Source organism: Streptomyces sp. NPDC002537 (assembly GCF_053594975.1).
Map to the genome: position 1 here is coordinate 1 of NZ_JBSFWT010000051.1, position 54,214 is coordinate 54,214.

The 54,214-nt window shown below is 72.0% G+C and carries 53 protein-coding genes, 1 tRNA gene and 1 pseudogene; 27 read left to right on the plus strand and 28 right to left on the minus strand.

The annotated features are described in order from the left end of the window. Window positions 1–221 (minus strand): annotated as a pseudogene (locus tag ACWD4A_RS22205) (hypothetical protein); the annotation flags it as partial. Further along, the gene (locus tag ACWD4A_RS22210) at window positions 218–865 is read right to left on the minus strand and encodes a DUF4956 domain-containing protein (RefSeq protein WP_451196408.1); all 648 of its coding nucleotides are present in this window, start codon (window positions 863–865) and stop codon (window positions 218–220) included. The pseudogene ACWD4A_RS22205 and the gene ACWD4A_RS22210, both read right to left, overlap by 4 nt. 265 nt (window positions 866–1,130) lie before the next feature. Between ACWD4A_RS22210 and trxA the strand changes: the two genes are divergently transcribed. From trxA to ACWD4A_RS22225, 3 genes are read left to right on the plus strand one after another with little or no spacing between them, the layout of a single operon-like run. Beyond that, entirely contained in the window at window positions 1,131–1,517 is a 387-nt protein-coding gene (gene trxA / locus ACWD4A_RS22215; RefSeq protein WP_451196411.1) for a thioredoxin, read from the plus strand. Next, window positions 1,510–2,118, plus strand: coding sequence for a histidine phosphatase family protein (locus ACWD4A_RS22220; RefSeq protein ID WP_451196413.1), 609 nt, complete (start codon window positions 1,510–1,512; stop codon window positions 2,116–2,118). The genes trxA and ACWD4A_RS22220 overlap by 8 nt, the downstream gene beginning before the upstream one ends. 12 nt (window positions 2,119–2,130) lie before the next feature. Next, window positions 2,131–2,556: an OsmC family protein gene (locus ACWD4A_RS22225; RefSeq protein WP_451196416.1), complete on the plus strand. Its 426-nt coding sequence runs from the start codon at window positions 2,131–2,133 to the stop codon at window positions 2,554–2,556. 36 nt (window positions 2,557–2,592) lie between these two features. On the opposite strand, the gene ACWD4A_RS22230 is transcribed toward ACWD4A_RS22225, so the two are convergent. Next, the gene (locus ACWD4A_RS22230) at window positions 2,593–3,153 is read right to left on the minus strand and encodes a sortase domain-containing protein (RefSeq protein WP_451196419.1); all 561 of its coding nucleotides are present in this window, start codon (window positions 3,151–3,153) and stop codon (window positions 2,593–2,595) included. 64 nt (window positions 3,154–3,217) lie between these two features. Further along, window positions 3,218–3,811 (minus strand): hypothetical protein, encoded by a 594-nt coding sequence (locus tag ACWD4A_RS22235; RefSeq protein WP_451196420.1) that lies wholly within the window; start codon window positions 3,809–3,811, stop codon window positions 3,218–3,220. 109 nt (window positions 3,812–3,920) lie between these two features. On the opposite strand from ACWD4A_RS22235, the gene ACWD4A_RS22240 reads away from it, so the two are divergent. Beyond that, window positions 3,921–4,643, plus strand: a complete 723-nt coding sequence (locus ACWD4A_RS22240) for an ABC transporter ATP-binding protein (protein WP_451196422.1) — start codon at window positions 3,921–3,923, stop codon at window positions 4,641–4,643. Then, complete coding sequence (locus ACWD4A_RS22245) at window positions 4,640–6,295, plus strand: hypothetical protein (protein ID WP_451196424.1); 1,656 nt, start codon at window positions 4,640–4,642, stop codon at window positions 6,293–6,295. Before ACWD4A_RS22240 ends, ACWD4A_RS22245 begins: the two co-directional genes overlap by 4 nt. 261 nt (window positions 6,296–6,556) lie before the next feature. On the opposite strand, the gene ACWD4A_RS22250 is transcribed toward ACWD4A_RS22245, so the two are convergent. Continuing rightward, the gene (locus ACWD4A_RS22250) at window positions 6,557–8,362 is read right to left on the minus strand and encodes a BTAD domain-containing putative transcriptional regulator (protein WP_451196426.1); all 1,806 of its coding nucleotides are present in this window, start codon (window positions 8,360–8,362) and stop codon (window positions 6,557–6,559) included. 285 nt (window positions 8,363–8,647) lie between these two features. Between ACWD4A_RS22250 and ACWD4A_RS22255 the strand changes: the two genes are divergently transcribed. After that, complete coding sequence (locus ACWD4A_RS22255) at window positions 8,648–9,169, plus strand: isochorismatase family protein (RefSeq protein WP_451196428.1); 522 nt, start codon at window positions 8,648–8,650, stop codon at window positions 9,167–9,169. A 7-nt stretch (window positions 9,170–9,176) separates the two neighbouring features. Here the strand turns inward: ACWD4A_RS22255 and ACWD4A_RS22260 are convergent, their stop codons facing one another. Continuing rightward, window positions 9,177–9,608, minus strand: a complete 432-nt coding sequence (locus tag ACWD4A_RS22260; RefSeq protein ID WP_451196430.1) for a MarR family winged helix-turn-helix transcriptional regulator — start codon at window positions 9,606–9,608, stop codon at window positions 9,177–9,179. Window positions 9,609–9,695: 87 nt separating this feature from the next. Between ACWD4A_RS22260 and ACWD4A_RS22265 the strand changes: the two genes are divergently transcribed. Next, on the plus strand, window positions 9,696–10,715 hold the full coding sequence (locus ACWD4A_RS22265) for an NADP-dependent oxidoreductase (protein WP_451196432.1): 1,020 nt from the start codon (window positions 9,696–9,698) through the stop codon (window positions 10,713–10,715). A gap of 231 nt (window positions 10,716–10,946) precedes the next feature. On the opposite strand, the gene ACWD4A_RS22270 is transcribed toward ACWD4A_RS22265, so the two are convergent. Next, window positions 10,947–11,138, minus strand: coding sequence for a hypothetical protein (locus ACWD4A_RS22270; protein ID WP_451196434.1), 192 nt, complete (start codon window positions 11,136–11,138; stop codon window positions 10,947–10,949). A gap of 11 nt (window positions 11,139–11,149) precedes the next feature. Continuing rightward, window positions 11,150–12,001 (minus strand): Scr1 family TA system antitoxin-like transcriptional regulator, encoded by an 852-nt coding sequence (locus ACWD4A_RS22275; RefSeq protein ID WP_451196436.1) that lies wholly within the window; start codon window positions 11,999–12,001, stop codon window positions 11,150–11,152. 221 nt (window positions 12,002–12,222) lie between these two features. Between ACWD4A_RS22275 and ACWD4A_RS22280 the strand changes: the two genes are divergently transcribed. Then, entirely contained in the window at window positions 12,223–12,828 is a 606-nt protein-coding gene (locus ACWD4A_RS22280; RefSeq protein WP_451196437.1) for an ATP-binding protein, read from the plus strand. Between the two features lie 24 nt (window positions 12,829–12,852). Here the strand turns inward: ACWD4A_RS22280 and ACWD4A_RS22285 are convergent, their stop codons facing one another. Both ACWD4A_RS22285 and ACWD4A_RS22290 read right to left on the minus strand, forming a co-directional pair. Beyond that, window positions 12,853–13,581 carry a carbon-nitrogen hydrolase family protein gene (locus tag ACWD4A_RS22285; protein ID WP_451196440.1) on the minus strand — a complete coding sequence of 243 codons (729 nt, stop codon included), beginning with the start codon at window positions 13,579–13,581 and terminating at the stop codon, window positions 12,853–12,855. Window positions 13,582–13,588: 7 nt separating this feature from the next. Beyond that, window positions 13,589–14,839, minus strand: a complete 1,251-nt coding sequence (locus tag ACWD4A_RS22290) for a pyroglutamyl peptidase (protein WP_451196442.1) — start codon at window positions 14,837–14,839, stop codon at window positions 13,589–13,591. Window positions 14,840–14,953: 114 nt separating this feature from the next. Between ACWD4A_RS22290 and ACWD4A_RS22295 the strand changes: the two genes are divergently transcribed. Continuing rightward, on the plus strand, window positions 14,954–15,724 hold the full coding sequence (locus ACWD4A_RS22295) for an MgtC/SapB family protein (protein ID WP_451196444.1): 771 nt from the start codon (window positions 14,954–14,956) through the stop codon (window positions 15,722–15,724). 99 nt (window positions 15,725–15,823) lie between these two features. On the opposite strand, the gene ACWD4A_RS22300 is transcribed toward ACWD4A_RS22295, so the two are convergent. The 3 genes from ACWD4A_RS22300 to ACWD4A_RS22310 form a co-directional block, all read right to left on the minus strand. Beyond that, window positions 15,824–16,876: a terpene synthase family protein gene (locus ACWD4A_RS22300; protein WP_451196446.1), complete on the minus strand. Its 1,053-nt coding sequence runs from the start codon at window positions 16,874–16,876 to the stop codon at window positions 15,824–15,826. Next, window positions 16,873–18,291 carry a cytochrome P450 gene (locus ACWD4A_RS22305; protein ID WP_451196449.1) on the minus strand — a complete coding sequence of 473 codons (1,419 nt, stop codon included), beginning with the start codon at window positions 18,289–18,291 and terminating at the stop codon, window positions 16,873–16,875. The genes ACWD4A_RS22300 and ACWD4A_RS22305 overlap by 4 nt, the downstream gene beginning before the upstream one ends. Before the next feature lie 455 nt (window positions 18,292–18,746). Beyond that, entirely contained in the window at window positions 18,747–19,640 is an 894-nt protein-coding gene (locus ACWD4A_RS22310; protein WP_451196451.1) for an SGNH/GDSL hydrolase family protein, read from the minus strand. A gap of 325 nt (window positions 19,641–19,965) precedes the next feature. On the opposite strand from ACWD4A_RS22310, the gene ACWD4A_RS22315 reads away from it, so the two are divergent. Then, the gene (locus tag ACWD4A_RS22315) at window positions 19,966–20,460 is read left to right on the plus strand and encodes a DUF3145 domain-containing protein (protein ID WP_451196454.1); all 495 of its coding nucleotides are present in this window, start codon (window positions 19,966–19,968) and stop codon (window positions 20,458–20,460) included. 260 nt (window positions 20,461–20,720) lie between these two features. Beyond that, entirely contained in the window at window positions 20,721–21,599 is an 879-nt protein-coding gene (locus tag ACWD4A_RS22320; RefSeq protein WP_451196457.1) for an NAD(P)-dependent oxidoreductase, read from the plus strand. A gap of 73 nt (window positions 21,600–21,672) precedes the next feature. Here ACWD4A_RS22320 and fabF read toward each other — a convergent pair whose 3' ends face one another. The 5 genes from fabF to ACWD4A_RS22345 form a co-directional block, all read right to left on the minus strand. Next, window positions 21,673–22,935 (minus strand): beta-ketoacyl-ACP synthase II, encoded by a 1,263-nt coding sequence (gene fabF, locus ACWD4A_RS22325; RefSeq protein WP_451196460.1) that lies wholly within the window; start codon window positions 22,933–22,935, stop codon window positions 21,673–21,675. 67 nt (window positions 22,936–23,002) lie between these two features. Next, window positions 23,003–23,251 (minus strand): acyl carrier protein, encoded by a 249-nt coding sequence (locus ACWD4A_RS22330; protein WP_451196462.1) that lies wholly within the window; start codon window positions 23,249–23,251, stop codon window positions 23,003–23,005. A gap of 90 nt (window positions 23,252–23,341) precedes the next feature. Then, the gene (locus tag ACWD4A_RS22335; RefSeq protein ID WP_451196464.1) at window positions 23,342–24,388 is read right to left on the minus strand and encodes a beta-ketoacyl-ACP synthase 3; all 1,047 of its coding nucleotides are present in this window, start codon (window positions 24,386–24,388) and stop codon (window positions 23,342–23,344) included. A 14-nt stretch (window positions 24,389–24,402) separates the two neighbouring features. Continuing rightward, entirely contained in the window at window positions 24,403–25,356 is a 954-nt protein-coding gene (locus tag ACWD4A_RS22340; protein WP_451196466.1) for an ACP S-malonyltransferase, read from the minus strand. Between the two features lie 89 nt (window positions 25,357–25,445). Next, window positions 25,446–26,630, minus strand: a complete 1,185-nt coding sequence (locus tag ACWD4A_RS22345) for a PucR family transcriptional regulator (protein WP_451196469.1) — start codon at window positions 26,628–26,630, stop codon at window positions 25,446–25,448. Between the two features lie 57 nt (window positions 26,631–26,687). Between ACWD4A_RS22345 and ACWD4A_RS22350 the strand changes: the two genes are divergently transcribed. Continuing rightward, window positions 26,688–27,377 (plus strand): pirin family protein, encoded by a 690-nt coding sequence (locus ACWD4A_RS22350; protein WP_451196472.1) that lies wholly within the window; start codon window positions 26,688–26,690, stop codon window positions 27,375–27,377. A 243-nt stretch (window positions 27,378–27,620) separates the two neighbouring features. Here the strand turns inward: ACWD4A_RS22350 and ACWD4A_RS22355 are convergent, their stop codons facing one another. Next, window positions 27,621–28,436: a serine hydrolase domain-containing protein gene (locus ACWD4A_RS22355; RefSeq protein ID WP_451196474.1), complete on the minus strand. Its 816-nt coding sequence runs from the start codon at window positions 28,434–28,436 to the stop codon at window positions 27,621–27,623. A gap of 140 nt (window positions 28,437–28,576) precedes the next feature. Here ACWD4A_RS22355 and ACWD4A_RS22360 point away from each other — a divergent pair, with 140 nt between their 5' ends. Together ACWD4A_RS22360 and ACWD4A_RS22365 are read left to right on the plus strand one after the other, a co-directional pair. After that, a complete protein-coding gene (locus ACWD4A_RS22360; protein ID WP_451196476.1) occupies window positions 28,577–29,044 on the plus strand; it encodes a MerR family transcriptional regulator in 468 nt (155 codons plus the stop codon). A 6-nt stretch (window positions 29,045–29,050) separates the two neighbouring features. Further along, complete coding sequence (locus ACWD4A_RS22365) at window positions 29,051–30,073, plus strand: aldo/keto reductase (protein ID WP_451196479.1); 1,023 nt, start codon at window positions 29,051–29,053, stop codon at window positions 30,071–30,073. 16 nt (window positions 30,074–30,089) lie between these two features. On the opposite strand, the gene ACWD4A_RS22370 is transcribed toward ACWD4A_RS22365, so the two are convergent. The 5 genes from ACWD4A_RS22370 to ACWD4A_RS22390 all read right to left on the minus strand — a co-directional run bounded on the left by ACWD4A_RS22370 (window position 30,090) and on the right by ACWD4A_RS22390 (window position 35,269). Further along, window positions 30,090–30,809 (minus strand): response regulator, encoded by a 720-nt coding sequence (locus ACWD4A_RS22370; protein WP_451196481.1) that lies wholly within the window; start codon window positions 30,807–30,809, stop codon window positions 30,090–30,092. 53 nt (window positions 30,810–30,862) lie between these two features. After that, a complete protein-coding gene (locus ACWD4A_RS22375) occupies window positions 30,863–32,107 on the minus strand; it encodes a sensor histidine kinase (RefSeq protein ID WP_451196484.1) in 1,245 nt (414 codons plus the stop codon). A 210-nt stretch (window positions 32,108–32,317) separates the two neighbouring features. Continuing rightward, window positions 32,318–33,175 carry a DUF4429 domain-containing protein gene (locus ACWD4A_RS22380; protein ID WP_451196487.1) on the minus strand — a complete coding sequence of 286 codons (858 nt, stop codon included), beginning with the start codon at window positions 33,173–33,175 and terminating at the stop codon, window positions 32,318–32,320. Between the two features lie 114 nt (window positions 33,176–33,289). After that, window positions 33,290–34,510 carry an alpha/beta hydrolase gene (locus ACWD4A_RS22385; protein WP_451196489.1) on the minus strand — a complete coding sequence of 407 codons (1,221 nt, stop codon included), beginning with the start codon at window positions 34,508–34,510 and terminating at the stop codon, window positions 33,290–33,292. 99 nt (window positions 34,511–34,609) lie between these two features. Next, window positions 34,610–35,269 (minus strand): TetR family transcriptional regulator, encoded by a 660-nt coding sequence (locus ACWD4A_RS22390; RefSeq protein WP_451196491.1) that lies wholly within the window; start codon window positions 35,267–35,269, stop codon window positions 34,610–34,612. Between the two features lie 114 nt (window positions 35,270–35,383). Between ACWD4A_RS22390 and ACWD4A_RS22395 the strand changes: the two genes are divergently transcribed. Next, window positions 35,384–36,976 carry an MFS transporter gene (locus ACWD4A_RS22395; protein ID WP_451196494.1) on the plus strand — a complete coding sequence of 531 codons (1,593 nt, stop codon included), beginning with the start codon at window positions 35,384–35,386 and terminating at the stop codon, window positions 36,974–36,976. Between the two features lie 126 nt (window positions 36,977–37,102). Continuing rightward, complete coding sequence (locus ACWD4A_RS22400; RefSeq protein ID WP_451196496.1) at window positions 37,103–37,483, plus strand: peptidase inhibitor family I36 protein; 381 nt, start codon at window positions 37,103–37,105, stop codon at window positions 37,481–37,483. 76 nt (window positions 37,484–37,559) lie between these two features. On the opposite strand, the gene aceE is transcribed toward ACWD4A_RS22400, so the two are convergent. Further along, window positions 37,560–40,292 (minus strand): pyruvate dehydrogenase (acetyl-transferring), homodimeric type, encoded by a 2,733-nt coding sequence (aceE, locus tag ACWD4A_RS22405; protein WP_451196499.1) that lies wholly within the window; start codon window positions 40,290–40,292, stop codon window positions 37,560–37,562. Window positions 40,293–40,756: 464 nt separating this feature from the next. Here aceE and ACWD4A_RS22410 point away from each other — a divergent pair, with 464 nt between their 5' ends. The 6 genes from ACWD4A_RS22410 to ACWD4A_RS22435 all read left to right on the plus strand — a co-directional run bounded on the left by ACWD4A_RS22410 (window position 40,757) and on the right by ACWD4A_RS22435 (window position 45,267). Further along, complete coding sequence (locus ACWD4A_RS22410; RefSeq protein ID WP_116211480.1) at window positions 40,757–41,179, plus strand: DUF3052 domain-containing protein; 423 nt, start codon at window positions 40,757–40,759, stop codon at window positions 41,177–41,179. A gap of 168 nt (window positions 41,180–41,347) precedes the next feature. After that, the gene (locus tag ACWD4A_RS22415) at window positions 41,348–41,806 is read left to right on the plus strand and encodes a peroxiredoxin (RefSeq protein ID WP_451196501.1); all 459 of its coding nucleotides are present in this window, start codon (window positions 41,348–41,350) and stop codon (window positions 41,804–41,806) included. 156 nt (window positions 41,807–41,962) lie between these two features. Next, window positions 41,963–42,538 carry a TerD family protein gene (locus ACWD4A_RS22420; RefSeq protein ID WP_451196504.1) on the plus strand — a complete coding sequence of 192 codons (576 nt, stop codon included), beginning with the start codon at window positions 41,963–41,965 and terminating at the stop codon, window positions 42,536–42,538. 114 nt (window positions 42,539–42,652) lie between these two features. Next, a complete protein-coding gene (locus ACWD4A_RS22425; RefSeq protein WP_451196506.1) occupies window positions 42,653–43,228 on the plus strand; it encodes a TerD family protein in 576 nt (191 codons plus the stop codon). 70 nt (window positions 43,229–43,298) lie between these two features. Beyond that, entirely contained in the window at window positions 43,299–44,444 is a 1,146-nt protein-coding gene (locus ACWD4A_RS22430) for a DUF475 domain-containing protein (protein ID WP_451196508.1), read from the plus strand. A gap of 100 nt (window positions 44,445–44,544) precedes the next feature. After that, window positions 44,545–45,267: a TerD family protein gene (locus ACWD4A_RS22435; RefSeq protein ID WP_451196510.1), complete on the plus strand. Its 723-nt coding sequence runs from the start codon at window positions 44,545–44,547 to the stop codon at window positions 45,265–45,267. 9 nt (window positions 45,268–45,276) lie between these two features. Here ACWD4A_RS22435 and ACWD4A_RS22440 read toward each other — a convergent pair whose 3' ends face one another. Then, complete coding sequence (locus tag ACWD4A_RS22440) at window positions 45,277–45,978, minus strand: TerD family protein (protein WP_451196512.1); 702 nt, start codon at window positions 45,976–45,978, stop codon at window positions 45,277–45,279. A gap of 184 nt (window positions 45,979–46,162) precedes the next feature. Between ACWD4A_RS22440 and ACWD4A_RS22445 the strand changes: the two genes are divergently transcribed. From ACWD4A_RS22445 to ACWD4A_RS22460, 4 genes are read left to right on the plus strand one after another with little or no spacing between them, the layout of a single operon-like run. Further along, window positions 46,163–47,338, plus strand: coding sequence for an HpcH/HpaI aldolase/citrate lyase family protein (locus tag ACWD4A_RS22445; protein ID WP_451196514.1), 1,176 nt, complete (start codon window positions 46,163–46,165; stop codon window positions 47,336–47,338). After that, window positions 47,335–49,947 (plus strand): phosphoribosyltransferase, encoded by a 2,613-nt coding sequence (locus ACWD4A_RS22450; protein ID WP_451196516.1) that lies wholly within the window; start codon window positions 47,335–47,337, stop codon window positions 49,945–49,947. Before ACWD4A_RS22445 ends, ACWD4A_RS22450 begins: the two co-directional genes overlap by 4 nt. Then, complete coding sequence (locus ACWD4A_RS22455) at window positions 49,944–50,750, plus strand: HAD family hydrolase (RefSeq protein ID WP_451196519.1); 807 nt, start codon at window positions 49,944–49,946, stop codon at window positions 50,748–50,750. Before ACWD4A_RS22450 ends, ACWD4A_RS22455 begins: the two co-directional genes overlap by 4 nt. A gap of 49 nt (window positions 50,751–50,799) precedes the next feature. Then, window positions 50,800–51,462, plus strand: a complete 663-nt coding sequence (locus ACWD4A_RS22460; RefSeq protein WP_451196521.1) for an O-methyltransferase — start codon at window positions 50,800–50,802, stop codon at window positions 51,460–51,462. A gap of 152 nt (window positions 51,463–51,614) precedes the next feature. On the opposite strand, the gene ACWD4A_RS22465 is transcribed toward ACWD4A_RS22460, so the two are convergent. Next, entirely contained in the window at window positions 51,615–52,904 is a 1,290-nt protein-coding gene (locus tag ACWD4A_RS22465) for a hypothetical protein (protein ID WP_451196526.1), read from the minus strand. Window positions 52,905–53,089: 185 nt separating this feature from the next. Then, the gene (locus ACWD4A_RS22470) at window positions 53,090–53,857 is read right to left on the minus strand and encodes a DUF4097 family beta strand repeat-containing protein (RefSeq protein WP_451196524.1); all 768 of its coding nucleotides are present in this window, start codon (window positions 53,855–53,857) and stop codon (window positions 53,090–53,092) included. Between the two features lie 165 nt (window positions 53,858–54,022). Here ACWD4A_RS22470 and ACWD4A_RS22475 point away from each other — a divergent pair. Beyond that, window positions 54,023–54,094: transfer RNA gene (locus tag ACWD4A_RS22475), tRNA-Val, on the plus strand. The last annotated feature ends 120 nt before the right edge of the window (window positions 54,095–54,214 follow it).

Here is a 54,214-nt window from a genome sequence, read left to right on the forward strand (position 1 = left end):
CGGAAGGGGCCGTCGGGGCGGTGGGGGTCGGTGAGCTGTTCGGCCATGCGCAGGAAGACGGGTGCGGGGACGAGGTAGCTGTGGTCGAAGCGGGCCATGAGCGCGGAGCGTTCGTTGACCTCGGCCAGGGTGATGGGCGCGGTGGCGTGGGCCGCCTCGTGGATCGCGTGGACGGCGGCCGGTACGCCGTGGGCCCGCGGGGGCGCGGCCGGGGCACTCATACCGACTCCCAGGCGGGCACCTCGCGACGGGCGGGCCCGGTGGTGGCCGGGCGGGTGCCGGTGTCGGGGCGGGGTTCGCGGTAGCGGACGTCCACGACGGTGAGGTCGCGGACGAAGTCCACTTCCATGACCGTCCAGTTGAGGGGCTCGCCGAGCCGCCGGGCGAGGTCGGCGCGCAGCGCCGCCGGGTCGGTGTGGACGGCGTCGAGGGTGACCATGGTGCGGCGGGAGCGGGCGAGCAGCCGGGGGTGGTCGGCCACGTAGATGACGAGCAGCAGGACGGCGCTCAGCCCGGCGGTGATGCCGAAGGCCAGCTCGGGCAGGCCGCAGAGCAGGCCGAGGACGAGGGTGGTGAAGTAGTACGCGACCTCCTCGTGCTGCACGGAGTCGGACCGCAGCCGGATGATCGACAGCACGCCGAAGAGGCCGAAGCCGAGCGCCGTGCCGCCTTCGCCGCCCACTTCGGCGAGGGCCGCGACGACGGTGAACAGGGCCACGTTCAGGGCGAGATAGGCCGGCACGAGATCGCGCCGACGATGGCGCGGGTAGTAGACCGCGAAGGTCAGCAGGCAGACGGCGACGAGGTCGAGCCCCAGGTGTGCCGCGAGGTGCCGGAAGGTGTCCATCGCTTGGCTGCTCTCCATGAGTGGTCGGGGAAACACCGGATACAGGGAACTCTGGGTGAACAAACGATCGCCTTTGAGTGAACAATGCGAATCCTTGATGGAGAGCGGCCGGGACTGTCCGGAACGGCACCACCCGTGTCGCGTTCGACGTTCTTGTGGGACGGCACCCTCCGCCTCCACCGGGTGGACACGCTGCTCGCGGGGCACGGCGGGAATACCGTCCGGCGTCGTCCGGTTGGTCCTGCCGGGGCGACCGCCCGCGAACCGGAGGCAGGAGTCAGGCATGGCCAGCAGCACGGTGGAGCTCACCAAGGACAACTTCGACGAGATCGTCTCCGGCAACGGATTCGTGCTCATCGACTTCTGGGCGGAGTGGTGCGGCCCCTGCCGGAACTTCGCGCCGGTCTACGAGGGCGCCGCCGGGCGCCACGACGACCTGGTCTTCGCGAAGGTCGACACCGAGGCCCAGCCCGAGCTGGCCGCCGCCTTCGAGATCCGGTCGATCCCCACCCTGATGATCGTGCGGGACAACATCGCCGTCTACGCCCAGCCCGGCGCGCTGCCCGAGGCCGCGCTGGAGGACGTCATCCGGCAGGCACGCGCCCTGGACATGGACGAGGTGCGGGCCGACGTCGCCAAGGCACAGGCGGAGCAGCGGACCGGTGAGTGAGCTCCTGCTGGTCCGGCACGGCGAGACCGAATGGAGCCGCTCCGGGCGGCACACCGGCCTCACGGACGTCCCGCTGACCGAGCGCGGCGAACGGCAGGCCGAGTCCCTGCGCCCGCTGCTGGCCGGGCGGCGGATCGCCACGGTGCTGGCCAGCCCGCTCAAGCGGGCCGTACGGACCGCCGAGCTCGCGGGCCTCGACCCCGAGACCGACCCCGACCTGCACGAGTGGGACTACGGCGGCTACGAGGGCATCACCACCGACGAGATCCACCGCACCCGGCCCGACTGGTACCTGTGGGACGACGGCGTCGTCCCCGGCCCCGCCGGCCACCCCGGCGAGACCGTCGCCCAGGTCGGCGCCCGCGCCGACCGGGTGCTGGCCCGGGTCGGACCGTGGCTGCGCGAGCCGGACGGCGGCGACGTGGTGCTGGTGGCGCACGGGCACTTCCTGCGGGTGCTGACCGCCCGCCGACTGGGGCTGCCGCCCGCCGCCGGTGCGCTCTTCCGGCTCGACACCGCTACTGTCAGCCGCATCGGGACCGAGCACGGGCGCCCCGCGCTCGTCGCCTGGAACCTGCCCTCGACCCCATCGCTTCCGTAGGAGGAACGACACGTGGCCACGACCCGCACCGCGCACACCGTCTGGGAGGGCGAGCTGCTCACCGGCAGCGGCACCGTCACCTTCGACTCGTCCGGCATCGGCAGCCAGCCGGTGTCCTGGCCGTCCCGCGCCGAGCAGGCCAACGGGAAGACCAGCCCCGAGGAGCTCATCGCCGCGGCCCACTCCAGCTGCTTCTCGATGGCCCTCTCGCACGGACTGACCGGCGCCGGTACGCCCCCCACCCGCCTGGAGACCAAGGCGGACGTCACCTTCCAGCCCGGCACGGGCATCACCGGCATCCACCTGTGGGTGCGCGGCGAGGTCCCGGGCCTGGACGAGGAGGGCTTCGCGGCGGCCGCCGAGGACGCCAAGAAGAACTGCCCGGTCAGCCAGGCGCTCACCGGGACGACGATCACCCTGTCGGCGGAGCTCGCCTGAGACCGCGGGGCCGGGGGCATCGCCCCCGGCCCCCGTTCACCCCGTGAGCGCCGCGTAGACGATCAGGTTCTGCACGGGGTGCCCGTCGGGGTCGAGATCGCCCGCGCAGGTCACCAGGCGCAGCACCCGGTCCGGTGTCTCCCCGTAGACCTTCCGCGTCGGGAAGGCGCTCTTGTCGGCCTTCTCCTTGCCCGTCACGGAGAAGTGCAGCACCTTGCCGTCGCCGCGCTCGACGTCGATGACGCTGCCCTTGTTCACCTTGTCCAGGTCGTGGAAGACGGCCTTGCCCTCCCGGGTGGCGTTGTGGCCGATGATGACGGCCGCGCCGGGCGTGCCGGGCTTGGCGCTGCCCGTGTACCAGCCGGCCGTCATGCCCTTCCCGGGCGGCGGCACCTGCACGGTGTCGTCCTTGTTCAGCCCGAGCCGCAACAGGTCGCTGCGCACGCCGAGCTCCGGTATGGACACCTTCGAGGGCTCCTCGCCCGCCGCGGGGGTTCCGGTCACTTCCCCGGAGCGGTCGGCGCTCAGGGAGCAGCCGGTGGCGGCGGCCAGGACGGCGGCCGCGGCCGCCAGGGCGAGGGCTCGGTTGCGGGACATGCGGGCCACGCTAGGCACGGGCCGCCGGGCCCCGCTTCGGTTGAACGGCCAGTTCCGTGTCGGCCTAAAGGACGAGGCGCTGGAAGAGTCCCCAGGTGAACTCCGCGATGTGCTCACCGCCGTCCGCCGTGAAGGCCAGCTGCCAGCGGGTCGGTGCCGTGCCCTCCATCGGCCGGGCGGGGGCGAAGGCCCGCGCCACCTCGTCCACCGTGCACGACCACGGCCGCAGGTCCCCGACCGAGCCCAGCGCGGGCCCGGCCGCCCCCGGCGCGCGCACCAGCCACTCGTTCCAGACCGCGCCCCCGGGCGCGGAGAGCACCTCGAACCGCAGGCCGGGCCAGAGCGGCAGCCGCCATGTCGCCGCCTCGAAGTCCAGATCGCCGATCCGGCGCCCGCCCACGGTCTCCGGCGGACCGAGCACGGAGCGGTAGCGCGCCCCCGCCCCGCGCTGCCGGGGCGAGCGCAGCATCGCCTGCCAGCGGCGGTTGGCCTCCCGCATCCGCGACCGGTCGACGCCCAGCTCGCGCAGGGCGTCCTCGACCAGCCCCGGCTGATGGTCGGCCATCCGCCGCAGCAGCACCAGTTGGAAGTCCGATGGGCCGAACGACGGACCGGACTCTGAGGGCGATCCCCGATCGGGACCGGACACGGAACTCATGGGAGCCATCGTCGCGCACCCGCCACTCCCCGCGCCGCCGTACCGCACACGAAGGCGTACGCCCCGCTTGGCTAGGGTCTGGGGGAGTCCACGATCGTACGGAGGTTTGATGGCCCCGCAGCGCGACGGCACCGCACACGACGACCGGCCCCCACTGCTCCGGCTGCGCGGCGTCGGCCGCGTCTACGGGGAGCGGCAGGCGCTGCACCCGCTCGACCTGGACCTGGCGGCGGGCACCTGCACGGCCCTCTTCGGGCACAACGGCTCCGGCAAGTCCACCCTGCTGCGCATCGCGAGCGGCCGCGACACCCCCACGACCGGCACCGCCCTCTTCGCGGGCCGCACGGTCACCGAGGACGACCCCGAGGTACGGGCCAGGGTCGCGGTCGTCGGCGACACCGTCGCCACCTACCCGGACCTCACGGTGCGCGAGCACCTCGAACTCGTCACCGTCGCCCACGCCGTGGACGACGCGCAGGCGTGGATCGACCACGTGCTCGCCGACCGCAGGCTCACCGACCACGCGCGGGCGCTGCCCGGCTCCCTGTCGTCCGGGCAGCTGCAGTCGCTGCTGCTCGCGGCCGCCCTCGTCCGCCCGCGGGACCTGCTCGTCCTCGACGAACCCGAGCAGCGGCTCGACCCCGAGGCCCGGGTGCGGCTCGCGGAACTGCTCGTCGGCGAGAAGACGGACGGCGTCGCCGTACTGCTGGCCACGCACCAGGCGGAGCTGGCGGAGACGGTCGCCGACCGGATGGTCGCCCTGGAGGACGGCCGGGTGATCGCCGAAGGGCATCCGGCGGAGGTGCTGGAACAGCTGGGGCTGCGGGGATGAGCGTGCAGGAGGACCAGCGGACCGACGACGGGCCCACCTGGTCGGAGGAGGACGACGACCGCACCGCCGAGACCCTGCGCTGGCTCCGGGAGAAACGGCGGGCACACCGCAGGCAGAAGGGCCGCGACCTCGCCGTCGTCGTCTACACCCTCGTCCTCGTCGTCGTCGGCTACGGCAGCGGCTACGCCTACCACTTCCTCCGGCAGGTCCGGCTCGGCGCCGACTACGGCGGCCTCGGCACGGACGTACGGCACGCCCTGCCCGCCCTGTTCACCCTGCTGACCGCCGCCCTCGCCCTCGTCGCCGCCCGGGACGCGCTGTGGCGCGGGCCGGTCGTCGTACCGGGCCCGTCCGTGGCCTGGCTGCTCGCCCAGCCCGTCCGCAGGGCCCGCGTGCTGCGCCCGTGGTTCTGGCTGACCGCGGGCATATCCGTCGTCCCCGGCCTGCTGCTCGCGGCCGCCGGGGCCGTGACGCTGCGCGTGCTGGACCTGGCCCCGGTCGGCTCCGCGCTGCTCGCGCTCCTCCCCGCGGCGGTGTGCCTGCCCCTGCTCGCCACCTCGGTGGGGATGGCCGTGGAACGCAGGGCGGCGCTCGCCCGGACCGTACGCCGCCGCACACCTCTCGCCGTCGTCGTGCTGATGCTGCTCGCCGGACAGGTGGCGCTGGCCGCGTACGGGCACCGGCTCGCGCCGCTGGAGCGGGCCGAGTCGTGGTCGGGGCCGTGGGGGTGGGCGGCCCAGCCCGTGGTCGCCGCGACCGGCGGCTCCGCCCCCGGCTGGCCGTACGCGCTCGTCCCGCTCGTCCTCCTCACCGCCGCCGGGCTGTTCCAGGGGGACCGGGACGCCGCGCGCGTGCCGACCGCGCAGCTGCGCCGCCGGGCGGCGACGGCACAGACCGTGTCCTCCGTGCTGTGGACCTTCGAACTCCGGGCCGCCAAGCTCGCCCTGCTGGACGCCACCGACAGCGGCCGGACCCGCCGCGTCCGGCTGCGGGCGCCCCGCTCGAAGTACCTCGTGGTGGTGTGGCGGGACCTGCTGGCCCTGCTGCGCGCGCCCGGCCGCCTGGCCAAGTCCCTGATGTGGACGGCCTGCGCCACCGCGACGGCCGCCCTGAGCACGGACGTCGACGGCGGCAGGCGGAACGCTCTGCTCGTCGTGGCCCTGCTGTTCGGCTACGTCGCCGTGGGCGCGCTCGCCGAGACCGCCCGGCTGGAGACCGACGACGTACGGCGCGCGGCCTGGGCGCCCTTCCGCTTCCGGGTGCTGATGCTCCATCACACCGTGCTCCCGGCCCTGGCCGGCGCGCTGCTGGGCGTCCTCGCCGCGGTGCCGTTCGCGGTGGCGGGCGCGCCGCGGGCGCTGCTGCTGATGCCGGTGTGCGCCCTGCCGTTCGCGTCGGCCGCCGTCTTCGCGGCGAGCCGCGGCCCGGCCCGCACGGGCATGCTGTTCCTCGGGGTGCCCACCCCGATGGGCGACCCGGGAGTCCTCCTCTTCCTCGGCTGGTACGCGGCGGGCCCGCTGGTCACGGTCGGCGGCCTTGCCGTTGCGCTGAGCGTCGGCTCGGTGGGCGGGGTGGTGACGGTGGCGGTGCTGCTTTCCGCGGCGCTGCTGTATTTCGCCGCGCGGTCGGCGGACCGCTTGATACGGCGGTGAGGGGCCGCGGGCCGGTTCGCCGCCTGCGGCGGGCTTGTTCCCCACCCCGCCCCTTCCCGAACTGGGGCTTCGCCCCAGACCCCGCAACACGGCTTCGCCGCGTTGTCCTCAATCGCCGGACGGGCTGGATTTGCGGACCGTAGCTCTTTGGCCTGCGGCCCGCAGACTGCGGACCACGCCCGCACAATTCAGCCCGTCCGGCGATTGAGGACGCGGCCGCAGGGCGCCCCCGCCGCAGGCGGCGACGGACCCGCACACCGCTCAGCGCAGCGCCCTGGCAAAGGTCCGCATCAACCCATGAAACCGGTACACCCCCATCGCGGGAGCCCCCAGCACCGCCGCGTCCACCAGTGACTCCAGGAGGTCCTCCGCCTCGTACAGGTCCGTCCCGAGGCACGCCGCCGCCGAGTCGGGGGAGATGTCGGTGGCTTCGAGCCCGGCCAGGGCCCGTACGGCGTCCGCCTGGGTGGCGTCCAGCCGGTCGTAGTCCACGGCGAACACGGACTCCAGTGACGCGCCCCCGGAGCGCAGTTCGACGAAGAGCCGGTGCTCGTCCGCCAGCCGGTCGGTGAGGTGGGTGACGGTCCAGACGGGGCGTTCGACCAGTCGGGCGGCGGCGAGGCGCAGGGCCAGCGGCAGCCGTCCGCACAGTTCCGCGAGCCGTGCCCAGGCGTCCGGCGGGGTGCGGTCCTCCGCCCGGCCGGAGGCGGTCACGAGCAGCTTCCGCGCGTCGTCCGGGGAGAGCACGTCGATCGGCGCGTGGTCGGTGATCAGCGGTACGGGCAGCGGCCGCCGGGCGGTGGCGATCACCCCCGCCGTGGGTGCCCCGGGCAGCAGCGCGGACAGCTGGGCCGCCGAGGCCACCCCGTCGAGGGTCACCAGGACCTGCTTGCCGACCAGCAGTGAACGGAACGCGCCCGCCCGCGCCTCCAGCGTGTCCGGGATCTCGCCGGCGGGCACCCCGCAGGAGAGCAGGAACTGCCCGAGCACCGCCGCCGGATCGGTCAGCGGCCCCTCCAGCCGCGCGTACAGCTGGCCGTCCGGGAAGTGCTCCGCCACCCGGTGGGCCACATGCAGCGCCAGCGCGGTCTTGCCCACCCCCGCCATGCCGGACACCAGACACACGGGGACGGTCCGGCGGCCGGCGGCGGTCAGTGCCGCGACCATGGCGGTGACGTGGTCGTCACGGCCGACGAGGTGCCGTACGGCGGGCGGGAGTTGGCCCGGCCGGGCCGTCCGGGCGTGCGGCGCCGTCCCGCCGGCCGGGGAGTACGGCGGGGCGGGGAGCGGCTCGTCGTCGCGGTCGCTGTTGAGGATGCGCTGGTGCAGTTCCCGGAGCTCGGCGCAGGGTTCGATGCCGAGCTCCGCGACGAGCGCGCGGCGGGCGTCGGCGAACGCCCGCAGCGCGTCGGCCTGCCGCCCCGACCGGTGCAGGGACCGCATCAGCAGGGCGTGGAGGCTCTCGCGCAGCGGGAACTGCGCGACGGCCGCCGTGAGTTCGGAGGTCAGGGCGGTGTGGTGCCCGAGCTCCAGCTCCAGCGTCCAGCGCTCCTCCAGGACGCCGATGCGCTGTTCCTCCAGGATCGTCCGGTGTTCCTGCGCCCAGGGGCCGGTGATCCCGCTGAGGGGCTCGCCGCGCCACAGCGCCAGGGCCCGTTCGAAGAGCCCGGAGGCCGCCGGGAGGTCCCCCGCGTCCCGCAGTTCCCGGGCCCGGGTGACCGTGGTGGTGAAGACGTGCACGTCGACGCCGTCCCGGTCGATGTGGAGCTCGTAGCCCCCGCGCCCGGAGAGCAGGACGCGGGCGTGCGAGCGGGGGGTGCGTCCGGGCTCGAAGATCTTGCGGAGCCTGCTGGCGTACGTGGACACCAGGCCCGGAGCGCACTCCGGTGGACATTGGCCATACATCCCGTCGATGAGCCGTCGCGTCGGCACCAGTCCGCCCTGGGCGGCCAGCAGCGCGAGGACGGTCCGTTGCTGGGGTGTGCCCAGGTCGATCTCCGTCCGGCCGCGCCACGCGCGGACCGGGCCGAGAAGGCTGATGCGCAAGTCGTCGTCAGGGGCTTCCATATACGGCCACCTCACTCGTCGATCACTGATCCACAGCGCCGGAGTCACTGACTCCAGTGGCTGAAGTCGCTCGGAAATTCACCATGGCCCGGTGATATCCATGCCTGATCAACAGTTGATGAATGGACAGCTGTCATAGACATACGGTTGTCCACTACATACGGCCGTCTATGAGACGTACAGCCACCGTCCATGGTGCACCCACGACCCCCGCCGCCCCGGCCTGTTGCGCAAGTTTCACCTGCCGTCGGCCTCGTGGCCGGGGTCCGGGACTACGGTCCGGCCATGACGGAAATCGACCCGCGGCGCACGGCACTTGTCCTGATCGACCTGATGGAGCGCGTCGTCGCGCTGCCGCTCGCGCCGCGCGGCGGCGACGAGGTGGCCCGTACGTCCGCCGCGCTGGCGCGGACGTTCCGGGCGGCGGGGGCGCCGGTCGTGGTCGTACGGGTGGAACGGCCCGGGGTGCCCGAACAGCCGCCCGGGAGCGGGCTGTTCGCCGGGGTCGCGGAGCCCGGCGACATCGAGATCGTGAAGCGGACCGTCCGGACCGCCGGCGCCTTCCACGGCACCGGGCTGGACGACCGGCTGCGGGAGCGCGGCGTGCGCACGGTCGTCCTCGCCGGGATCGCCACCAACCTCGGCGTGGAGTCGACGGCCCGCGCCGCCGCCGACCACGGTTACCAACTGGTGTTCGTGGAGGACGCGATGAGCGCCCTCACGACGGAGGAGCACCGGGCGTCGGTGACCCTGGACATGCCCCGCCTGGGCACGGTCGTCACGGCGGCGCGACTGAGGCTGACCTAGCCGGCTTTTATGCCGTCTCCTCGCCCAGCATGCGCTGGAGGAGGTCGCGCAGCACCGTGCGCTCCCGCGTCGACAGGGCCGCCAGCGGCTCGCGGGCGAAGCCGAGCGACTCGCGGAGCCGCTCCGCCGTGGCCGTGCCCTCCGTCGTGGCGACGGCGAGCTTGACGCGCCGGTCGTCGGGGTCCGGGTGACGCTCGGCCAGACCGCGGGCCTCCAGGCGGTCGACGATCCCGGTGACGTTGGACGGCTCGCACTTGAGCTGCTGGGCGATCCGGCGCATCGGCTGCGGATCCCGGGCGAGCAGGGTCAGCACCTTCGCCTGCGCCCCGGTGAGGGAGTGCTTGGCGGCCGCCTCTTCGTACTCCTCGTGGTAGCGCGCCACGACGGTCGCGATGAGGTCGACCACCTCACGGGTCAGGGCATCGGTTCGAGGGACCATGGCTCCAGGATACCCGGTTGCTTGACAACATGAAATATCGAGGAGCATGGTTGTTTTAGAACCTGAAGCATTAGGAGGCCGTTTCCCATGCCCGCCACCCCCACCACCGGCCGTGAATGGCACCTCGTCGCCCGTCCCCACGGCTGGCCGAAGCCCGAGGACTTCGCCCTGCGCGAGACGGCGGTCCCCGAGCTCGGCGAGGGCCGCGTCCTGGTGCGCAACATCCACCTCTCGGTCGACCCGTACATGCGCGGCCGGATGAACGACGTCAAGTCGTACCTCCCGCCCTACAAGCTCGACCACCCCATGGACGGCGGCGCCGTCGGCGTGGTCGTCGCCTCCCGCTCCGACGCCTTCCGGCCCGGTGACCACGTCGTGCACCAGCTCGGCTGGCGCGAGTACGCGGTGCTCGGCGCCGAGCACGCGGTGAAGGTCGACCCGGACGTCGCCCCGCTCTCCACCTACCTCGGCGTGCTCGGCATGACGGGCCTGACCGCCTACGCCGGTCTGCTGGAGGTCGCGGACTTCAAGGCGGGCGACGCCGTCTTCGTCTCCGGCGCGGCGGGCGCGGTGGGCAGCCAGGTCGGCCAGATCGCCAAGCTGAAGGGCGCCTCGCGCGTCATCGGCAGCGCGGGCTCGGACGAGAAGGTCAAGCTCCTGACCGAGGAGTACGGCTTCGACGCCGCCTTCAACTACAAGAACGGCCCGGTCGCCGAGCAGCTCAGGGCGGCCGCCCCCGACGGCATCGACGTCTACTTCGACAACGTCGGCGGCGAGCACCTGGAGGCGGCCATCGACTCCCTGAAGCTGCACGGCCGGATCACCGTCTGCGGCATGATCGCCCAGTACAATGCCACCGAGCCGACCCCCGCCCCGCGCAACCTCACCTCCGTCATCGGCAAGCGGCTGCGCATGCAGGGCATGCTGGTCGCCGACCACTGGGACCTCCAGCCGCGGTTCGTCCAGGAGGTCGGGGCCTGGGTGCGCTCCGGCGAGCTCAAGTACCGCGAGACGGCCGTCCACGGCATCGAGCACGCGACCGAGGCGTTCCTCGGCATGCTGCGCGGCGAGAACACCGGCAAGATGATCGTCACCCTCGACGCCTGATCTTCTTCCGACGCCGCGCGCCGTTCCGGCAGCTCGGCGTGGACGGATGAGCCCTGGCTGTTGCGGCCGGGGCTCATCCGTGTGTCCGGTCTCCTGCGGGACTCAGCGCTTGGCGGGGCTGCTCCCCGCCGCCGCGATGACGCTAGGGCGATCCGCCATGGGGCGTCCATGACGCAACGGCAATATTCCCGTAGTGGGGTACATGATCTTGAAGTTGGCGGGCTGCGCCGCCTACAGCAGATGGTCGGCCTTGCCGGCTTTGATGTCGCGGATGAGGGCGCGGAGGGCTTCTCGGGTATCGGTGAGGTAGTGGTCCTCGGCTCCGTTGATCGCTATGTAGGCGTTGCCGACGTTGTCGGTGCCTATGCGGAAGCAGTTGTTTCCGTCGCCGCAGAACGGCATTTCCCAGGTTATGTGGTCCATTGTCGCCTTCCTCATAGCTCACTTGTGATGGCGCGAACGAAGTCGCGCGACCGTCTGGCGTCCAGCGCGGCGCGCTCCATCCAATCCAGTTGGGCGCGGTACCGCGCGAGCTGCGATTCCGCGTAGAGAAACGACGGGCCGCCCACCAGATCGAGCTGCACGGCATCAAGTTGCGGTACAGGTCCCTCGGCGTACAACATCGCATGCCCCGCTCCGGGGAACGCGCCCGTGTCGACGGGCAGCACTCGTAGAGTGATGTTGTCGCGTTCGGACATGACCAGTAGGTGGTTCAACTGGTCGCGGGTGACCTTGCGTCCGCCGAACTGCATCCGCAGCGCCGCCTCGTGGATGTACCCCAGGTACTCCAGCGACCTGTCTCCTTCCAGGACTTGTTGCCTGTGCATCCGGTGGGCCACACGGAGCTCGACCTCCAGCCGTGGCATGGCCGGGAGAACTGCCTCGAAGATCGAGCGGGCGTATTCCTCTGTCTGGAGGAGGCCGGGGAGATGTGTCACCTGAGAGGTGCGCACCCCGGCCGCGTGCCACTCCAGCTCCGCGATATCCAGGAGGCCCTGGGGCAAGGTGCCCCGGAAGTCCTCCCACCAACCACGATGGCGCTCCTTGGCCATGGCTTCCAGGGCCTCGGCGTATCCCTTGTCGTTGCAGGCGTAATTGCAGACCAGTGTGCGGAGGCGGTCGGGTGTGATCACGCGTACACCGGACTCGATGTTGGAGATCTTGGTGCGGTCGATACCGAGCAGCCCGGCTGCGTAGTCCGTCGAAACGCCCGCGGCCATACGCATCTTGCGCAGCTCGGCGCCCAGCCGCTTCTGTCGTTCGGTAGGCATTGTCCTGGGTGGCATGCGCTCTTCCTACAGTTTCCGGGCGAGGCCCCGTACGCGTGCGGCCGCACATCACCCGATCGAGGCATCAGCCCCTAAAAATGTGGCACGGTGCCACGGTCGCTGGCTACCTTCGGTACCGCATCACTCACGCACGGCGCCAGCCGGAAGCGCATCGGTGCGGGCTGCCGCCCATCGCGCGCACCCCAACACCTCACCCCCACACCACCCGGAGCTGCCGTATGTCCACCGACCTCTGTCCGCTCATCTCCCGTCCCGTACCCCCGGCGGAGCGGCCCCCGCTGTCGCCCGAGAGGCTCAACCACAGTTTCACCCTGCCCGGTGGGCCCGAAGCGGCCGGGATCGCGTGCGACAACGCGCGCACCTCGCTGCGTGCCCACGGGCTGCGTGGGATCGAGGTTCCCGTGCTCCAAGTGGTCAGTGAACTCACCACCGCCGCCTCGCTGTTCGCTCCAGGCCAGGCGCTCTACATCTCGCTCCGGTGGCGCGATGACGAGAGCCTGCGCACCGTCGTGTGGGACCCCCACCCCCGTACGCACGCGGCCGCCGACGCCACCGCCACCTGCATCGGCCACCGCGAGCGGCTCCTGATCCCCCTGATCCGCATCGTCCGCGAATGCGGGGGCCTCTGGGGCTTCTCCGAACCTGCCCCCGCCACGGAAGGCACGCGCGTGTGGGCCAACCTCCCGCGCTCCGGGGCAGCCGCCTACGCGCGACGGCTCCGGGAGCGCCCGGAACCGTACGGCCCGGTCACGGAGCACGAGCGCGCGGCGGTGCGCCGCGAACTGGATGACCTCGACGCCGAACACGAGCGCCGCCTCAGGTGACCGAGCGGAGCGGAGACGGCCCGGTCAGACGGACACGTCCGCCGTCACCACCCCCGGTTCCCTCCCCGCGGCCGCCGCCAGGAGGCTGCCGTCCGGGGCCCATATGCCGCTCAGGCCGCACCCGTTGTACGGGCCGGACGGGCCGGCGTGGTTGGCGAGCAGGACGTAGAGGCCGTTGTCCTTGGCCAGGGACGGGAAGAGGGAGGTCAGCTCCTCCTTTCCGCCGGTGTCGCCGTACATCGAGCTCGCCATGAACACCCGGCACCCGTCGGCCGCCGCGCACGCCGCGAGCTCGGGGAAGTGGGCGTCCCAGCAGATCACGAGCCCGATGCCGACGCCGTCCAGGGTGAACCGGCCGCCGTCGCGGGAGCCCTTGACGATGCCCTCCGCGGTCTCCTTCTCCGTCACGTGCAGCTTGTCGTAGCGGGTGAGGAGCGTGCCGTCCGGGCCGTACACGTACGAGCTGATCGTCGGGCCCGCGTCCGTGGGTCCCGCGCAGTTGACGACGGCAGCGACCCCCGCCGTCCGGCACGCCTCGCGGATCGGTGCCAGCCGGGGGTCGTCGGGGGCGGTCGTCAGCCGGTCCTGGTCCGCGGCGATCGCCGCCGGTTCGTAGCCCGTGACGGCCAGTTCGGCGAAGACGACGAGCGCGGCACCCCGCTCACCCGCCTCGGTGACGTATCCGGCCATCCGGGCCACATTGGCCTCGATGTCGCACGGCTGGGACACGAACTGCGCGGTAGCGATGATCATCCGGCCATCATGGCCGGTTCGTCCCGCCCGCGGCCACCGTGATCACGGACCTGATCTGCGCGGTGATCGCGAGCCGGTTCCGTACGAAATCGGGGTCGCTGACCCGCCCGGTCGCCGGGTCGGCGTTGCCCGCCCCGAACTCCAGCACCGGCGTGTGCAGATGGCCGCCGGGCACCCGCAGCCGTACCGCGTCGCGGAGCAGGGTCGCGCGGTAGGCGATCTCGTTGGAGAGGTAGTCGCCCCCGCCGCCCTCGCGGGCCGCGGAGCCGGGCGTCGGCCCGTCCGGCCGTACGACGGGGACCGTGCCGCCCGCCGGGATCTCCGTGACGGCGGTGTGGTCGTACACCGGGTACGGCCCGGTGCGCGCCGCCGTGATCGCCGCGTACGGCAGGGTGGTCGACGTCCACTGCGGCTGCGGACGGACGGTGGGGACGCCGGGCGGTACGGGCACGGTCCCCGTACGGGAGACGTCGGCGTTGTCGGGGGAGCCGCCGCGCCAGGCGCCGTTGGTGCGCTCGACGTCGAAGCGGCCCGGCCGGCCCTGGCTGATGGTGGTGAAGAGGTCCACGCGCCGCGGCCCCGGCCGGAAGTACGGCAGCAGTGTCCGCTCGACCGTGCCGTCCGCGAAGTCCGCCCAGCGCACCGGGAAGACGACCGCCTCGATGCGCGCGGGGCCGCCGGCTGTGCGGATCGTCGTGCCGTCGAGGGCGAGCGCCGCCGCGCCGGAAGGGTTGGAGCGCCGCGCGTCGGAGTCCAGCCGGAACGGGTCGAAGCCGGTGATCAGTACGCGCTTCACACCGTGCCCCGGCGGCAGGTCGATCGAGTCCTGGCCGCGCGAGGACCGTTCCACCGCGGCGATCAGGTCCGTGCGCTGCTTTCCGGACAACGTGAACGCGGGCTTCCACTCGCGGAGCGTCCGCGTCATCCCCAGCCGGGCCCAGTACAGCGGCCGGTCGTCGTCACGGCTCAGCGTCCCGCCGTCCGGTCCCCGCCCCTGCGCCCGGTCCACGGCGCGCCGCCACAGCCGCCGTCCGTCGCGTACGGCCACGCGCTCCGCCTGCGCGGGCGTCCGGGCGGTGGCCAGGTCGCGGCCGAAACCGGGGGCCACGTCGGTGAACCCGCCGAGCCGGAGGATCTCCTGCGGCACGGGACCGGCGAGGCGCTGCTCCTCGACCGTGACCCCAGGAGCGGCGGCGGGGGACGCGAGGGCGGCGGACGGGGCGGCTCCGCATACGAGCAGCGCGACGCCGAACGGCATCCAGACTTTTCCATTGGGTCTCATGGGTCAGAACACAACCACTGCGCGGGCATGGACAACAGAAGGGGCGACAACTCGCCACACGCAAAGGTGATTTCAGACCACAATTGACGGATGCGAATAGCCGAGTACGTCGCCGCGCCACCGCTGTTCGATACGGGAAGCGGCCAAGGGATCCGTCAGTTCGTGGAGCTGGGCATCGCCCTGTTCCTCTCCTCACTCGTAGGGCTGGAACGCGAGTTACAGCAGAAGAGCGCCGGGCTGCGCACCCACACGCTCGTCGGCGTGGGCAGCGCGCTGTTCATGGAGGTCTCGATCCACGGCTTCAACGCCGTGGCGGGCATCCCGGGCGTCGGCCTCGACCCGTCCCGGGTGGCCGCGCAGATCGTCTCCGGCATCGGCTTCATCGGCGGCGGCCTCATCTTCGTCCGCCGCGACGCCGTGCGCGGCCTGACCACGGCCGCCACGATCTGGCTGACCTGCGCCGTCGGCATGGCCTGCGGCGGCGGCCTGCCGCTGCTCGGCGCCGCGGCGACCTTCGTCCACTTCCTGGTCGTCCGCGGTTTCCCGAAGATGACGAAGCGGATGTCGGTCGCCCCCGACGTCGGCCCGGTCGAACTGCGCCTCTCCTACCGCACGCGCCGCGGCCTGCTCGGGCGCGTCCTGGAGCTGTGCACCCGGCGCGGCTTCCGGGTGACCGACGTGCACGTCGAGGCGGAGGCGGAGGACCGCGGCGACAACCGCGAACGCGGCAGGATCAAGGAGGCGGGCGTCGTCCTGAGCCTGGAGGGAAAGGGCTCGGCGCTCCCCCTGGTGGAGGAACTGACCCACTGGGAGGGGGTGCTGGGAGTCGGCCTCCGCTCGCATCCGGACAGCACCGAGTGAGCCACGGCGCGTCCGGGGAGCACCGTCCGGGGAGCGTCGACCGCTCCCCGGACGCCGGTCACGCGAGCCGGGGCGGGCGCGCCGCCGGTGCTCGTCGGGTCACTGCCCCGGCCTGCTTCGCGTACCTCTCCGCGCATCTCTTCGCGTATCTCTTCGCGCACCTCTGACGAGAGCCGGCTCCAGGTAGTCCTCCGGCCGGTCGCGGGCGGCGTGGTAGCGGTCGGTGCGGGAGGACCAGTCGAGGTTGCCGCGCATCCAGGTGCGCATTCCCGCGAGGCACGGTCCGAGGACCGCCGTGTGCCCGGGATGGGCGAGGAGCAGGGCCCGTTCCCTCTCCAGGAACAGTTCCGTCTCGTGGGATATGGCCTCGCGGACGTGGGCCAGCGCCTTGGCGCGGCTGAGGCCCCGGTGGTGCTCGACGACATGGACGAGGTTGTGGGTCTCGCCCAGGGAACGCTCCTTCTCCAGCGAGTACACGTCGTTGGTCCAGCACACGACATTGCTCGCCGCGTCCAGGGCCGCCCCGAACTCCGGGCTGTCGTACACCGCTTCGGGGACGTCGACGCGCTCCACGATGTCGATGAGGTCCATGCAGACGTAGATCGCCCCGGTGCGGCGGCGGTTGACGACGTAGGTCTCCTCGTCGGGCACGACACCCCGCGCCCTGTTCGCGGCCTCCCAGGTGGCCGCCGTGGTCAGGCAGTCGCCGAGGTGGTGCACGAACCGGCGCCGCCAGTGCGGCGTGGCGTCCGCCGCCGTGCGCGACCACAGGTCGGCGAGCGAGGAGAGCGCCGTCGGGGCGCCGGCGTCCCGCGCGCCCGGCTCGGGGTCCTCCAGCACGGCGCGCATGCGCGCCACCATCCCCCGTACCCGCTCCGGGCTCCGCCCGAGACCCCCGTCGTCCAATTGGTCGTCGACGAGGAACAGCCACGCGAACCAGTCCGCCGCGAGTTCCAGGCGCGGGCCGTCCGCCGTGGGATAGACCAGCGCCGCGAACCAGCCGAAGTCCGCCCGCTCGAACCTCTTCCCGGCGGATCTCCCGCTCACCAGGCCCATGCGCCGCGTCCACGCGGAAAGGTGCTCCCGCGCCCTTTCAGCATGCGGATTCACCTGGTACGGAAAGGGATTGAGGATGTCCGGGACCGGCCTCATCGGCGGTACTCCAGCCGCAGCCGCAACCCGCCTTTGGGGCGCAGAGTGATCTGTGCGTCCGGCGCGACGGGGGCGGCGCCCTCGGGCAGCACCAGCCGGTGGCCGCGCGCCACCCCGGCCAGGACGAGGGTGAGTTCCGTCAGGGCGAAGTGCTTTCCGATGCAGACGCGCTGACCGCTGCCGAAGGGCACATACGCGTGCCTGGGCCGCTTGGCGATCTCCTCCGGCCCGAACCGCTCGGGGTCGAACCGCTCGGGGTCGTCCCAGAATTCCGGATGCCGGTGCAGGAAATAGCTGTTGACGAGGACATTGGTACCGGCAGGTATCCGGTATCCGTCGAGCTCGTCCTCCTCGCGGGCGCGCCGCATGGTCTGGTACGCGGGCGAGTAGATGCGCAACGCCTCGTCGATGATTTTCCGGGTGTACGTCAGCTTCGGCAGGTCGTCGAAGACCGGAATCCGGCCGCCCAGCACGGCGTCGACCTCGGCGTGCAGCTTCTCCTCGACCTCGGGGTGCCGCGCGAGCAGATGGAACGTCCAGGCCAGGCCATTGGTGGTGGTCTCGTACGCGCCGATGCAGATATTGAGCACCTCGTGGTGGAGCTGCTCCAGATCCATTCCCCTGCCGTCCTCCTCGTCCACGGAGTGCAGCAGCAGGGAGAGCAGGTCGGTCCCGTCGCCGCCGGTGCCCTCGCCGGCGAGGCGCTCCTTGACGAAGAGGGAGACGAACGCGTCCATGTCGTCGATCGCCCGCCGCAGCCGCCGGTGGCCCGGCGTCGGCACGGACAGGGGCGGGAAGGGGAAACGGAAGAAATCCCCGAGGATGGCGTTCGCCGTGCCGAAGGCCCGCTCGAATGCCTGGGCGGCGCCGCCCACTTCGGCGCTGAAGAGCGATCTGTTGACGATCCTGAGCGCCAGTTGGCCGATCTCGTCGGTGAGTTCGATGGTTCCGCCGGTCTTCGCCGTGGATTCCCAGCGGCGCAGTGCCCGCTCGGTCTCGTCCGTCATGTTGTGCACGAAGGAACTCACCGTGCGGGGGGTGAAGTGGGGTGCCATCATGCGGCGCTGGCGCCGCCAGCGGTCCATGTCCGCGATGGATATCAGGCCGTCGCGCAGCACCGGGCGGACCACGCGGAAGATCGTGGCGTCCTTGTCGTACGTCGCGCTGCTGTCGACGAGGATGTGCTGGATGTAGTCCGGGTGGTTCACCAGCACCATGGGGATGCCGAGCGGCCGGAACCGGAAAATGTCGCCGTGCCGTTCGATGCCGCCCGCCAGGAAGGACAGCGGGTCGCGCTTGAAGGCCAGGGTGCCGCCGATGCCGTCACGTGCCCTGACGGTGGGAATCTCTCTGAGCCGGGAGCGGGTGCCGGATGTCCGGCCGTGCGATGTCTGGCCGTGCGATGTCTGGGACATTCACAACCTCGGATGCCGAGAGAGCTGCGGGAATTGGCGCGCTGTTCTCTGATCTGTCCTCCGACTTGTCCTCCGACTTGTCCGGGCGAATCGAACCACAAGGCCCGGTCACTGTCATCGACTTGTCGCTCTGTCGGTGCGGATGCCCAGGATCCGGAAGTTGACCCACGGGAGGGTGAACTTGCTTATGAGAAAGGTGTGTTCATCGGATACCGTGCTCGCAAGAAGGCGCGGGCGGTCCTGGGCAGTTGCCTTTGGCCATGGCTTGGGCCGCACCGACCGGTCATCACAGGGGCGCCGTCACCCGGAGCGAGGGTACGGATGGCGCGCGCCGCGCGGCCGGGAAGTGGTCCGGGGTGTCGCCCCGGATCCCGCGCCTTCGGGCCCGCCGCAGCCGCGGGCCGCAGACGGGGGCGGGGTCACCTGACCGGCCCCGCCCCTCCTTCAGCCGCGGGTCACGCGGGCGGCCGGGCCGCCGTGACGGTGCGGTAGGCCAGCTCCGCGAGCTGCCGCTGGCCGGTCTTGCTGGGGTGGAACCAGTCCCACTGGCTCAGCTCCTCGCCCGTGAAGCCGTAGGTGTGCACCGCGCCGTCGTAGCGGCACAGCAGGTCCCGGCGGCACACGTCCCGGAGGACCGCGTTGTACTCGCCGACCCGCTTCTCCACCCGGTCGCGCCGCTCCGTCGCGGCCGCGTCCGTGGTCTCGGAGTCATGGAGCATCGAGGGGCAGATGCGCCCCAGCTTCCAGACGGTCTTCGCGAAGTTGTTGCCCCGTCCCTCGGACCACAGCCGCTTGAGGTCCGGGATGCCCGCCACGTACAGCTGGGACTTCGGCAGGGCGGTGCGCAGCTCCTTCACCGACTTCTCGAGGTCCGCGCGGAAGGAGTCGACCGGCGTCATCGCGTCGACGTCGGCGCGGCAGGCGTCGTTGGCGCCGACCAGCACCGTCACCAGCTGCGGCTTGTCCGCCACGGCCGCCTGCATCTGGCCGGGGAGGTCGGACATCCGGGCGCCGGTCTTCGCGTGGTTCCAACTGCTCGTCCGCGGGGAAGCCAGCAGCCGGCGGGCGAGGCTGTCGACCTCGGTGCCGGTGGCCCAGGAGACCTCGGGGCAGTCGGCGAGGACGGAACAGGCGTCGAAGCCGCGCGTGATGGAGTCACCGAGCGAGGCGATCGACTCCGGCCGGGTGTTCCACTCCGGGGTGGGTGAGGCACTTGGACTCTGCCGGGGCTTCGCGGCGCCGTCGTCGCCCTTGCCGTCGTCACAGCCCGTGACGAAGAGGGCTGCCGCGGCCAGGGCGGCGACGGCTCGCACGGTCCCGCGCAGCTTCCGTCCCGCGCTGTCACGCATGAGTCTTTCCTCTCAGGCCGGGTGATATCGGTTCGGGTCCGACGGTACGTCACCGGAGGGGTGCCGCCGCACGGTAGCTTTTCCCCGGGGGCGGTCGGGCGGGGCCCGGCGGCGTCGGCACTCCGGCAGCGGTCGAAAAGGCAACACGTCATATCCTGTCCGTTTTCGTGAGATTTGCCCCCCATGGTGTTTACTGTTGGTAACCTCGCTGAGCCTGGTGCGGGAGTGGCCATTGGGGCAGAATGTCTACTGCTGTCCCAGGCGGGACCGGTACGGGTGCGAGGCCGCTGGGGAAGGTGAACCTCGAACCGCACTGGAGGTCCCGGTGACGACACGTGGAGTTCTCTACGTGCACTCCGCGCCGCGCGCGCTGTGCCCGCACGTCGAATGGGCCGTCGCGGGCGTACTCGGCGTCCGCGTCACGCTCGACTGGATCCGACAACCCGCCGCTCCCGGCACCTGGCGCGCCGAGTTCTCCTGGCAGGGACAGGTCGGCACCGCTTCCAAACTCGCCTCCGCGCTGCGCGGCTGGCACCTGCTGCGCTTCGAGGTGACCGCCGAGCCCTGCGCCACCGCCGAGGGCGAGCGCTACAGCTCCACCCCCGAACTCGGCATCTTCCACGCGGTGACCGGCATCCACGGCGACATCCTCATCCCCGAGGACCGGCTCCGGGCGGCGCTCGCCCGGTCCGGGCGCGGCGAGACCAATCTCGCGGCCGAGGTGGCCAAGCTGCTCGGTAAGCCGTGGGACGACGAACTGGAGCCGTTCCGCTACGCGGGCGAGGGGGCGCCGGTCCGCTGGCTCCACCAGGTGGTGTGACCGGGGTCGTCGCTTCCCCTCGGCCTTTGGCTGCGGGCCGTCTTGCCGCCTGCGGCGGGGGCGGCCTGCGGCCGCGTCCTCAATCGCCGGACGGGCTGAATTTGCCCGCAGGTTGCGGACTACGGTCGGCAAAACCAGCCCGTCCGGCGTTTGAGGACAACGCGGCGGAGCCGTGTTGCGGGGTCCGGGGCGGAGCCCCGGTGGGTGAGGAGACGGTGCGCTCTTGCGGTGGAGTGTGCTTCAGCGGCTAGCGTCACGGCATGTCCGAAACGACTTCAGTCACCGTACTCGGCACCGGGATCATGGGTGCGGCCATGGCCCGCAATCTCGCCCGCGCCGGGCTCGCCGTCCACGTCTGGAACCGCAGCCGGGAGAAGGCCGAACCACTCGCCGCCGACGGCGTGCGCGTGGCCGCCACCCCCGCCGACGCCGTCCGGGGCGCCGACGTCGTCCTCACCATGCTCCACGACGGGCCCGCCGTCCTGGAGGCGATGCGCGCGGCCGCGCCCGGTCTGCAGCCCGGCACCGTCTGGGCCCAGTCGACCACCGCCGGGCTCGACGGTCTCGACGTCCTCGCCGCGTTCGCCCGCGAGCACGGCCTCGTCCTCGTCGACGCCCCGGTCCTGGGCACCAGACAGCCCGCCGAGGCGGGGAAGCTGACCGTCCTGGCCGCCGGGCCCGAGGAGGCCCGTACGGTTCTCGCGCCCGTCTTCGACGCCATCGGCGGCCGTACGGTCTGGGCGGGCGACGACGCGACGGCCGGGACGGCCAGCAGGCTCAAGCTCGTTCTCAACAGCTGGGTGCTCGCCGTCACCCACGGCACCGCGGAGGCGCTGGCGCTGGCCAAGGGGCTCGGTGTGGACCCGGCGGACTTCCTGGGCGCGGTCGAGGGCGGGCCGCTCGACATGGGCTACCTCCGGGCGAAGGCCGGGCTCATCCTCTCCGGGGAGTTCGCCCCGCCGAGCTTCGCGACGGAGACGGCGGAGAAGGACGCGCGGCTGATCGTGGCGGCGGGGGAGCGGGCGGGCGTACGGCTGGACGTGGCGGCCGCCGGTGCCGAACGCTTCCGGCGGGCCGCCGAACAGGGCCACGGGCGCGAGGACATGGCCGCGTCGTACTTCGCGAGCTTCGACGGCTGACGGGTCCGGGGACGACGGCGGCCCGCCACCGGATCGAACCGGTGGCGGGCCGCCGTCGTACGGGCGCGCGGGATCAGACCGAGCGGAAGGCGAGGACCACGTTGTGGCCGCCGAACCCGAACGAGTTGTTGATCGCCGCGATGGGACCCTCGGGGAGCGGGCGGGGCTCGTCGCGGACGATGTCCGCGTCGATGTCGTCGTCCAGCTCCTCGATGTTGATGGTCGGCGGGGCCATCCGGTGGTGCAGCGCGAGCACGGTCGCGACCGTCTCGATGCCGCCCGCGCCGCCCAGCAGGTGGCCGGTCATCGACTTGGTGGCGGAGACCGCGACGTGGTCGAGGTCGTCGCCGAGGACCTTGCGCAGCGCCTTGATCTCGGCGGCGTCGCCCTGCGGGGTCGAGGTGGCGTGCGCGTTGAGGTGCACGACCTCCGACGGCTTGAGGTCGCTGGAGTCCAGCAGGTTCTGCAGCGCGGCGGCGATGCCGCGGCCGGTCGGCTCGGGCTGCGCGATGTGGTGGCTGTCCGCGGACAGGCCCTGGCCCAGCACCTCGCAGTAGACGCGGGCACCGCGCTTGGCGGCGTGCTCGGCGGACTCCAGGATCACGACGCCGGCGCCCTCGCCCAGCACGAAGCCGTCACGGCCCTTGTCGTACGGACGGGAGGCCTTCTGCGGCTCGTCGTTGTTCTTGGACATCGCCATCATGTTGGCGAACGCCACGATGGGCAGCGGGTGGATGGCCGCCTCGGTGCCACCGGCGACGACCACGTCGGCACGGCCGGAGCGGATCATCTCCACGGCGTAGCCGATCGCCTCGGCGCCGGACGCGCAGGCGCTGACCGGGGTGTGCACACCCGCCTGGGCGTTCACCTCCAGGCCGACGTTGGCGGACGGGCCGTTGGGCATGAGCATGGGGACGGTGTGCGGGGAGACGCGGCGGACGCCCTTCTCCTTGAGCACGTCGTACTGGTCGAGGAGCGTGGTCACGCCGCCGATGCCGGAGGCGATGACCGTGCCGAGCCGCTCGGGGGTGATGGCCGGGTCCTCGCCCGCCTTGGCGGTGAAGCCGGCGTCGGCCCACGCCTCGCGGGCCGCGATCAGCGCGAACTGCGCGGACCGGTCCGTCTTGCGGGTGAGCGGACGGGGCAGCACGTCCTCGGGGTCCACGGCGGCGGAGGCCGCGATGCGGACGGGGAGGTCGGCGAAGCGCTCGCCCTCCAGGGGTTTGACCCCGGAGCGCCCGGCGAGCAGGCCCTCCCAGGTCGATGCGCTGTCGCCACCCAGCGGTGTGGTTGCGCCGATACCGGTGACGACCACGGTGCGATTGGTCGGGTTCACAGGGATTCTGTCTCCACGTGTAGAGGTGCTGGAACCGCCACCGCCGGGGTGGCGACGAACGCTTGGATCAGGCCTGGTGCTTCAGGATGTAGTCGGCAGCGTCACCGACGGTCTTGAGGTTCTTGACGTCCTCGTCGGGGATCTTCACGTCGAAGCGCTCCTCGGCGGCCACGACGACCTCGACCATGGACAGCGAGTCGACGTCCAGGTCGTCGGTGAAGGACTTGTCCAGCTTGACGTCCTCGACGGGGATGCCGGCGATCTCGTTGACGATCTCGGCGAGACCCTTGACGATCTCTTCCTGGGTGAAGGCCATTGCGGCGCTCCTTCTATGTGCGGTGTATCTGCGTTATGGGAAAACTGCGGTGGGTGAGGGGCCGTACGGCGGGCGCCGCGCGGATCTCGCCTAGGGGAGGGTAACGACCGTCGCGGCGTAGACGAGACCCGCCCCGAAGCCGATGACGAGCGCGGTGTCCCCGCTCTTCGCCTGCCCGGTGGCCAGGAGCCGCTCCATGGCCAGCGGGATGGAGGCCGCGGACGTGTTGCCCGTGGTCTCCACGTCACGGGCGACCGTGACGGTCTCCGGCAGCTTGAGGGTCTTCACCATCGAGTCGATGATCCGCATGTTGGCCTGGTGCGGAATGAAGACGTCCAGGTCCTCGGGGCTGACACCCGCGTCGTCCAGCGCCTGCTGGGCGATCTTGGCCATCTCGAAGACGGCCCAGCGGAAGACCGCCTGGCCCTCCTGGGTGATCGCCGGGTAACGGATCTCGTCGAGGGCCTGGCGGGCCTCGCCGCTGTCGCCGCCGGGGACGGGCGTCGTGCGGTACTCGTCCCAGCTCACGGTCTGCTTGATCGTGTGGGCCTTGTCGCCCTCCGAACCCCAGACGGACGGGCCGATCGCGGGCTCCTGCGACGGGCCGACGACCACGGCGCCCGCGCCGTCGCCGAACAGGAAGGCCGTCGCGCGGTCCTCCAGGTCCGTCAGGTCCGACAGCCGCTCCACGCCGATGACCAGCACGTACTCCGCCGAGCCCTCGACGACCATGCCCTTGGCCAGGGTGAGTCCGTAGCCGAAGCCGGCGCAGCCCGCGGAGATGTCGAACGCGGCGGGCTTGCCCGCGCCGATCTTGTGCGCGATCTCCGTCGCGATCGCCGGGGTCTGCTTGAAGTGCGAGACGGTGGAGACGATCACGCCGCCGATCTGCTCGGGGGTGATCCCCGCGGCGGCGATGGCCTTGCCCGCGGCCTCGACCGACATCGCGGACACGGTCTCCTCCGGGCCCGCCCAGTGCCGGGTCGCGATGCCGGAACGGGACCGGATCCACTCGTCGGACGAGTCGATGTACTTGAGGATCTCCTCGTTGGGAACCACCCGCGTCGGGCGGTAACCGCCGACGCCGAGGATGCGCGCGTAGGGGGCGCCCTTGCTGGGCCTGATCTTCGCGGTCATGCTCTCGGGGCTCCTTATTCGGCCGCGGCCGCGGCGTCGGGGACGTACTCGGCGATCAGCGCACGGGCGGCGTCCAGGTCGGCCGGGGTCTTGAGCGCGAGCGTCCGCACACCGGGCAGGGCGCGCTTGGCGATGCCCACCAGGGTGCCGCCCGGCGCGAGCTCGATGATCGCGGTGACGCCGAGCTCCTTGAAGGTCTCCATGCACAGGTCCCAGCGGACCGGGTTGGCCACCTGGCCGACCAGCCGCGCCACGACGTCCGCGCCGGAGCCGACGACCGCGCCGTCCTTGTTGGAGACGTAGCGCGTGTGCGGGTCGGCGACGGGCAGCTCCCGCACCGCGGACTCCAGTACCTCGACGGCCGGGGCCATGTGCTCGGTGTGGAAGGCGCCGGCGACCTTCAGCGCGACGACCCGGCGGGTGCCCTCCGGCATGTCCGCGGCGAGCGCGGCGAGCTGCTCGGCGGTGCCGGCGGCGACGATCTGGCCCGCGCCGTTCACGTTCGCGGGCGTCAGGCCGAGCTTCTCCAGGTGCGGCAGGACGACATCGGCGTCCCCGCCCAGCAGGGCGGACATGCCGGTCTCCGTCACGGCGGCGGCCTCGGCCATCGCGAGCCCGCGCTTGCGCACGAGCTCCAGCGCGTCCTGCTCGGACAGCACACCGGTCAGCGCCGCGGCGGCGAGCTCACCGACACTGTGTCCCGCGGCGGCGCCCACGAGCCGGGCGAAGTCCTCGCCGGCGGGGAACAGCTGCCGTGCCGACACGAGCGCGGCGGCCACCAGCAGCGGCTGGGCCACTGCGGTGTCGCGGATCTCGTCCGCGTCGGCGTTCGTGCCGTAGTGGACCAGGTCCAGGTCGATGGCGGCCGACCACTCACGGAGTCGGTCTTCGACACCGGGGAGGTCGAGCCAGGGGGTCAGGAAGCCGGGCGTCTGAGCGCCCTGGCCGGGGGCGACGAGTACGAGCACCCTCACACTCTCTCTCGTGGACGGCCATGGCCACCCGTGGGGACAGGGACCAAGAACCGTCAGGGGAATTGTTGATGTCCAACAAAAGCCTAGAGCTGGGACTCCGCGTCTGCCAGGCGCCCCAGAATCAGCGCGACCCGCAGTGTGAAGGCCGAACGCACATCGGAGGGTGACCATCCGGTGACGTCCGTCACACGTCGGAGGCGGTATCTCACGGTGTTCGGGTGAACGAACAACATCCGTGCCGCGCCCTCCAGGCTACTCGCCTGCTCCAGATAGACGCTGAGCGTCTCCAGCAGAGCCGAGCCCGCTTCCTCCAACGGTCTGTAGATCTCCTCCACCAACTGCTCACGCGCGGTAGCGTCCCCGGCCATCGCGCGCTCCGGCAGGAGATCGTCCGCGAGCACCGGGCGGGGGGCGTCCGGCCAGGCCGCGCACGCCTTCAGCCCGGCCGCCGCGGCCTGCGCGGACCGCGTCGCCGACAGCAGGTCCGGCACCACCGGTCCGGCCACCACCGGGCCCGCCGCGAACGGCCCGATCAGTGCCTTCGCCGCCTGCAGCGGATTGTCGGAGCCGCCCGCGATCACCACCAGCCGGTCCCCGAGCACCCCCGTCAGGACCTGCAGCTTCGCGTGCCGGGAGGCCCGCCGGATCGCCTCGACCGTCAGCTCGCTGTCCCCGTTGGGCGCCGTCCCCAGCACCACCGCGACATGCGCGGGCGAATTCCAGCCGAGCGCCGCCGCCCGCGACAGCGCACCCTCGTCCGCCTCGCCCGACAGCACCGCGTTGACCACCAGCGACTCCAGCCGGGCGTCCCACGCGCCGCGCGCCTCCGCGGCCTGCGCGTACACCTGGGCGGTGGCGAAGGCGATCTCCCGGGCGTAGACCAGCAGTGCCTCGCGCAGCACCGACTCGTCGCCCGGCGCGGCCACGTCGTCGATCGCCGACTCCATGACCTCGATGGTCGTGCGGACCATCTCCACCGTCTGCCGCAGGGTGATCGCCCGCGTCAGCTCGCGCGGCGCCGTGCCGAACACGTCCGTGCTGATCGCCTGCGGGGTCTCCGGATGCCGGAACCACTCCGTGAACGCCGCGATGCCGGCCTGGGCGACCAGGCCGATCCAGGAGCGGTTCTCCGGGGGCATGGCCCGGTACCACGGCAGCTGGGCGTCCATCCGTGCGATGGCGGCTGCGGCCAGCGTGCCGGAGGACTTCTCCAGGCGCCGGAGCGTGGCGCTGTGCGGATGCGGGGTATGAGCGGCGGGTTCAGGCACGGGGACAAGCCTGCCTTATTCGGGTGCCGAGCGGGGTCGCCGGGCTACCGTAGCCCGATGACGCACGTGCGACGCGCCGTACAACGCGCAGCCGAACGCTTCCGGGGCGGCGAGCCGGAGGCCGGCATCGAGACCCGGCACGCCTTCTCCTTCTCCGGCTTCTACGACCCCGACAACGTCCGGTTCGGCCCGCTCGCCGCCTGCAACGAGGAGTGCCTCGCGCCCGGCGCGGGCTTCGCGGAACACCCGCACCGCGACGTCGAGATCGTCACCTGGGTGATCGAGGGCGAGCTCACCCACGAGGACTCCACCGGCCACCGCACCGTCGTCCGCGCCGGTGACCTCCAGCGGCTCAGCGCGGGCGAAGGCGTACGGCACGCCGAACGCAACCTCGGGAGCGCGCCGCTCCGCTTCGTCCAGATGTGGCTCACCCCGACGGAATCCGGCGGCCCGGCTTCGTACGAGGTCGTGCGGGACGTCTCCGCCGGCCCGCGGTACCGCTACGCGCTGGCGGGGGCGGAGGCGGTGCTGCACGTCTTCCGCGCCGGGGCGGGGGAACGGGTGTCCGTGCCGGATGCGCCGTGGGCGTATGCGCATGTCGTCCGCGGGGCCGTCCAGTTGGGGGAGGACGTCTTGCGGGAGGGCGATGCCGTGCGGCTCCTGGATGCGGAGGCGCTGGAGGCGGTGGCCGTGGATGCGGCGGAGTGGCTGGTGTGGGAGATGCACGCGGAGCCGCACTTCGGCTGAGGCGCCGTTGCCGGGGCTTCGCCCCGGACCCCGCAACACGGCTTCGCCGCGTTGTCCTCAAACGCCGGACGGGCTGGATTTCGCGGACCGTGGCAGCGAAACCGCGGCCCGCAGATACGGCCCGCAGGCTCAAGGCCACGTTCCGCACATCCAGCCCGTCCGGCGATTGAGGACGCGGCCGCAGGCCGCTCCCGCCGCAGGCGGCGAACCGGCCTGCAGTCGGGGTCCGGCCCGCAGCCCCGGTTACGCGCCGAGCTCCGCCAGGACCGCGTCCGTCAGGGGCGGCCACGCCTCCGCGGCCCAGGGCCCGAACGGCCGGTCCGTGAGGGCGACGCACGCCGCCCCGGCCTCCGGGTCCACCCACAGGAACGTGCCGGACTGGCCGAAGTGGCCGAAGGTCCGGGGCGAGGACGCCGCACTCGTCCAGTGCGGGGACTTGCCGTCGCGGATCTCGAAGCCCAGACCCCAGTCGTTCGGGCGCTGGTGTCCGTAGCCGGGGAGGACGCCGGTCAGGCCGGGGAAGGCCACCGTCGTCGCCTCGTCCAGCGTCTGCCGCGACAGCAGCCGCGGAGCCTGCAGCTCCGCCGCGAAGCGGGACAGGTCGTCGACGGTGGACACACCGTCCTTGGCGGGCGAGCCCGGGAGGTCCGTCGCCGTCATGCCGAGCGGCTCCAGCACCGCCTCCCGCAGGTACTCGGCGAAGGGGATGTCCGTCGCCTTGGCGATGTGGTCGCCGAGGGCCTCGAAACCGGCGTTGGAGTACAGCCGCCGCGTCCCCGGCTCCGCCGTCACCCGGTGCTCGTCGAAGGCCAGCCCGGACGTGTGGGCCAGCAGGTGGCGGACCGTGGAGCCCGCGGGACCGGCCGGCTCGTCCAGCTCGATCGCGCCCTCCTCGACGGCCAGCAGCGCGGCGTACGCGGTGAGCGGTTTGGTCACGGAGGCCAGGGGGAAGCGGTGCGCGGTCGGCCCGAAGGCCCCCGCGACGGTGCCGTCGGCCCGTACGACTGCCGCAGCAGCGGTCTCCACCGGCCAGTTCTCGATCTTCCGCAGGCTCTCCATGGGTGCGAGCCTAACGGGTCCTGACGGGTCCGGATTTCCCCAAGATCCCGCTTGCTTGGAGTGCACTCCAACTCTCTAGCGTTGACGACATCGCAAGGGCTTTTCGACCGCGAACGGCCCGCGATGTCAGGGGGATCCGTATGACCGTGCTGGACCGGGTGCCGGGGCCGGGGCAGGTGTCCGACGGCCTCGCCGCCTGTCGTCGGCAGCCGCAGCGCCCCGAGGGCCGCGACCGCTACACGATCAGCGAGGTGGCGGAGTACACCGGCCTGTCCGCGCACACCCTGCGCTGGTACGAGCGGATCGGGCTGATGCCCCACGTGGACCGCTCGCACGCGGGCCAGCGCCGCTACACCGACCGTGACCTGGACTGGCTGGATCTGGTCGGCCGGCTGCGGCTGACCGGGATGCCGGTGGCCGACATGGTGCGGTACGCGCAGATGGTGCGCGAGGGAGCGCACACCGTCGCCGCGCGCGAACTGCTGCTGAGCGCGCACCGCGAGGACGTACGGCGCCGCGTCGCGGAGCTGCAGAGCACGCTCGACGTGCTCGACCACAAGATCGAGATTTACGCCGACGCCCGTCGCCGGGCGTCCGAAGGGGTCTGAACCGCCATGAGCAACGACAACACCACCATCGCCACCGCGAAGCTGGGCACCGACGGACCCGAGGTCGGTGTGCAGGGACTCGGCTGCATGGGCATGAGCTTCGCCTACGGCCCGACCGACGGGACCGAGGCGCGGGCCACCCTGGAGCGGGCCCTGGAACTGGGCGTCACCCTCTTCGACACGGCCGACGTCTACGCCTTCGGCCGCAACGAGGAGTTCGTCGCCCCGTTCATCAAGGCCAACCGGGACCGGGTCACCCTCGCCACCAAGTTCGCCATCGTGCGGCGCGAGGACGACCCGTCGTACCAGGCCATCCGCAACGACCGCGACTACATCCGGGAGTCCGTCGAGGGCAGCCTGCGCCGCCTCGGCGTCGAGCGCATCGACCTCTACTACATGCACCGCCGCAACCCGGACGTCCCGCTGGAGGAGAGCATCGGCGCGATGGCCGAGCTGGTCGCCGAGGGCAAGGTGGCCCACCTGGGGCTGAGCGAGGTCACGGGCCCCGAGCTGCGCGCCGCCCACGCCGTCCACCCGATCGCCGCCGTGCAGTCGGAGTGGTCGCTGTTCAGCCGCGACATCGAGGCGGGCGTGGTGCCCGCGGCCCGGGAGCTGGGTGTCGCGCTGGTGCCGTACTCGCCGCTCGGACGCGGCTTCCTCACCGGCTCGTTCGTCAACGCGGACAAGGAGCTGACGAGCGACGACTGGCGGCGCACCCAGCCCCGCTTCACCGGTGACAACGCGGCGGCCAACGCGGCGCTGCTGGCCCCGGTCCGCGCCGTCGCCGAGGCGCACGGCGCCACCCTCGGGCAGATCGCCCTGGCCTGGGTGCAGCAGCGCGCCGAGGCGCACGGCCTGACCGTCGTGCCCATCCCCGGCACCCGCAAGCGCACCCGCCTGGAGGAGAACACCGCGGCCACCCGGATCACCCTGACGGAGGCGGAGCTCGCACAACTGGAGCCCATCGCCGGCCAGGTGGCGGGGGACCGCTACCCGGACATGTCGTTCACCTCGGCGGGCCGGGAGTAGACAGGAGCGGCAGGGCCTACCGGCGGCCCTTGCCGCCGGGGTCCCCCGGGGCGACCAGGCCCGACTCGTAGGCGAAGACCACCGCCTGGGCCCGGTCGCGCAGCCCGAGCTTGGCGAGGACCCGCCCGATGTGGGTCTTCACCGTCTGCTCCGCCAGCACCAGGGACGCCGCGATCTCCTGGTTGGACAGCCCGCGGGCGATGAGTTCGAGGACCTCCGTCTCCCGCGGCGTCAGCCCGTTGAGCCGCACCGAGACGTCCCGGCGGGGCGCGGGCCGCTGCTGCGCGAAGTCCGCGATGAGCCGCCGGGTCACGGACGGGGCGAGCAGCGCCTCGCCCGCGGCCACCACCCGCACCGCCGAGATCAGATCGGCGGGCGGCGCGTCCTTGAGCAGGAAGCCGGAGGCGCCCGCGCGCAGCGCCTCGTAGACGTAGTCGTCGACGTCGAAGGTGGTCAGCATCAGCACCTTCGGCCGGTGCACCACGCCGGGCATGGGGCCTCCCCGCGAAGCAGGGGAAGGGTCGAGCAGCTGCCGGGTGGCCTCCAGGCCGTCCATCTCCGGCATCCGGACGTCCATCAGCACCACGTCCGGGTGGACGCGGCGGCTGAGCTCCACGCCCTGCCGCCCGTCCGGCGCGTCGCCGACGACGTCGATGTCGGACTGCGCGGCGAGGAGCGCGGCGAAGCCCGCCCGCACCATGGCCTGGTCGTCGACGATGATCACCTTGATGGTCATGGGGCGGGGATGTCCTTCCGGAAGCGCTTCGGGTGGTGCGTCGACGCGGCGCGTCAGCGGGGTGCGGCGGTATCGGCGAACGGCAGCCGGGCCGCCACCCGGTAGCCGCCCTCCGGCAGCGGGCCGGTGTCCAGCGAGCCGCCGACCAGCCGGACCCGCTCCCGCATGCCGACGAGGCCGTGGCCGGTGCCGGAGGTCTCCAGCGGGGCGTCGGGCCCCGCCACGGCGGAGTTGACGACCAGCACCGTCAGACTGTCCGCGGTCGCGGACACCGACACCCGGGTCACCGCGCCCGGCGCGTGCCGCACCACGTTGGCCAGGGCCTCCTGGACGATGCGGTACGCGGAGAGGTCCACGGCCTGCGGCAGCCGCGCCGCGTCCACCTCCGGGCCGACCGTGAGCTCCACGGGCAGCCCGGCCCGCACGGTCGCCTCGACGAGCTGCGGGATGCGGGCCACGCCCGGCTGCGGGCTCCGCTCGCCGCCGGACCCCTCGCCGTTCTCCTCGCTGCGCAGGACGCCCAGCAGCCGCCGCATCTCGGTCAGCGACTCCCGGGCGGTCGCGGCGATCGCGCCGAACTCCTCGCTCGCCGCGGGCGGCAGGTCCGGGATGCGGTACGGAGCGCTGTCCGCCTGCACGGTGATCACCGACATATGGTGGGCGACCACGTCGTGCAGCTCACGGGCGATCCGGGCGCGCTCCTCCAGCAGGGTGCGGCGGGCCCGCTCCGCCTCGCTGATGTTCTCCTGCTCGGCGAGCGCCCGCTGGGCGTCGCCGCGCGCCCGCAGCGCGCCGCCGAGCAGCAGCAGGATGCCGCCGAGCACCACGAGCGTCACCCAGACGGCGGAGCTGCGCTCCGGGGAGATGCTCCGGAGGGCCAGGCTCGCCCCTAGGACCAGCCCCCACGCGGCGGCCAGTACGCGGGGCCGCTCGCGCAGCCCCAGCGCGAGGAACAGCAGCAGCATCCCGATGATCGCCATCGGCGTCCAGGGCCAGGGCCGGTCCCCGTGCGGCGGCACGGCGAGCAGCGCCGCCGCCCCCGCGACATCGGCCACGAACACGATCACCCACGCGAGCAGCGGCCTGCGCACCGCGAGCAGCAGCGGCCCGGTCTGGCAGCAGGCGAGCACCGTGGCGACCCCGGCGTTCAGCCCGTAGTCCCTGGTCAGACCGGTGGCGGTGACCGGCAGCAGGATCGCGGTGAACAGCAGGGCGACGGCGTACGGCGCGCGGCGCGCCCAGCGCCGCTTCGCGTGCGCCAGGAGGGGTTCGCCGGGGGTGAGGAGCGATTGGATCATGGCAGGTTTCAGCGTAGGCGCCTGGCGGCAGGCCGGGCGTCACACCGGGGTGTCGTTTCCGGGTGGTACCCGGGTATCACCCCGGGGCTCCGCCCCGGGCCCCTGTTCGGGTGCGGGCCGGTGGTCGGGTTGTGCCCACCCGTTCCGCCTTGCGGAACGCCTGCCCACAACTTAGGTGGGGTGCACAATCCAGCCCATCCGGCGATCCGGCTACAGCTCCGCCAGGAGTTGGGCCTTCTTGGAGCTGAATTCGTCGTCGGTCAGGAGGCCGGCGTCGTGCAGCGCACCCAGGTGGCGGATGCGGTCCGCGATGCCGCCGGGGTCCGGGCGGGCCGCCGCGGCCCGTACGGCGGTCGTCCCGGGGGAACGCACGGCCTCCAGGACCGCGGCCGCGAACGGGAGCGACTCGTGGACCAGCCCGTACCCCATGCCGAAGACGACCGCCGCCGGATCCTGGTCGGCGGCGGCCGTGTACTCACCGGGCGCCTGCCCGTGCCGCAGCAGCCGGAGACAGCCCCCGCCCGCGTCGGGGGAGCGCCACTCGACGCCCGACAGCTCGTCGACGGGGAAGCGCTGGTCGCCCGCCTTCCACTTGGCGGAGGACGCGCCCGTCCAGAACCAGCGGAAACCGACGGCGGTGCCGTCGAAGGACGCCTTGCCGTCGTACGCCTTGAAGGACAGCGGTGGCGCGGGCGCGGCGACCAGATGGCGTTCGGCGGGCTCGGCGGCGTACGGCCCGAGCGCGGCCCGTATCTCGTCGGCGTAGTACTCGGCGAGGGCGTCGCGCTCGGCGGGCAGCACCAGGCGGTAGGGGTCGCAGCCCTCCTTGAGCCCGCCCGCGGCCACGTCCATCAGCGGGTCGGCGCCGGGTCTGGGCACGGCGCGCAGTACCACCGTGCCGCGCTTCCCCGGGGCCTGCTCGACGGCCGCGAGCGCCTCGTAGGGGATGCGTCGCTCACCGAGCGCCTGGAGCAGCTTCGGCGTGCGGATCCCCCGTTCGAAGCGGATGAGCACGGAGTCGGTGCCGAACTCCCAGGCGGCGTGGAAACCGGCCAGCACATCACCCATACGGCTCATCGTATGCGGCGGGCGCCCGCGCGTCCCACCCCTGGGCAACCCCTGAGCTACGCGCGTCAAAGTGACGTGTCCGCGTCCGGTACGGGGTTGTTCCGGGACCGGGGACTACGCGAGGTCGTCCGCGCAGCCGCTCGACGCCTTGGCGCAGCTGACCGCCGACGGCATGCCCACGCCGATGCCCGCGAAGTTGGCGAGGCTCGTGGTGCCGGGCTGGAAGTAGCCCGCGTGCCCCTCCGCGCCGCGGGCGGACAGCAGCCGCGCGCCGAAGCCCGCGGAGACCGGGTCCGCGCCATGGCCCAGGCCGCCGACCTCCAGGTGGGGGACACCCTGGATCCAGTCGTCGGGGTCGCGCATCGCCCATATCCGGGCGCTGGTGCGCAGCTCGGAGACGTGGTCGGCGCGCATGCCGGGGCTGCCGGCGACGGCGACGTCGGTGACCCGGGGGGACATCTCGCGGACGGCGACGCCGCACACCACCGAGCCGTAGCTGTGGCAGAACAGGGAGACGGGTGAGTCGCCCGGGAGCGCCCGGACGAGGGCCCGGAGCCGCAGGGCGCCCTCGGCGGCGAGCTTGCCCGTCGCGGCGTCCATGCCGACCCCGGCGGGCGAGGTGTAGTCGGCCCAGGCGATGACGGCCGTCCTGGTGGCGGGGCTCGTCTTCCGCTCCGCGGCGTAGAGGGAGCGGGCCATCCCCTCGGGCGCGGTGTAGGCGCGCTGGGTCTTCTCGAAGGTGAGGACGTTGGTGTCGACGCCCGGCACGACGACGGAGACGCGCTCCGCCTTCTCCAGGTCGCCGGTGACCTCGGCGACCCGTCCGGCGCCGGTGGGGTCGAAGGCGAGGATCTGCCGGTCGTCGCCCATCAGCGACTCGTAGCGGTGCATCCGGCGGGCCGCGTCCTGGCGCCCGGCCGGGGTGAGGTCGCTCTCCCGCATCCGGTGTTTCTCGACCCGGCGGGCCTGGTCGAGGGCGATCCGGTTGGCCCGGTAGCGCAGGGCGGGCGGGGCGCCGTTGAGATTGCCGACGACGAGGGGGTAGCGGTCGGCGAGCCGGTCGCGCTGGGCGCCGGTGAGGGTGCCGAAGAAGCGGGCCAGTGCCCCGGGCGCGGCATTGGGGTCGGGGAGCGGGCGGCCCGCTATGGAGCCGTGCAGCCAGGCGCTCAGGCTCGCCGTCCGGACGTCGTCGCCCGCCTTGTGGCTTCTGACGGCCGTCCAGCCGGTGGTGGCGAGCATGACGAACACCACGGCCAGGGCGAGCAGCGCGCGCCATACGGCGGCCGTGGTGGTCCACGGGGCGGAGGGGGAGCCGAGCTCCGGGAAAGAAGTCACCGCCGAACACCCTAGGAGAAAGCCGGCGGTGACCGTGGAGTCAGTGAGCCATCTCACGTTTGAAGTGAGGGTGATTGCCCGCTCGTTGACGTTTCCCGATCAGGAGCGCCAGTTTTCCGCCAACGCCGGGCCGAGCTGGTCGAGATAGGTCGTGGTGATCTCGCGGAGCTCCTCCAGACCCGCGCCGCCGCGCTGTCCCCAGAGCTTGCCGGTGACCCGCATCACCCCGCTGAACGCCGCCACCAGGACCTGGGGCCGGGGGTCGGTCGCGACGTCGAGGCCCTCGCGGCGGGCGATCTCCCGGGCCAGCTCGTCCTCCAGCCCGGAGAGGCGGTGCAGGTGGGCGGCGAACAGCTGCGGGGTCGACTCGATCATGCGGTACGTGCGCATGTGCAGTTCGAGCGGCACGACCGACTCGATGGCGTCGCCCGCGGTGTCCCAGCAGGCGAGGACGGCGTTGCGCAGCGCGGTCAGCGGCGCCTCGCCGGCGGGGCGCTCGCGCAGCGCGGTGAGGAAGTGGGACTCCACGGAGTCCTGGACCGCGAGGGCGACCTCCTCCTTGTTCGCGAAGTAGCGGAAGAAGGTGCGCTGGGAGACGTCCGCGGCCTCGGAGATCTCGTCGACCGTCGTGCGTTCGTAGCCCTTCAGCGCGAACAGCTCCAGAGCCGAACGGATCAAGGTGTCCCGGGTGCGGCGCTTCTTGCGCTCACGCAGTCCGGGCGGTGCCGCACGGCCCGTCACGTCCTCGATCGTACGCATCGACGCCTCTCCTCACGCAGCATTTCGGCTGCTCAGGATAGCTGTGGCCGATCTGGCAGCGGCCGTCTCCTGAAACTATTTGTCAATTGTCAGCTACTGCCATAATCTCGGAATATGACGTCTCAGACCACCGTCGCCGACGCGACGCCGGATCTCGGGCCCCGGAAGGGGTTACGGGGCCATCCCTGGCTGACTCTGCTCTCCGTCGCGATCGGCGTGATGATGGTCACGCTCGACGGCACCATCGTCGCTGTCGCGAACCCCGCTATTCAGAAGGACCTCGGCGCCTCGCTCGCCGACGTCCAATGGATCACCAACAGCTACCTCCTCGCCCTCGCGGTCGCCCTGATCACCGCGGGCAAGCTGGGCGACCGCTTCGGCCACCGGCTGACCTTCCTCATCGGCACCACCGGATTCGCCGTCGCCTCCGGTGCGATCGCCCTCTCCGACACCGTCTCGATGATCGTCGGCTTCCGGGTGCTCCAGGGCCTCTGCGGCGCCCTGTTGATGCCCGCCGCGCTCGGTCTGCTCCGGGCCACGTTCCCGGCCGAGAAGCTCAACATGGCCATCGGCATCTGGGGCATGGTCATCGGCGTCTCCACCGCGGGCGGCCCGATCCTCGGCGGTGTGCTCGTCGAGCACGTCAACTGGCAGTCCGTCTTCTATGTCAACGTGCCGGTCGGCGTCGCGGCCCTCGTCCTCGGAACGATCATCCTCAGGGACCACCGGCTGGAGAACGCGCCCAAGAGCTTCGACCCGCTGGGCATCGTCCTGCTCTCCATCGCGATGTTCTGCCTGGTGTGGGCCGTCATCAAGGCGCCCGCCTGGCAGTGGGGCAGCACCAGGACGCTGCTCTTCCTGGCCGGAGCGCTCGTCGCCTTCGTCCTCTTCGCCGTCTGGCAGACCAGGGTCCGTGAACCCCTGCTGCCGCTCGGCCTGTTCCGCTCCGTGCCGCTCACCGCCGGTACGGTGCTGATGCTGCTGATGGCCTTCGCCTTCATCGGGGGCCTGTTCTTCGTCACCTTCTACCTGCAGAACGTGCACGGGATGAGCCCGGTCGACAGCGGTCTGCACCTGCTGCCGCTCACCGGCATGATGATCATCGGCGCGCCCGTGTCCGGCGCGGTCATCACCCGCGTCGGGCCGCGCGGGCCGCTGGTCGTCGGCATGCTGTTCACCGCCGCCGCGGCCTTCGGCACCGCCACCCTGGACACCGACTCCGGCACGGCCGTGATGTCGCTGTGGTTCGCGCTCTTCGGCCTGGGCCTGTCCCCGGTCATGGTCGGCGCCACCGAAGTCATCGTCGGCAACGCCCCGTTGCAGCACGCCGGTCTCGCCGGTGGCCTCCAGCAGGCCGCGATGCAGGTCGGCGGCGCCCTCGGCACGGCCGTCCTCGGCGCGGTCATGGCCGCCCGCGTCGACCACCTCCTGCCCGGCAAGTGGACGGGGGCGGGCCTGCCGGAGCTCCCGCCCGAGCAACTGTCCAAGGCCTCCGACGCGGTCGCGATCGGCATCGCCCCGGTCCCGCCGAACAGCCCGGCGCCGATCGCGGAGAAGATCACCACCGCCGCCCATGACACTTTCGTGTCAGGCATGAGCCTGTCGTTCACCGTCGCCGGGGTCGTCGCCCTCGTCGCCGCCGTATTCGCCCTGTTCACCAAGCGTGGCGAGAACGCGGAGGCCGCGGCGGGCGCCGCGGTCGTCTGAGACCGGCGGCACTTTCGCCCGGCACCTGCCGTCTTCCCCTATCAGGGCCCCGTACGCGGGGCCCTCTTGGCAGCGGGTGATCGTCACGGACAGGATCGGCGCAGCAGTCCACCGATACAGGGAGTGATGCGTATGCGTACGATCCGGGTCGCCGCGCTCGCCGTGGGCGCCGCCGCGGGCCTGGCCCTCGTGAGCGCGCCCGCCGCGACCGCGACCTCGCCGGGGCGCCCCGGCGGGTGCGTGGCCGGGCAGTTGTGCCTGTGGTCGAAGACGGACTACCACGGCGTGCGGACGACGAGCGAGCTCACGAAAATCGACATCGAGAGCTGTGTGACGTTACCGGCAGGGCCCGGGGTGGCCTCCTTCGTCAACCGAACGGGGCGCCCCGTCACCACCTACCAGAGCGCCACGTGCGCGGATACGGCCGAGTTCGCGACGTACCCCTCGGGGACGTGGGTGCCGGAATCCCCGTACACGGTACGGGCCTTCAAGGTCTGGGAGCAGTAGAAAACGATCTGGGCCCCTCCGCCGGCAGCGCCGGCCGGAGGGGCCCAGATCGATCAGCTTTTGCTCAGCGCAGCGACTACGCGTCGCCGCCCGCGGCGCCCGGGTCGGCCGCCGTCACGTCGAGGAGCTGGTAGCGGTCCACCGCCTGCTTCAGCGCGGAGCGGTCGACCTTGCCCTCCTTGGCGAGCTCGGTGAGCACCGACAGGACGATCGACTGGGCGTCGATGTGGAAGAAGCGACGGGCCGCGCCACGCGTGTCCGCGAAGCCGAAGCCGTCGGCGCCCAGCGACTGGTACGAGCCCGGCACCCAGCGCGAGATCTGGTCCGGAACCGCCCGCATCCAGTCGGACACGGCCACCTTCGGGCCCTCGGCACCGGCGAGCTTCTTCGTCACGTACGGGACGAGCTGCTCCTCCTCCGGGTGCAGGAGGTTGTACTCCTCCGCGGCGACGGCGTCGCGGCGCAGCTCGTTCCAGGAGGTCGCCGACCAGACGTCCGCCTTGACGTTCCACTCGTCGGCCAGGATGCGCTGGGCCTCCAGGGCCCACGGCACGGCCACGCCGGAGGCGAGGATCTGCGCCGGGACGGCACCCTTCTCGCCCGCCTTGAAGCGGTAGAGACCCTTGAGGATCCCGTCCACGTCCACGTCCGCCGGCTCGGCCGGGTGCTGGATCGGCTCGTTGTAGACGGTCATGTAGTAGAAGATGTCCTCGGCGTTCTCGCCGTACATCCTCCGCAGACCGTCCTTGACGATGTGCGCGATCTCGAAGCCGAACGCCGGGTCGTAGGCGACGCAACCGGGGTTGGTCGAGGCCAGCAGCTGCGAGTGGCCGTCCGCGTGCTGCAGACCCTCACCGGTCAGCGTCGTACGACCGGCGGTCGCGCCCAGGACGAAACCGCGCGACAGCTGGTCGGCCATCTGCCAGAACTGGTCACCGGTGCGCTGGAAACCGAACATCGAGTAGAAGACGTAGACCGGGATCAGCGGCTCGCCGTGCGTCGCGTAGGCGGAGCCCGCCGCGATCAGGGAGGCCGTGCAGCCCGCCTCGGAGATGCCGTCGTGCAGCATCTGGCCGGTCGGGGACTCCTTGTACGCGAGCAGCAGCTCGCGGTCCACGGACTCGTACTGCTGGCCCAGCGGGTTGTAGATCTTCGCGGACGGGAAGAACGCGTCCATGCCGAAGGTGCGGTACTCGTCGGGGGCGATCAGCACGAAGCGCTTGCCGATCTCCTTGTCCCGCATGAGGTCCTTCAGGATGCGGACGAACGCCATGGTGGTGGCGATCGACTGCTGCCCGGAGCCCTTCTTGGCGGTCGCGTAGGTCTTGTCGCCCGGCAGCACCAGCGGCTTGGAGCGGTCCACACGGCTCGGCACATAGCCACCGAGCGCCTTGCGGCGGTCGTGCATGTACTGGATCTCCTCCGAGTCGCGACCCGGGTGGTAGTACGGCGGCAGGCCGGACTCCAGCTCCTTGTCGGCGATCGGGATGTGGAGGCGGTCCCGGAAGCGCTTGAGGTCCTCGACCGTCAGCTTCTTCATCTGGTGGGTCGCGTTGCGGCCCTCGAAGTTCGGACCGAGGGTCCAGCCCTTGACGGTCTGCGCGAGGATCACGGTCGGCTGGCCCTTGTGCGCCTTGGCCGCCGCGTACGCCGCGTAGATCTTCTTGTGGTCGTGACCGCCGCGGCCCAGGTGCAGGATCTGGTCGTCGGACATGTTCTCGACCATCTTGCGGAGACGGTGGTCGTCGCCGAAGAAGTGGTCACGGATGTACGCACCGGTCTCGGTGGCGTACGTCTGGAACTGGCCGTCCGGGGTGCTGTTGAGCTTGTTGACCAGGATGCCGTCGCGGTCCTGCGCCAGCAGCGGGTCCCAGGAGCGGTCCCAGACCAGCTTGATGACGTTCCAGCCGGCGCCGCGGAACTGCGACTCCAGCTCCTGCATGACCTTGCCGTTGCCGCGCACCGGACCGTCGAGGCGCTGCAGGTTGCAGTTGACGACGAAGGTGAGGTTGTCCAGACCCTCGCGGGCGGCGATGGACAGCTGGCCGAGCGACTCCGGCTCGTCCATCTCGCCGTCGCCCAGGTACGCCCACACGTGGGACTTGGAGGTGTCGGCGATGCCGCGCGCCTCCATGTAGCGGTTCATCCGGGCCTGGTAGATCGCGCCGAGCGGACCGAGGCCCATCGAGACGGTCGGGAACTCCCAGAAGTCCGGCATCAGCCGCGGGTGCGGGTAGCTGGACAGACCGTAGGGCGCCTTGGACTTCTCCTGGCGGAACGCGTCGAGCTGCTGCTCCGACAGTCGGTCCAGCAGGAACGCGCGGGCGTAGACACCGGGGGAGGCGTGACCCTGGAAGAAGATCTGGTCGCCGCCGTCGCCCTCGTCCTTGCCGCGGAAGAAGTGGTTGAAGCCCACGTCGTACAGCGAGGCCGAGGAGGCGAAGGTGGCGATGTGGCCGCCGACGCCGATGCCCGGACGCTGGGCGCGCGAAACCATCACGGCCGCGTTCCACCGGGTCGCGTTGAGGACCTTGCGCTCGATCTCCTCGTTGCCGGGGAAGAACGGCTCGTCCTTGGTGGCGATGGTGTTGACGTAGTCCGTGCTGCGCATCTCGGGCACGGCCACGCGCTTCTCGCGGGCCCGCTCGATCAGGCGGAGCATGAGGTAGCGGGCACGTTCCCGGCCTCGCTCATCGACGGCTGCGTCGAGCGAGTCGAGCCACTCCTGGGTCTCTTCGGGATCGAAGTCCGGGACCTGGCTGGGAAGGCCGCCAATGATGATCGGGTTGCGATCGGATCCGGAAGCCACGCTGTTCCTTCGGTGTTCTCGGGTCGTGCTCAGCACGCGGTCAACTACGGTCTGCTGCTCTGTCGCGTCGGCTCCCATCGTGGACCGCGGCGACGGAAACGTCATCTCTACCGGGCAGTAACCACCACTCCGTGAGACGACGTGTCAAGGGGCGGCCGATCAGGAGCGGCCAAATCGCAACCATACGCTCCCTTTGGGGGTCCCCCGCGTACGGCCGTTCGGGCCTGAATGCCGTAATCACACGGGGCAACTTCGCAAACCCGGCAGAATGCTGTGGCATGAATCACTCGCCTGTGCTCTTCCATGGTGGCGGTTGCGGTGGGAGGGGCGCTTCCGTCACCGTTTCGGCGGTCTCGACGGCCCGGTACTTGCGCGATCCGTCCGGCACGTGTGGACTACGGCCAATGACTCGCGTATGCGGGGATCATCAAGACACTTTCTCGAAAGATGACAGGAGGCAATAAGTGAGCGCGACCGCGGACCACGCGGAGGAGCGGACCAACCCTGCCGCCAGGCTGGGTTTCCAGCCCGGACAGGTGGTCCAGGAGATCGGCTACGACGACGACGTCGATCAGGAGCTCCGCGAGGCCATTGAGGAAATCACCGGCCAGGATCTGGTCGACGAGGACTACGACGATGTGGCCGATGCCGTCGTCCTGTGGTTCCGCGACGAGGACGGCGACCTGACGGACGCGCTCGTGGACGCCATTGGCATGCTCGAGGACGGCGGGGACATCTGGCTGATGACCCCGAAGACCGGCCGCGACGGCTACATCGAGCCGAGCGACATCAACGAGGCGTCGCAGACCGCGGGTCTGAGCCAGACCAAGAGCATCAGCGTGGCCAAGGACTGGACCGGCACCCGCATGGTCGCCCCCAAGCGCTAGCGCCGGCCTTCGCAGAACCGCACCGCGCCCCCCGGCAGCACCGCTGCCGGGGGGCGCGCTGCGTGCGCCGGAGGCGCGGTGACAGACTGGCCGCACCACCCGCCGGTGGCCGGGGCCGCCGAGGGAACGGGCCCCGGGGCCGGCCAGTCGAGAGAGGGAAGCGAACCCATGGCGATCGAGGTCGGCTCCAAGGCTCCGGACTTTGCCCTGAAGAACCAGCACGGCGAGACCGTCCGGCTCTCCGACTTCCGCGGCGAGAAGAACGTCGTGCTGCTCTTCTACCCCTTCGCCTTCACCGGCGTCTGCACCGGCGAGCTCTGCGCCCTGCGCGACGAGCTGCCGAAGTTCGCGAACGACGACGTCCAGCTGCTGGCCGTCTCCAACGACTCGCCGTTCTCGCTGCGCGTCTTCGCCGAGCAGGAGGGCCTGGAGTACCCGCTGCTCTCCGACTTCTGGCCGCACGGCGAGACCAGCCGCGCCTACGGCGTCTTCGACGAGGAGAAGGGCTGCGCGGTGCGCGGCACCTTCATCATCGACAAGGACGGCATGGTCCGCTGGACCGTCGTCAACGGCCTGCCGGACGCGCGCGACCTGAACGAGTACACCGCGGCGCTCGCGGCGCTCTGATACCTCGGCGAACCTCCGTTCGGCGGTTGCCGGACGCCGGATCCGAGAAGCCTGTGATCGACGGGAACCGGGCACCGGCCCCCAACCGTTGATCGGGTGCCATCGCACAACGGGGGCGCAGGTCTCACCCTTCCCCCTCGAACCAATGGAGGACCCGTGGGAGTCAGTCTCAGCAAGGGCGGCAACGTCTCGCTGACCAAGGCCGCGCCCAACCTGACCGCGGTCGTCGTCGGTCTCGGCTGGGACGCCCGTACCACCACCGGTACGGACTTCGACCTGGACGCCAGCGCGCTGCTGACCAACGACCAGGGCAAGGTCGCCAACGACCAGAACTTCGTCTTCTTCAACAACCTCAAGAGCCCCGACGGTTCCGTCGAGCACCAGGGTGACAACCTCACCGGTGAGGGCGAGGGCGACGACGAGGTCATCAAGGTCAACCTGGCCGGCGTGCCCGCCGATGTCCACAAGATCGTGTTCCCGGTCTCGATCTACGAGGCCGAGGGCCGTCAGCAGAGCTTCGGCCAGGTGCGCAACGCCTACATCCGCGTGGTGAACCAGGCGGACAACAGCGAGCTCGCCCGCTACGACCTCAGCGAGGACGCGTCGACCGAGACCGCCATGGTCTTCGGCGAGCTCTACCGCAACGGCGCCGAGTGGAAGTTCCGCGCGATCGGTCAGGGGTATGCCTCGGGTCTGCGCGGCATCGCCCAGGACTTCGGCGTCAACGTCTGACGGATCCTGTCGCACGGCGTCCGGCGCCGCACGCCTCGCCCCTCCACGGGGGGCGACGGCGTGCGGCGCCGGACGTGCATCGGACACCCTTCATCCCGGGGAGGAAGCAAGAACATGGGCGTAACGCTCGCCAAGGGAGGCAATGTCTCCCTCTCCAAGGCCGCACCCAACCTCACCAACATCACCGTCGGTCTCGGCTGGGACGCGCGCTCCACCACGGGGGCGCCCTTCGACCTCGACGCCAGCGCGCTGCTCTGCGCCGCGGGCCGGGTCCTCGGTGACGAGTACTTCGTCTTCTACAACAACCTCAAGAGCCCCGAGGGCTCCGTGGAGCACACCGGTGACAACCTCACCGGTGAGGGCGAGGGCGACGACGAGTCCATCCTGGTGGACCTGACCAAGGTCCCGGCGGCCTGCGACAAGATCGTGTTCCCGGTCTCCATCCATGAGGCCGATCTCCGCGGGCAGAGTTTCGGCCAGGTCGGCAACGCCTACATCCGCGTCGTCAACCAGGCCGACGGCAGCGAGCTCGCCCGCTACGACCTCAGTGAGGACGCCTCCAGCGAGACGGCGATGATCTTCGGTGAGGTCTACCGCTACGGCGGCGAATGGAAATTCCGTGCGGTGGGACAGGGGTACGCGTCGGGTCTGCGCGGCATCGCCCTAGACTTCGGGGTCAACGTTTCGTAAAGCCGCGGACCGTGCGGCGTAAAAGCGGCGCACGGCGCGGGGGAACCCCTAAGTGAAGGATTGGGTAGCGGTGCTCCTGAAAACCTTTGGCTGGTCGTTCGCCATCACGGCGGCGGGCCTGGCTCTGGCGGGCGTCCTCTGGGGGTGGCAGGGGCTGGCGATCGTCGCGATCCTCTCCGTCCTGGAGATCTCGCTCTCGTTCGACAACGCGGTCATCAATGCCGGAATCCTGCGGAAGATGAATCCGTTCTGGCAGAAGATGTTCCTGACCCTGGGCATCCTCATCGCCGTGTTCGGCATGCGGCTGGTCTTCCCGGTCGTGATCGTGGCCATCACGGCGAAGCTGGGGCCGATCGAGGCGGTCAAGGTCGCCCTCCAGGACCACGAGCGGTACGAGGCGCTGGTCACCAGCGCCCACCCGGCCATCGCCGCCTTCGGCGGCATGTTCCTGCTCATGATCTTCCTGGACTTCATCTTCGAGGACCGGGACATCAAGTGGCTGGAGTGGCTGGAGAAGCCGCTCGCCCGGCTGGGCAAGCTGGAGACGCTGTCCATCGTCGTCGCGCTGGTGGTGCTGCTGATCGCGGCCACCACCTTCGCCACCGCGGTGCCGGTCCACGGTGGTGAGGGCACGGTCGACAAGGCCGCCACGGTGCTGCTGTCGGGCGTCGGCGGTCTGGTCACCTATCTGATCGTCGGCGGTATCTCCGGCTTCTTCGAGGACCGCCTGGAGGAGGCCGAGGAGGACGACGACGGCGAGCCGGCCGACGCCGTCCCGGCGAAGAAGGGCACGGGCGCGGCCGTCGGGCTGGCCGGCAAGGCGGCCTTCTTCATGTTCCTCTACCTGGAGGTCATCGACGCGTCGTTCTCGTTCGACGGCGTCATCGGCGCGTTCGCCATCACCAACGACATCTTCGAGATGGCGCTGGGCCTCGGGATCGGCGCGATGTACATCCGCTCGCTGACGGTCTTCCTCGTCCGCAAGGGGACCCTCGACGACTACGTCTATCTGGAGCACGGCGCGCACTACGCCATCGGCGCGCTCGCCGTCATCCTTCTCGTGACCATCAAGTACGAGATCAACGAGGTCATCACCGGCCTCATCGGCGTGGTGCTGATCGGGGTGGCCTTCTGGTCCTCCGTGGTGCGCAACCGCCGGGTCCACGGCTCCGGGGACGGCGCCGGGCGGAAGGCGGAGGTCTCGTCCGGGGTGTGACCCCGGCACATTTGCGGAACGCTCTGATCGGGGCGGTCACGAGGGTCACCTCGCGGCCGCCCCGCGGCAGTTCGGCTCACTAGGGGTGGGGGTCAGGGCAATGACGATCTGGGACAGGTTCTTCGGCAACTGGGGGCGGGTCAGCGAGCAGCAGTTCGACTTCCACGGCGGTGCGGTCGAGCTGACCAAGCGGCACTCCACGCTCTCGCTCACGAAGCAGGGCGCGGTGACCGGGAACCTCCGGGTGAACCTCTCGTGGCGGATGCGCACCTCGGACTTCGACGACCGGGGCGGGGGAGGGATGCTCCGCAAGTTCAAGCCCGAGATGGTGCAGGCGCAGGGCCCGGCCATGGTCAATGTGGACCTGGACCTCGCCTGCATGTACGAGCTCAAGGACGGGTCGAAAGGCGTGGTCCAGCCGCTCGGCAACATACTGGGCAGCCTCAACAGCCCGCCGTACGTCCAGCTCAGCGGCGACGACCGGTTCGGGTCGGGGGCGGGCGAGACGATCTACATCAACATGGACCACCGCGACGAGATCAAACGACTGCTGATCTTCGTCTACATCTATGACGGCACCCCGGCCTTCGACCGTACGCACGCCATGGTCACGCTCTACCCGGGCAACGGCCCCCGGATCGAGATCCCCCTCCACGAGCGCGCCCCCGAGGCCCGGTCGTGCGCCGTGGTGATGCTGGAGAACAACAAGGGGGAGATCACCCTGCGGCGCGAGATGAAGTACGTCTACGGCTTCCAGGCGGAGCTGGACCGCCTCTACGGCTGGGGCCTGCAGTGGGGCCGCGGCTACAAGTCGAAGGTCTAGCGCCCCGGTTCAGCGCGCCGACTGGAACTGGGGCCCCTGCGGGGGCAGACGGAAGCCCAGGTCCGGGGCGGGGTGCGGCTGCGGGTAGCCGTAGGCCGGCGGGACGGCGGGCGGCTCCGACGGCGGCGGAGGGTACGCGTACCCGGACTGTGGCGCCGAGGGCGCCTGCGGAGCCTCCTCGTCCACCGAGATCCCGAACTCCGTGGCCAGCCCCACCAGGCCCGACGCGTACCCCTGCCCCATCGCCCGGAACTTCCAGCCCTCGCCGCGCCGGTAGAGCTCCCCGCAGATCATCGCGGTCTCGGAGCCCGTCTCCGGCCGTACCTCGAAGAGGGCCACGGGCTCGCCGCCCGCCGCGTCGTACAGCAGCACGCACAGGTCGGGGACGAGGCCGAAGGGCCCGCCGTCCGCCGAGGCGGCCAGCACGATCCGGTCGACGGAGGGGTCCACCGCCGCGAGGTCGGCCTCGACCGAGTCGGTCGCGCCCTCGGTCAGCCGCTTCTTGGCCAGATGCCGGACGGTGCCGGAGGGGTGCCGGGGCTGGTTGTAGAAGACGAAGTCCTCGTCGGAGCGGACGCGGCCGCCGTCGCCGACCAGCAGCGCGGAGGCGTCCACGTCCGGAACGCCCGGCCCGGGGGTCCAGCGCAGCACGGCCCGAACGTTCCGGGTGTCCAGCGGGATGTTCGACCCCTTCTGCATGGCGTGCGTCATGCCCGCAATCCTGCCTTCCCGCACCGGCCGCGGACAACGCAGGGGCCGCTACGGGGGTAAATCATGCGGGCGGCCAGATTCTCATGCACTTGGGGAACTCTTGACCTACTCCCGGACGTACGATTATCGATCGCACTTCGGGCCGGGCAGGTCGCTCGGGACGCCTTGGCGTACGGGGAGAGACATGAGGCATTTCGAACACCTTGCGCCCTCGGTGCGGAATGATCTGTTCCATAAGCAGCCCTCGGCCTTCGGCGCGGACTCCCCGACCGCCACCCTCGCCACCGCCCTCGGCGCCACGCTCTACAGCCCCGCCACCCGGCCCGCCCTCGCGGACGACATCGTCAAGCAGGCGGCGCACGGCGTGGTCTCCATGGTCCTCTGCCTGGAGGACTCCATAGACGACGCCGACGTGACCGCCGCCGAGGAGAACCTCGTCCGCCAGTTCACCCGGCTCGCCGAGCTCGCCGCCACCGGCCGGACCCTGCCGCTCCTCTTCGTCCGGGTCCGCGAGCCGGACCAGATCCCCGACCTCGTCCGGCGGCTCGGCCCCGCCGGGCGGCCGCTGTCCGGGTTCGTCCTCCCGAAGTTCACCGAGGAGCGCGGCCTCCCGTTCCTGGAGGCGCTCGCCGCCGCCGAAGCCGGCTGCGGGCGACGGCTGTTCGCCATGCCTGTCCTCGAATCGCCCGAGCTCCTCCACCTGGAGACGCGCACCGAGACCCTCTCCGGCATCGCCCGCACCGTCGACAAGTACCGCGACCGGGTGCTCGCCCTGCGGCTCGGCGTCACCGACTTCTGCTCGGCGTACGGACTGCGCCGCGCCCCCGACATGACCGCCTACGACGTCCAGCTCGTCGCCTCGGTGATCGCCGACGTCGTCAACGTCCTCGGCCGCGCGGACGGCAGCGGCTTCACCGTCACCGGCCCCGTCTGGGAGTACTTCAGACAGCACGAGCGGATGTTCAAGCCGCAGCTGCGCCGCACGCCCTTCGCCGGCCCGGCGGAGGAGCTGCGCACCGCGCTGATCGCGCACGACATGGACGGCCTGCTCCGGGAGATCCAGCTCGACCGGGCCAACGGACTCCAGGGCAAGACCTGCATCCACCCCTCCCATGTCGCCCCCGTGCACGCCCTCTCCGTCGTCAGCCACGAGGAGTTCAGCGACGCCGAGGACATCCTGCGGCCCGAGCGCGAGGGCGGCGGAGTGCTGCGCTCCGCCTATACGAACAAGATGAACGAAGTGAAGCCGCACCGGGCCTGGGCGGAGCGGATCGTGCTCCGCGCCGAGGTGTTCGGCGTCGCGCGGGAGGACGTGGGATTCGTGGAGCTGCTGGCGGCGAACGTGAGGGCGGCGGCGTGACCTGGTCGGGACGGTGGGTCGAGGACCGGCTCGGCATAGGCCTGGAGGGCGACGCGGCACTGCGCGGGCTGCTGGGCCTGGCCCTCCGGCGCAACCCCAAGCGGGCGCATCTGCTGGTGTCGAAGGTGCTCGGCAAGCACGTGCCCGCGGTGCCGTCCGTGGTGTACGAGGCGGGCGCCGGGCTCGGGCGCCGGGTCCGCGCCCTCCTCGGCGAGGCGGACGCGGCCCGGTCGGTCGTCCTCGGCTACGCGGAGACGGCCACCGGCCTGGGCCACGCGGTCGCCGACGGCCTCGGCCTCGCCCCGTACCTGCACTCCACGCGACGGCCCGTGCCGGGCCTGACCCCGGTCGGCGGCTTCGAGGAGGAGCACAGCCACGCGACGTCCCACCTGCTGCTGCCGGAGGACCCGGCCCTGCTGTCCGGCGACGGCCCCCTGGTCCTCGTCGACGACGAGTTCTCCACCGGCCGCACGGTCCTGAACACGATCACCGCGCTCCACGCGCGCTTCCCCCGGAAGCGGTACGTGGTCGTGGCCCTGGTCGACATGCGCGGCGCGCGCGACCGCGCGCGGCTCACCGACTTCGCCGCGGGCCTCGGCGCCCGGGTCGACCTGCTGTCCCTCGCCTCCGGCGAAGTCCGCCTCCCGGAAGGGGTGTTGGAACGGGGCCAGGAGCTGGTCGCGCACCACGGGACCGCGACGGCGGTGCCCGCTCCGCCGGATGTCCCGCCGCGGTGGCGGGAAGGCTCCCGGCATGGTGCCGAGCAGGACCCCGGCCGGCCGCACGAGCGCGGTCCGGTGACGCCCCACCGGACGGATCTCCGCTGGCCGGCCCGAGTGCCGGACGGCGGGCGGCACGGGTTCACCCCCGCCCACCGGGCCCGGCTGGAGGCCGCGCTGCCGGGCATGGCCGCCCGGATCGCCGAAGCCCTCCCGCACGGAGCCCGGCGCGTCCTCGTCCTCGGCAACGAGGAGCTGATGTACGCACCCCTGCGGCTCGCCCTCGCGCTGGAGGAGGCGCTCGGCGGTCCCGCCGAAGCCGGGCGCTCCGAAGCCGGGCGTTCCGAAGCCGGGCGCCCCGAAGCGGAACGAGACGACCAGGTCGGCGGCCCCGCTGCGGCCGCCGCGGGCGCGCCGGATGCCCGGGGAGCCGGTCGCGCACCACGGGACCGCGTCGACGTACGGTTCTCCACCACCACCCGGTCACCCGTGCTCGCCCTCGACGACCCCGGCTACGCCATCCGCACCCGCCTCGCCTTCCCCGCCCACGACGCCCCCGCCGACGGCCCCGGCACCCGCTACGCGTACAACGTCGCGGGCGCGGGCTTCGACGCCGTCGTCGCCGTCGTCGACTCCCACGGCGACACCCCCGAACTGCACGCATCCAGCGGCCTGTTGGACACCCTCGCCCCGCACACCGGGCGGGTCCTGCTCGCCGTCGTCCCCTCCCACACCCCCGAGGCCCCGCCCATGCCCGAGCCCCTCCGCGGTCCCGCGTTCTCCTCCTACGAGCCGGACGACGTCGGCTGGCTGCTCCAGGACCTCTCCGGGGTCACCCTCGAAGCCCCCACCGAGGAGCGCGAGGAGGCCATCCAGAGCGGCGGCGCGCACTACGCGGAGTCGCTGCCGGTCGAGTACCAGCCCAGCGCCGACTACCAGGAGCTCTTCCACGCCGCGCTCGACGCGTCCGCCGCCCGGATGGCGCGGGCCGTCGGCGTCGTCACCGAGACGGTGCTGGCCGAGAGATCACCCCGCCCGGTGCTCGTCTCACTGGCCCGCGCAGGCACCCCCGTCGGCGTGCTGATGCGCCGCTGGGCGCAGCACAGGCACGGCCTCGACCTGCCGCACTACGCCGTCTCCATCGTCCGCGGCCGCGGCATCGACACCACGGCCCTGCGCTGGCTGGCCGCCCACCACGACCCGGCCGACGTCGTGTTCGTCGACGGCTGGACCGGCAAGGGCGCCATCACCCGCGAGCTCGCCGAGGCCCTCGACGGCCACCCCGGCTTCGACCCCCGGCTCGCGGTCCTCGCCGACCCCGGCCACTGCGTGACGACCTACGGCACGCGCGACGACTTCCTCATCCCCTCCGCCTGCCTCAACTCGACCGTGTCCGGCCTGATCTCCCGTACCGTCCTGCGCGCCGACCTCGTCGGCCCGCACGACTTCCACGGCGCCAAGTTCTACCGCGAGCTGGCCGGCGCCGACGTGTCCCGCGACCTCCTCACCGCCGTCACCGCGCGCTTCCCCGACGTCGAGGAGGCCGTCGCCCTCGGCGCCAAGGAGCTGGCCGCCGCCGACCGCACCCCCACCTGGGCGGGCTGGGCCGCCGTCGAGCGCATCAGCGAGGAGTACGGCATCCACGACACCAACCTCGTCAAGCCCGGCGTCGGCGAGACCACCCGCGTCCTGCTGCGCCGCGTCCCGTGGAAGATCCTCGCCCAGCGGGGCGCGGGCGCGGACCTCGACCACGTCCGGCTGCTGGCCGCCCAGCGCGGCGTCCCCGTCGAGGAGACGGACGGCCTGCCCTACCGCTGCGTCGGCCTGATCCACCCCCGCTACACCCGCGGCGCGACCGGCGCGGACGGCACGGCGGTGACGGCCCGATGACCCGCCTCGTCGTCGCCAGCGACCTCGACCGCACCCTGATCTACTCCGCCGCCGCCCTCGACCTGCGGATGCCGGACGCGGACGCGCCGCGCCTGCTCTGCGTCGAGGTGTACGGGGGGAAGCCGCTCTCGTACGTGACGGAGACCGCGGCCGGGCTGCTCGCCGGACTGGCCCGCACCGCCGCCTTCGTGCCCACCACCACCCGCACCCGCGAGCAGTACCGCCGTGTCCGGCTGCCCGGCCCCGCACCCGAGTTCGCGGTCTGCGCGAACGGCGGCGAGCTGCTCGTCCACGGCGAGTCCGACCCCGGCTGGCGGCGGAGCGTGGAGCGGAAGCTGGCCGCCGGGTGCGCCCCCCTGCACGAGGTCCGTACGCACCTGACGCGCGCCGCCGACCCGGCCTGGCTGCTCAAGGAGCGCACGGCCGAGGACCTCTTCGCCTACCTCGTCGTGGACCGGCCGCTGCTGCCCGACGCCTGGATCGAGGACCTGACGGAGTGGGCCGCCGCCCGCGGCTGGTCGGTCTCCGTCCAGGGCCGCAAGGTCTACGCCGTGCCCCGGCCGCTCACCAAGAGCGCCGCGGTCGCCGAGGTCGCCCGCCGCACCGGCGCGTCCGGCGTGCTCGCCGCGGGGGACTCGCTGCTCGACGCCGGCCTGCTGCTGGCCGCGGACCGCGGCTGGCGGCCCGGCCACGGCGAGCTCGCCGACACGGAGTGGGCGGCCCCGCACGTCACCGCCCTGACGACCCGGGGCGTGCTGGCGGGCGAGGAGATTCTCGCGGCGTTCAACGAGGCCGCGGCGTAGTCTCGTTCAGGGGCCACCGGCCTCCTCGCCGGCCGCTGAGGAGATTCGCATGGCAGAGTTCAAGGGCGTCCGCATGACCCCCGAGCTGTACGACTACGTGATCGCGCACAACCCGCCCCTCGACGCGGCGCAGCGCGCCCTCGTCGAGGTCACGCACACCGCCCTGCCGGGCGTCGCGGTCAAGCAGATCGCCCGCGAACAGGGCCCGTTGCTGGCCTTCCTGGTGCGGCTCACCGGCGCCCGGCACATCGTCGAGGTCGGCACCTTCACCGGCCTGTCGTCCCTGTCCATGGCCGGGGCGATGCCCGCCGACGGCAGGCTGATCACCCTCGACATCTCGGCGGACTGGACGGCCTACGCGCGCGACGCCTGGGCCGAGGCGGGCGTCGCCGACCGCATCGACCTGCGCATCGCGCCCGCCGTCGACTCCCTGCGGGCCATGCCCGCCGACCCGCACATCGACCTGGCCTTCATCGACGCCGACAAGGAGGGCTACATCGCCTACTGGGAGGAGCTCGTCCCCCGCCTCCGCCCCGGCGGCCTGATCGTGGCCGACAACGTCCTCTTCAGCGGCACCGTCCTCGACCCGGCCCCCGGCACCAACGGCCACCACGTCCGGGCGTTCAACACCCATGTCGCGGCGGACAAGCGCATGGAGTCGGTCATGCTGGCGGTGGCGGACGGTCTGACGCTGGCCCGCCGGGTCGGCTGAGCGGGGCCCGGCCAAGCGGGCTTGGCGAAGTCCAATGCGGTTCGGTGGCGCCCCGAAGGGGCGCGGGGAAGCGTCGATCTGCGGCTCCGCCGCGTGGGCGCGACCAGCCACGACGCACCCGCAGATGGCATACGGGGCTTCCAGCGGAGCGCTTAGCGCGGCGCGGCGGCCTGCCGGATCTCCTGCACCACCCGCGCCGCGACGGCCCGCACGGCCTCGGTCTCCCGCAGGAAGTGCCACCAGTCCGGATGCCGCCCGCCGAGCCCGGCGACGGCCCGGTCCAGCCGGGCCACGGCCTCGTCCAACGGCCCCGCGTGCCGCGGGTCGGGCGTGCTGCGCCCGGCCATCGCGAGCCGCTGCGCGTCCCGCACGGCGAAGCGGGTGCGCTCGACCTCCTTCTGATGGTCGGACGACACCTCGTCCAGCCGCCGCAGCCGCTCGCCCGCGGCGGAGACGGCCTCGTCGGTGGTGCTCAGCAGGGCCCGTACGGTCGTCAGCCCGGCCAGCGCGTCCGGCCAGCGCTGTTCCGCGCGCGCCGTCTGTGCCTCCCGCAGCTTCTCCTCCGCTTGGGCGACCGCGCGGGCCGCTTCCTCCGGCACCCGCTGGAGGTCCTGCCAGCACGCGGCGCTGTACCGGCGGCGCAGCTCGCTGAGGACGGGCTCGACCCCGGCGGCGCGGGTGGTGATCGCCTGGGCGCGGGTGCGGAGCGAGACGAGCCGTTTGTCGATGTCCGCGGCCTTCCGCGGCAGCCCCTCGGCGTCCGCGCGGATCGCCTCGGCGTCCCGCTGCACCCGCTCGGCGCGCGCGACGGTCTCCTGCACGCCGTGCTGCCCGGCGCCCTGGTTGAGTCTGGTCAGCTCGGGGGAGAGGGCCGCGAGCCGGGCGGCCAGGTCGTCGGCGCGCAGCCCCGAGGCCCGGACGGCGTCCAGGGCCTCGCTCGCGGCGAGCAGCCGCTGCCGGGCCCGCTCCACGGCGGGCGCGAGCAGGGCCAGTTGGTCCTCTGCCGCCCGCAGCAGTGTCCCCAGGCCCGCCCCGAACCGGTCCAGGTCGGCCTTGACCCGCATCAGCTCGTCCTTGGCCCGGGTCAGCTCCGTGCGCGCGCGGTCCGCCGAGCCGGGGTCGAGGTCCTCGCGGTCGAGGTCGTGGGCGTCGACGGCGGTGATGTAGGCGTGGGACGCCTGGTCGATGCGCTCCCCGAGGGCGGCGAAGTCGGCGGCCGCCCGCCGGGCGGCGGGCGAGGGGTCGACCGCGGTGATCGTCTCGATGGAGATCCGCAGGTCGCGCTGGGCGGTGTCCAGCTCGTAGAACGCGGCGGCCGCCGCGTCCTTCGCGGCCTGCGCGTCGGCCCGCCGGCCTTCCCCGCGGCCCCGGCCCCAGCGCCGCGTACCGCCACCGGTGAACGCGGCGGGCAGCGCGGCGGCGAGCAGCGGCAGGGGCAGCAGCGCGAGCGCGACGGTCTCCCGGGCCGCGGCCGCGACGGCCGCGGCGGAGCGGGAACGGCGGCGTGCCGGTCGTACGGACTGCCGTACGGACTGCGCGAAGATCGCCGTCACTTGCCCTCTCCCGGTGGATCGCCCCTGGCCCGGCTGCCATTCTCCCACCCGGCGGGGGCGAACACCCAGGGCGGTCAGCCCGCGGTGACCACCCTCACGTCACCGTTGTTGCTGCGCCCGGAGACCGTGTGCCGGCTGGTGTCGTCGGTCGGGACGTCCACCTGCGTCCTGCCGTTGCCGCTGTGCACGTCGACCTTGTACGGGGTGCGGGGCAGCTCGATCCTGACGTTGCCGTTGTCGTTGGTGGCGTCCACCCGCTCGGGTACGCGGGTCAGCGCGACGCGGACGCCGCCGTTGGAGGAGTGGGCCCTGACCCGGGGGGACGCGCTGCCGGTGGCGGTCACGTCGCCGTTGGAGCTGGAGAGGTCGAGGGCGCCGCTGGAGTCCGTCACCCGGACCGCGCCGTTGTGGGAGGTGAGCGTGAGGTCCTGGTCGAAGCCGCGCGCCCGGATGCTGCCGTTGCCGTCCTTGACGGTGACCTTGACGCCGCGGGGCACCTCGATCGTGTGCTTGGACTCGCAGTTGGAGACGAGGCCGCTGCAGTGCTGCCGCAGCTTGAGGGTGTGCCCGTCCATCTCCCACGAGGCCTTCGACGACCCGCCCAGGGTCCACCCCGAGAACCGCCGGGTCACCTTGACGTCCTTCACGTCCTTGCCGTCCGCGGGCACCAGCTCCAGCTCCGAGTTGTCGGAGTCCACCGTGAGCTCCTGCCCGGAGAGCGCGAACGCCCTGCTCTCGGGGTCGGCCTCGTCGGCGTTCGCGCCCCCGCAGCCGGCCAGGCCCGCCCCGGCGAGCAGCACGCCACCGACGACGAGGGACAACCGGGCGGTGCGGGACTTCATGGGGACTCCGTAGGGGGCAGGCCGGACGCTGACGTCTCCGACCCTAGGGAGACAATCACCGCGCGGCGATGACGCCCGCTACCGGACCTGGGGTGGGGATAACCCCCGGGCCACCAGGGTTTGCGAGGACCGGCCCCTCGGCATGTAGGCTGTCTGTTCGTCCTAGGGCGCATAGCTCAGCGGTAGAGCGCTGCTCTTACAAAGCAGATGTCGGCGGTTCAAATCCGTCTGTGCCCACCCTTACGAAGGCCCCCAGTCGATCCTTCCGTTCTAGTGGTCGTCGCAACACCCCAGTTCAGGGGATGCGATGGACTTCGAGATTCGGGAACAGCGGAAGCCTCAGGGGCCCCGCAGGTT

Excerpts from the sequence above, each read along its gene's own strand:
- ACWD4A_RS22210 (WP_451196408.1), bottom strand. The coding sequence starts at position 865 with ATGGAGAGCAGCCAAGCGATGGACACCTTCCGGCACCTCGCGGCACAC.
- trxA (WP_451196411.1), top strand. The coding sequence starts at position 1,131 with ATGGCCAGCAGCACGGTGGAGCTCACCAAGGACAACTTCGACGAGATC.
- ACWD4A_RS22230 (WP_451196419.1), bottom strand. The coding sequence starts at position 3,153 with ATGTCCCGCAACCGAGCCCTCGCCCTGGCGGCCGCGGCCGCCGTCCTG.
- ACWD4A_RS22235 (WP_451196420.1), bottom strand. The coding sequence starts at position 3,811 with ATGAGTTCCGTGTCCGGTCCCGATCGGGGATCGCCCTCAGAGTCCGGT.
- ACWD4A_RS22240 (WP_451196422.1), top strand. The coding sequence starts at position 3,921 with ATGGCCCCGCAGCGCGACGGCACCGCACACGACGACCGGCCCCCACTG.
- ACWD4A_RS22245 (WP_451196424.1), top strand. The coding sequence starts at position 4,640 with ATGAGCGTGCAGGAGGACCAGCGGACCGACGACGGGCCCACCTGGTCG.
- ACWD4A_RS22250 (WP_451196426.1), bottom strand. The coding sequence starts at position 8,362 with ATGGAAGCCCCTGACGACGACTTGCGCATCAGCCTTCTCGGCCCGGTC.
- ACWD4A_RS22255 (WP_451196428.1), top strand. The coding sequence starts at position 8,648 with ATGACGGAAATCGACCCGCGGCGCACGGCACTTGTCCTGATCGACCTG.
- ACWD4A_RS22260 (WP_451196430.1), bottom strand. The coding sequence starts at position 9,608 with ATGGTCCCTCGAACCGATGCCCTGACCCGTGAGGTGGTCGACCTCATC.
- ACWD4A_RS22265 (WP_451196432.1), top strand. The coding sequence starts at position 9,696 with ATGCCCGCCACCCCCACCACCGGCCGTGAATGGCACCTCGTCGCCCGT.
- ACWD4A_RS22270 (WP_451196434.1), bottom strand. The coding sequence starts at position 11,138 with ATGGACCACATAACCTGGGAAATGCCGTTCTGCGGCGACGGAAACAAC.
- ACWD4A_RS22275 (WP_451196436.1), bottom strand. The coding sequence starts at position 12,001 with ATGCCACCCAGGACAATGCCTACCGAACGACAGAAGCGGCTGGGCGCC.
- ACWD4A_RS22280 (WP_451196437.1), top strand. The coding sequence starts at position 12,223 with ATGTCCACCGACCTCTGTCCGCTCATCTCCCGTCCCGTACCCCCGGCG.
- ACWD4A_RS22285 (WP_451196440.1), bottom strand. The coding sequence starts at position 13,581 with ATGATCATCGCTACCGCGCAGTTCGTGTCCCAGCCGTGCGACATCGAG.
- ACWD4A_RS22290 (WP_451196442.1), bottom strand. The coding sequence starts at position 14,839 with ATGCCGTTCGGCGTCGCGCTGCTCGTATGCGGAGCCGCCCCGTCCGCC.
- ACWD4A_RS22295 (WP_451196444.1), top strand. The coding sequence starts at position 14,954 with ATGCGAATAGCCGAGTACGTCGCCGCGCCACCGCTGTTCGATACGGGA.
- ACWD4A_RS22300 (WP_451196446.1), bottom strand. The coding sequence starts at position 16,876 with ATGAGGCCGGTCCCGGACATCCTCAATCCCTTTCCGTACCAGGTGAAT.
- ACWD4A_RS22305 (WP_451196449.1), bottom strand. The coding sequence starts at position 18,291 with ATGTCCCAGACATCGCACGGCCAGACATCGCACGGCCGGACATCCGGC.
- ACWD4A_RS22310 (WP_451196451.1), bottom strand. The coding sequence starts at position 19,640 with ATGCGTGACAGCGCGGGACGGAAGCTGCGCGGGACCGTGCGAGCCGTC.
- ACWD4A_RS22320 (WP_451196457.1), top strand. The coding sequence starts at position 20,721 with ATGTCCGAAACGACTTCAGTCACCGTACTCGGCACCGGGATCATGGGT.
- ACWD4A_RS22330 (WP_451196462.1), bottom strand. The coding sequence starts at position 23,251 with ATGGCCTTCACCCAGGAAGAGATCGTCAAGGGTCTCGCCGAGATCGTC.
- ACWD4A_RS22335 (WP_451196464.1), bottom strand. The coding sequence starts at position 24,388 with ATGACCGCGAAGATCAGGCCCAGCAAGGGCGCCCCCTACGCGCGCATC.
- ACWD4A_RS22350 (WP_451196472.1), top strand. The coding sequence starts at position 26,688 with ATGACGCACGTGCGACGCGCCGTACAACGCGCAGCCGAACGCTTCCGG.
- ACWD4A_RS22355 (WP_451196474.1), bottom strand. The coding sequence starts at position 28,436 with ATGGAGAGCCTGCGGAAGATCGAGAACTGGCCGGTGGAGACCGCTGCT.
- ACWD4A_RS22360 (WP_451196476.1), top strand. The coding sequence starts at position 28,577 with ATGACCGTGCTGGACCGGGTGCCGGGGCCGGGGCAGGTGTCCGACGGC.
- ACWD4A_RS22365 (WP_451196479.1), top strand. The coding sequence starts at position 29,051 with ATGAGCAACGACAACACCACCATCGCCACCGCGAAGCTGGGCACCGAC.
- ACWD4A_RS22370 (WP_451196481.1), bottom strand. The coding sequence starts at position 30,809 with ATGACCATCAAGGTGATCATCGTCGACGACCAGGCCATGGTGCGGGCG.
- ACWD4A_RS22375 (WP_451196484.1), bottom strand. The coding sequence starts at position 32,107 with ATGATCCAATCGCTCCTCACCCCCGGCGAACCCCTCCTGGCGCACGCG.
- ACWD4A_RS22380 (WP_451196487.1), bottom strand. The coding sequence starts at position 33,175 with ATGGGTGATGTGCTGGCCGGTTTCCACGCCGCCTGGGAGTTCGGCACC.
- ACWD4A_RS22390 (WP_451196491.1), bottom strand. The coding sequence starts at position 35,269 with ATGCGTACGATCGAGGACGTGACGGGCCGTGCGGCACCGCCCGGACTG.
- ACWD4A_RS22395 (WP_451196494.1), top strand. The coding sequence starts at position 35,384 with ATGACGTCTCAGACCACCGTCGCCGACGCGACGCCGGATCTCGGGCCC.
- ACWD4A_RS22400 (WP_451196496.1), top strand. The coding sequence starts at position 37,103 with ATGCGTATGCGTACGATCCGGGTCGCCGCGCTCGCCGTGGGCGCCGCC.
- ACWD4A_RS22415 (WP_451196501.1), top strand. The coding sequence starts at position 41,348 with ATGGCGATCGAGGTCGGCTCCAAGGCTCCGGACTTTGCCCTGAAGAAC.
- ACWD4A_RS22425 (WP_451196506.1), top strand. The coding sequence starts at position 42,653 with ATGGGCGTAACGCTCGCCAAGGGAGGCAATGTCTCCCTCTCCAAGGCC.
- ACWD4A_RS22435 (WP_451196510.1), top strand. The coding sequence starts at position 44,545 with ATGACGATCTGGGACAGGTTCTTCGGCAACTGGGGGCGGGTCAGCGAG.
- ACWD4A_RS22440 (WP_451196512.1), bottom strand. The coding sequence starts at position 45,978 with ATGACGCACGCCATGCAGAAGGGGTCGAACATCCCGCTGGACACCCGG.
- ACWD4A_RS22445 (WP_451196514.1), top strand. The coding sequence starts at position 46,163 with ATGAGGCATTTCGAACACCTTGCGCCCTCGGTGCGGAATGATCTGTTC.
- ACWD4A_RS22455 (WP_451196519.1), top strand. The coding sequence starts at position 49,944 with ATGACCCGCCTCGTCGTCGCCAGCGACCTCGACCGCACCCTGATCTAC.
- ACWD4A_RS22460 (WP_451196521.1), top strand. The coding sequence starts at position 50,800 with ATGGCAGAGTTCAAGGGCGTCCGCATGACCCCCGAGCTGTACGACTAC.
- ACWD4A_RS22470 (WP_451196524.1), bottom strand. The coding sequence starts at position 53,857 with ATGAAGTCCCGCACCGCCCGGTTGTCCCTCGTCGTCGGTGGCGTGCTG.